Below are 43380 nucleotides of genomic sequence, written 5' to 3' on the forward strand. Positions count from 1 at the left end.
CCCAGCCCCTCCCCGCAAGCGAGGCTACCGTGTACACACAAGTGATCGAATCGCCCCCTAACCCCCAATTATGGGGGAACAAGAATTTTCAAAGTCCCCCAAACTTGGGGGATTTAGGGGGCAAAACCGGCTCAAACGCAGACAGGAATTACTTGTGTGTACACCGTAGCGCAAGCGAGGAGGGGGGTATGAAGTAACTATTTTACCTATCTCTCTAAGATACTGGGATTTTGAGGCTTTTGTTGAGGGTGCTATGATGCTCCACCCCGCTAAAAGCGATCGCTTGCTAAAAATAAATATGATATCAATACCTTAGCGAATTAACGGGGGTATTGCACTTTAAAATCAGCCAAAAGCACAAAACCCTCAACGCGACAATCTAAGTTTTCTAACCACACAACCAACTCGTGATTACTATTGTGATACAAAGTATAGTCGAGATCATCTTGGACAAAATTCATTTGATTAACTGGATTAAAAATCTGTGTAGCAATATTTTGGTGAAAGCGTTTATCCAATAATTTTTGTAGTCGAGTTGCTTTGGCTCTGGCCACGGAAAAATTCAGGATGCTAGTATTGCCATCTATAGCCTGCTGTAACTGAGCAATATTCTCATATTTTCTGCTCCCGAAAGCTCCCTGAGTGGGAATTAGCAGCGCTGCAATTCCACTACCCAAGTCTTCCTGGTTTAAAGCAAAATAACGCCAATCACCGAAAGCATACTGAATGAATCCGTCATCACCATCAGGCAAAACCAACCTCGAATGTAAGCCTAAATCAACCACATAAACAGTGACTGGTTCCACTGGGTTAACTGGGGGTATAATCACTGCGGGAGAGGCAATCAAGACTAGTGAAATCGAGGCTACTATTGCCAGAATGAATAGAGATATGCGATGAAAAATACTCACTATTGCGTCTGAGTGTACGTTGATTAGGACTAGGACGGCTTTGTATCTGAGCCACTAGAATTGTTGTCATCCTCGTCGTCTCTACTGTTTCCTAACTACCCGACTGCAATGAAACAAGCGATCGCTTGTTAATTTCCGGCCAATTGACCACGTTCCACCAATTATTTAAATACTCAGCTCGGCGGTTGCGATATCTCAGGTAATATGCGTGTTCCCACACATCGTTACCCATAATCGGATATGCACCATCCATAATCGGGTTATCTTGATTAGCTGTAGTGAGGATTTGCAGTTCTCCGGCTGGGTTACGCACTAGCCATACCCAACCACTACCGAAGCGATCGCCTCCAGCTTGGTTAAACTGTTCTTTAAACTGATCAAAACTGCCAAAAGTTTGGTTAATTTCTGCCGCAATTTCCTCTGTAGGTTCTCCACCACCTTCCGGACTCATGATTTGCCAATAAATTGTGTGGTTAAGGTGACCACCACCGTTATTGCGGACATCTGTGCGAATACTTTCCGGAACGTTATTTAAGTCCCGCAGCAAAGCTTCCACACTGCTTTTTTGCAAATCTGGCTCTTTCTTGAGAGCATCATTCAGGTTATTCACATAACTAGCATGATGTCCATCATGATGTAGTTTCATCGTTTCTGCATCAATAGCTTTTCCTAGTGCCGTATAATCATAGGGCAATGCTGGTAACTTTGCGGGATTAGCACTCAGTTCGCCATCAGGAGAAGCTACGGGGGGAAACGTTGTAGCAGTGGGAGTTGCTGGAGATTGTGATTCCGCTATAGGTACTGCTTGACAAGAAATTAGCACAATAGCCAGCAGCACACCTGTGAGTACAAAGGCAATTTTTTCTCTGATCAATTTGGACATAATTATTCACACCACCATCAATATTTGTATACTTAAAACTTCATTTTTTGCTGTTATAGCAACCGCCAAGGAGGTTAAGACATAAACGGATAAGTAGGTCGGCGTAAATAAAGTTAACTGGCTAGGGTCGTCATTTGTCCTTTGCCCTTCTCTGCGAGACACTACGTGAACGGCTACGCTCAGGGTAAATCATTGGTCATTAGTCACATTGGGAAGTCACAATTTTTCCCCCCTGCTCCCTGCTCCCTGCTCCCCTGCTTCTTCCCCCACTCTCCACTCCCCAGCTATATTTAACCAGTATTTTTAACCTCCTGTTCTGACAAGAGCCAAGAGAATAGAATTAACAATCGCTAAAGCAATAGAACCAATCAATGCACTCCAAAAACCCCATCTGAGAGTAAAACCCTGAACTATAGCAGCCGCTAAAGCAAAAATAATGGCATTCAACACAAAGAAAAATAAGCCAAAGCTGAGAATGATGAATGGTAATGTAAACAAACTCAGAATTGGCAGCAAAATTGCATTCAAAACTCCGAAAACAGCCGCAGAAATTGCTGCTTTCGCAAAATTATCAATTTCAATACCTATAGGTAACCTAGAAATAATTAAAAAACTGATTGTAGTCACTAACCAAGTGAGAAGAAGATTCACCATCGATAATTCCTCAATATGCTTAATTTATGCAAAATATTTGCGACTTTTGTCTGCAAAAAACCATAGCATTTCCTAGTCTAATAAAGTACAAAATTATCCGCGTTTATCTGCGTCCATCTGCGTTTAATTATTACTGCTTCTACCTCATACCAATTTAATATAAAGACGTATAAATAGAATTTAACCAGACATCCAGTTCCCCTTCTCACTTGCACCGGAAGGGTTAGGGGTGGAGTCGAAATAATATGCAGCCTCACAAATAATTGGTATTACTTGAATGGGAATTACCATACTACATAATGTTTAAATTTTTATTTGAGTAAAAATCGGCTTTAATTATGGTTAATTCTAACATAAAATACTTATTTTTTTAAGTCCCTTATATTAATATATAACCTTAGATATATTATTTCAAATCATTAACAAAACTATCGACAGATATACGAAAAATTTTATTTTGCTAAATATATAATTAAAACATAATCAATATCTCATATCTCGTTGATTGAGGAAAAAATAATCACTAAATTTTTCTGATTTCAGGGATAACAAACTCTATCAAACTCTATCAAATAAGTAGGTGGGCGTAAATAAATTTAACTGGCGGGGGTTGTCATTTTTCATTGGTCATTGCTAAGAGTTTTATGGGTGTTTACTTTTCGTAAGATAGTTTGGTTTTTCCGAGTCCCACTTACTTAATGATCTGGTATTTTTTTCAACTCAGCCTGCAAAAATTTTGGTTTAATTGGGGAAGTTATCATTCTTAAAATTTATCTTTATTTGCTAATTGAAGTTCTGACAAAATTCCCATAAATCAATTAAATCCTGATCAACTCCGAGCAAATTTTATGGGTATTATCAAAGCACCAATTAATCTGGGAACAAAAAACAACATATTGTATATAGTTGAGGGTAAAGAAAATGTCTGTTGAGCCAACTCTGTTCCAAAAAATTGCTGAAAATAGAAATTTTTCTCAGGTTACTCGCAGTGAAGTTAAACAAGAGCAAATCCCACCAGATGGCTTAGATTTCAATGATATAGCTTTAACTTTATCTCCCATAGTCTTGCTATTCAGTTGGGTACTCTTTTTCCTAATATTGCAAAAAATTAGGACTTTTTTAGACAATAAGATGGTTTTTTCTGTCAAGGGTTTACATAAAGTCCCCTGTAAAAACTGTCGCTTTTATTCAAATAATCATTATCTCAAATGTGCCGTACAACCTTCTATTGTCCTCACTGAAGAAGCGCAGGATTGCTCCGAATATTCACCGAGAAATGGCAAATTTACGCCCAGCAACCTTTTTAAATAAAGTGCAGATTATTTCGATTTTTATGCTTATTTTTCAGTGAATCAATCTTAGGTAACCTGACCTAAATCTCTTTGTCGCTGCAACCAGTTAGCCAAATCATGGGCAGTAATAATGCCCCTAAGTAAGCCATTTTGAATTACCAGTACACGTCGGACTCCGGAGTCTTGCATTTTTTGCAATACTTTAGACATCTGCTCATCTGGACTGGCTGTAACACGGTTTTCTGTAGGAATCATTGTATCTTTGACAGTCCGATATTTCCATTCCTCTCTGGGAATATCTTTGACCTGATTTAAGGTAATAATGCCTATCGGATGACTGTCTTCTGTGACTGGAAAAGAATGATAGCGACGACTGAGAAAGTATGTATCCACTAACTCTTGGAGGTTCATGTCAGGGTTGACAGTTTCTGGATGAGGAGTCATGATTTCTCCCGCCTTTACCCCTTCTAAACTGGTGCGAAGCAAAAGCTCTTCATAGCTACTTTCTGCGGCATTGTACAAGAACCAACCAATGAGAATCAACCACAGTCCGCCTAAAATTGCGCCAGCAAACATCTCCAAAGCACCGAAGCCAATTAACAGATAACTTAGTAATTTTCCCCCGTTAGTGGCAATTTTTGTCGCTTTTTTGAGATTGCCAGTATACTTCCAGATAATCGAACGAAAAACGCGACCGCCATCTAAGGGAAAGCCGGGGAGCATATTGAAGATAGCCAAAGCCAGATTAATCACAGCCAGGTAAGCAAAAACACCTGTGAAGACGACACTCCAACCAGCATTTATGCCCACATACCAAATCAAGCCGAAAAATCCAGCTAGAAGCAGACTCACAAGCGGCCCTACCCCAGCAATTTGGAACTCATCCCCAGGAGTTTCTGCATCCATACGAGTCCGTGAAACTCCACCAAAAATAAATAGGGTGATACCTTCCACGGGAATTCCTTTAGCCCTGGCGACGAAGGAGTGAGAAAGTTCATGTGCCAGCAGCGAGGCGAAAAATAGTAGTGTTGCTACTAGACCCATGCCAAAATAAGTAGCATTGTTAAATCCTGGATAGTTGGTGGGAAATAAACCCACGCTTAAAGTCCACAAAACGAGGAAGAAAATTAAGAACCAAGACAAGTCTACTCGGATTTCAAATCCGAAAATAGAACCAAGACGAAAACCTTGCATAATTCGTAATTCGTAATTCGTAGTTAAGAAAGTTTTATTATTTATTCCCAAAGGTTTGTAAATATCACCGCAAGTATAGAAAAGGGTAAGTGATTTCGCCTCTAGCAAACGATAGAGAACTGAGATGTATCTTTTGATAGGGACACCTTCAACTCAAAAATTAGACTCTGTGGCAAATCTCAACAAGATGATGGTTGCCGGGTTTTTAGGTGATATCCAACGGACTGTTAATGAAGTCACAAAGTAGTCATTAATCTACGGGAAGCATAGATTAATGACTGTCAAATTTCACAATAACTGGCTGGTTTCCCCTAACAATCAAAGCTATCTTTCTTTGTTCAGGATGAAGAATACAAATTTGATCCTTACCCAGTTGAAATACCACAAAATCTCCTTCCAGGTGAGTTGCACTATTCATCCGCCACCATGCCAAAGGTGTCTCAAGGGAGAATTGAAACCTTAAATCTTCAGATTTGTTATGACCTGAAATTCCCCCATGCCAGTTACGTCTATATTCCCAATTTGTATTTTCAGTCAGTTTGCGGACAGAACGATAAGGAGGGCGAACTCGGGAAATAACAGAATCAAACTCAGATAACTGCACAGTCTGTTGCAATTTCCCTAGCAAATTAGAACGAATTGGTTGATTATTTTCAGCAGAGATGAAATACAGCACATATTCTTCCCTCGGTTGTAACTTTGAGGCTGAGACAACATCAAGCTGAGTTAACATACTCGTCTGGCTAGCCAAACCATACAAAACCAATAGTAGTAGGTAGCTGATACCATGAATAATAAATGTAGCTTTAAGAGCCTTGAAGAATGAATTCGGCTGTTTGCGAAATAGTAACCAAAAGAAAGGATATTCAATAATTAAGGTCATTAAAAAAGCAAGAACAACAAAGATAGAAAGCCAGAAACGGATATTTTCAATATTTAGATTCGGAATATTAGTTGATAGTCGAGCTAGGGATAATACTCCCACCCAAGCAGAGGTATAATTGGCGAAAATCAGTATAACGATTGTTTTGGAATTTGGTGTATGAAACCACTTTGAAAGCAGTCTGCCTTCAATTACAGCGATGACTGCATTACCAAATATAAGATATATAAATTGAGTCCATATTAAAGGTGTTGCGGCATTAGCTAGGGCTGGAAAAGGAAAAGTTGTGAGCAATAAACTGAGAATAAAAACCAAACTAAATCGAATTTTCATGTATTCTATTCAATAAATATTGATTTATGTTGCTCAAGGTTTCAATTACTTCAGTTGTACCCCTTATTCATTTTCATTTGGGGGAAGTAGGTCGTATCAATAATTAGGATCGTAAAATTCTACTGTATTTCCTGCTCCCCATTGGGTGGGATGCCTGATTGTACAAGTTTCATGATTGCGCTTTGACAACAATAGGCTTGCTTCCCCGTGCAATCAAAGCCATTTTTCTCTGTTCAGGATGGAGAATACAGATTTGATCATCACCAAGTTGAAATACGACAAAATCTCCTTCTAGATGAGTTGCATGACTCACACGCCATGATGCCAAGGGTGTCTCCAGATTAAGTTTCAAGCTTAAATTCTCGGATTTGTGATAACCCGCAATTCCTCCCGCAGGTGATAACATACCCAGATAATATTGCCAATTAGTATTTTCATTTGGTTGGGGGACAGGGCCAAAATTAGAAACCTCTTCCGGAACAAAAGCCTGAAACTCAGAAAGTTCTATAGTTTCTTGATCTTTCCCTTGCAAGTTAGAGCGAACTGCTTGATTACCTTCAGAATTTATGAAATACATCACATATTCTTCTTTTGGTTGTAGCTGTGCGGCTGATACGATATCAAGCTGATTTAACATACTATTGTAGCTAGTCAAGGCGTACCAACCAAATAGGAAGAAGTAGCTGATGCCATGAATAATAATTGTAGCTTTCACAGATGTTTGCCATGAATTTTGCTGCTTCCGAACTAGAAACGAAAAGAAGGGATATTCAATGATTAAGGTGAATAAAAAGGCTATAGTCCAGAAAATATAGAGCCAATTATGAATGTTTTCAATGGTGATCATCGAATTACTGGATAACACAACTGCCAGCAACAACATTCCTCCCCAAGCCGAGGCATAATTGGCTATGATGAGTATGCTGGTTGCTTTTCCTCGTGGTACGTGAAACCACTTTGAAAGCATTCCCCCTTCTATGTACCCAATGACTGAATTGCCAATAAAAAGGTGAATTATTCCAGTCCATAGCAAGGCTGATCCTCCGTTAGCAAGGGCTGGAGAAGGTAAGAGTGCAATAGATAAACTCAGAATAGCAACAAACTTCCAGCTTATTTTCATGTATTCTTTTCAGGATATTCAGGTTATTAGCAAACCAGATAATGTAGTTATTTTTTCATAACTTCGCAGCTATTCAGTTAGGAACTTCCAAGAAATAAATTATCGCAGTAAACGTTAGTGTAGCTTGCGCGTAGCGCATACCACAGAGGCACAGAGGACACGGAGGAAAGAGGGTTCAAGAGGCTTCGCCGTGAGCGTCAGCGGCTCGACTGAGCTTCGCCGAACGTCCGAACGAACGGTTTTTTGCGTTAAGTTAAGTGGTTGAGTGTTTTTTATTTGGAAGTCCCTGATCTTGAGCAAGATTAAAATGGATGATGAGCCTACCCCCAACCCGCAAGCGGAGAGGGAAGAGAAAGCTTCGATTTGGAGGGGTTCCAGGTTTAATAAGTGATCAACTTGATATTAAATTCTATACAGAAGTTTTGCTATTTTGTGGGTAAAGCTTCTGGTTGAACTGTAATTTGTTGTCTGCTACCATCGCGATTGAGAGTAATTTGCATAGGTTTACCAATATTGGTGGCTTCTACTTGTTGCTGCACTTGCTTGATATTTTTAATAGCAATATTATTAATACTTTCAATCATGTCGCCGGGACGCATTCCAGCCCGGAAAGCAGGGGAGTTGCGGACGACTCCCAGAACAATCACACCTGTATCCTGAGTAATTTTAATATCAGCATCACTTTGATTAAGTTTCTCGCGCAGTTCAGGATTTAACTGAGCCATTTGAATACCGATGTAGGGGTGGTCTACTCGTCCTGTAGCTATTAATTGTTCTGCAATTCTTTGAGCAGTGTTGATGGGAATGGCAAAACCTAATCCTTGCGCTCCCTGGATGATGGCGGTGTTCATCCCAATCACTTCTCCTTGAGCATTCAGCAAAGGTCCACCAGAGTTACCGGGATTAATGGCTGCATCGGTTTGGATAAAGTCTACTCGCTCGGTTGGTACACCCAGACCGGCTACAGAACGCTGTGTGGCGCTGATGATTCCTTGGGTGACGGTGTTATCTAATCCTAAAGGATTACCGATCGCGATCGCAGGTTCTCCCGCCATTAAGTTATCTGAGTTACCCAGCTTGACTGTTGGTAATTCCGTAGCAGCAATTTTGACAACAGCAACATCAGTCACAGAGTCAGCACCTACAACTTCGCCCTGAAAACTGCGACCATCTTTTAAGATAACTGTGACCTTATCCGCATCTGCTACCACATGAGCATTAGTAAAAATTAGCCCATCGGCAGTAGTTATAAACCCTGAGCCAAGTCCCTCTTGTACTTCTTCTCTTGTGGGCAACTGTCCCGGAAAAAATCTTTCTATTACAGGGTCAGGGGATATTGCTACAGTGCGCGTGGAGTCAATTCGCACCACTGCGGGGCCTACCTCTTGGACAACTCTTGTTACATAATTTACATCAGAATTTTCTGTTGATTTCGCTAATAGATTTAAGTCGAGAGGTTGTTGAGCATTCCTGACATCTCTGGTAGGGATACATCCAGTTACGAGTAAAACTAAGCAAAAAGCCGATTGCTTGAGAAGTCGTTTCATAGGTCATGCTCTGGGACTGGGGAATAAATGCCCAATTACCTTGAGGGGAGTTTTACTTCCTATTGTAGTCAGGGAATAGAAGCATTTCATCCTGGTTTCATCTTTGTCTGCAATGCTCAATTGTAGAGTAAACATCACTGCACAGCTTGACTCTCTAGTTAACTGGAGAGTTGATAATATAATCGGAGTTATGTCTTGTGGATAAGAGTTATGCAAATTTTATCTTTGAAAAATAAGTTTCTGGCGTTGAGCTTTGTAGCATTGACATCTTTAACTGGCGGAGTTTTGACGGCTTGTTCGACGACGAGTTCCGAAAACCCAAACCCCAATACGACTGTAACCGAAACAAGCGACCAGCAGCAGATGAAGCACGGTGGTATGGATCATGCAATGGATTTAGGGCCAGCCGATGCTAGCTATGATTTACGGTTCATTGATGGGATGATTATTCACCATCAAGGGGCTTTAGATATGGCTCAGGAAGCACAGGAAAAATCACAACGTCCTGAAATGAAAAAGCTAGCAGACGAAATCATTCAAGCCCAGAACCAAGAAATTGCTCAGATGCAGCAGTGGCGAACAGCCTGGTATCCTAATGCTGGGGATAAAGTCATGGCTTATCATGCTGAAATGGGTCACATGATGGAGATGACACCTGAGCAAAAGCAAGCCATGATGATGAGCATGGATTTGGGTGCGGCTGATGCTGAGTTTGATTTGCGCTTTATTAATGGGATGATTCCTCACCATGAAGGGGCTTTAGTTATGGCTCAAGATGCTTTGCAGAAGTCTCAGCGCCCGGAAATGAAGGAATTGGCTGAGGAGATTATTCAGGCGCAAGAAACGGAAATTAATCAAATGAAGCAGTGGCGACAAGCTTGGTATAACAAGTAAGGATTTGTGATTGCGATGCCTAATTCTCTGCCTTCCCCAGCATTTGTAGTGGAAGTCCAAATACAACACAGGAACCGGAACACACGCCTGTGATCACAATATCCAGCTTACCACTGTGGCTGATAGCAATAGCTGGAGGAAGTGCGATCGCCTGTATAGCCTTCATCACAGGAGCCTTCTGGACACACCGCGCTGAATGAAGCAGCGTCAGGTCAGTATCAAGTGAGAATTACCGCAGAGATTAAAGGCGAAACGGTTAACGGGCGTTTTAGTTTTAACCGATAATTGTTAGAAGATGCAGTTACCATATTTTAGAGGCTGGAGGAAGTAATTATGAGCGCTTTAACTTTACAATTACCGGCTCATCTCCAATTTACTGATGACGAATTTGCTCAGGTTGTGGCTGCTAATAAGGATTTGCGTTTGGAATTATCTGCGGAAGGTGAATTAGTTATCATGTCACCAACTGGGGGAGAAACGGGAAACCGGAATTTTGATTTATTAGGTCAAGTATGGTTTTGGAACCGTCAATATAACTTGGGAAAAGCTTTTGATTCTTCCACTGGCTTTAAACTTCCTAATGGTGCAACTCGTTCTCCTGATGCTGCTTGGATCAGGATGGAAAAATGGGATAGTCTCACTCCCCAGCAAAGAAAGAAATTTCTGCCTTTGTGTCCTGATTTTGCTGTGGAATTGGTTTCTGAAACTGATGATGTCGCAGACACTCAAGCCAAAATGCGGGAATATTTAGCCAATGGTTTACAACTTGGTTGGTTAATTAATCCCCATGACCAACAAGTAGAAATTTATCGTCCTCATCAACCACCAGAAATTTTACAATCTCCTACAAGTTTATCGGGTGAAGATGTGCTTCCTGATTTTACTTTAGATTTACAACAAATTTTGGCATAAGTTCGTAGTCAGGACTTTAGTCCTTTCTTCCATAAGACAGTTCAGTTATGCCTAAAAACCAACGTCTATGTAGGTTAAAAATTTGGGTAAATTTGTGGGTTTTCACTTCGTTATACCCAACCTACAATAACTGTAATTCAGGATTAGGATTAGCGATCGCACCCAGAAGATCAGCGCATTAATTCCATTGAGAGCGATCGCCAATAGCCAAAAGTAATTAGAAATAATTTCTTCCATAGAGGTATGACCTGAGTTTGCAGATATTGTTAAATACGACGGAAGTATGAAATATGCAATAACGCTCTTATATTTCTGCTGTCGGCTTGATGGACTTGTGAGGCGCACTTACCCAGATATGAACATTCAACAATGCGATCGCCAATAGCCACAGCCAATACCCCGTCTTGGGTTGAATTGCGGAGAAATAGCAAAACCCCGCAGCATTTGCATAAAGCGGAAACCAGTTTGTTAACCATAGACTGACTAGTGCTACACCTAATGATCCCATTGCCAATAACTTCGGCAGATATCCCCTGCTTTTAAAGGATGTGAACAACGCCGCAAAATAGAGCGGGTTCGCCAACCAGCCAAAAGCACCATACTGGATAAAAACGACACCGATCGCGCCCATTATCAGGATATTTAGCCCACGCATAATTTCTAACGGACCCAGAGGCTCATTCCACAAGCCGGCAATTTTCAGTTCAGGAGAAGCAAAGGTTGTACAAACTTTCTCAAACTCCACAGCAGGCTGAGTCAAACATATTACGAACAGAAGCACCGAAATTGTCAGCAGAAAAAATCTTTTCATTGGCTCTATTTCCAGAATGTATAACTCTCAAGTCTCATGCTCCCGATGAAGTCAGAAATCAGCTCTAGTTTTTATCTGCTCCTGTAATACATTCATCAAGATTCCCATTTCAATATTAAAAAATATGATTATGATCGCATAAGGATACAATAAGAATGTCATCAATACATTTAATGATAATAAATCCTCAAAAGCACCCGAAAAGACAAAAAATGTAGGCATTGATAAACACAGAAAAGATATAGGAAATAATGCCCTGAAGGTAGGTCTAATTTTTATATAGATAGATGTCTCGTTCTTAATCTGCGGTGGCTGAATAAAAATTTGAGCTGCGAGTGGAAATTTCCCCTGTTTGCGAAAGGGACCTTTGATATTCACTAAATTGCCATTTGTTTTAACTCTATAGTTGCCTTGATTAAAGCGAGAGGAGCTATTGATCCTCATCCCTGTAGACTCCAAAGAGGCAAATAATTCTAGGGTTAAATGATATGGCAAAGCGATGTTTCGCTGAGATTGATGATATGGAATTACCCATTGAAGCCAGTTATAGCCTTGAAACATATAGGAATCCGGTTTGATTTATGAAACAATTAAGTATTGTAGGGTGCGTTAGGATGAAGTCCGTAACGCACCATTATTAAGGTTTTGGTGCGTTACGCTACCGCTAACACACCCTACGTGTCTGTTCAAATATCAAATAGTAGTCCTATAGTTGATATTACTCAAACTTGCCATAGGATCTAACTATTCATTATCAGTAAACCCCAAACTTTTGAAAACTAAGGTTAGTAAATCGAAAACTTTTGTAACTCAACGAAATCATCAGAGTTTCCTACGTTTTTAGTCTGGCTGAAAGCGAAGATTCCATAGAAAAAGGCTAGAAATCCCTAGTTGTAAGTAGGTGGGTATGGATTACGAAAAGTAAACACCCATGAAACCCTTAGCAATGACCAATGATTTACCCTGCTTGCCCTGAGCGTAAGCCGAAGGGAGCGTAGCCGTTCACGTAGTGTCTCGCAGAGAAGGACAAAGGACAAATGACGACCCCCGCCAGTTAACTTTATTTACGCCCACCTACTTATCAGTTCTCCAAGGTTGCCAAGTTTGCTGTTTTACCTCCACCTCACCAGATTTAACCACCGCATCCCAATGGGTAATTTCACCTTCCCGCCAAAACTGCAAATCCACACGAGAATTACCAATTTCTACGTGCTGGAGTTCAATTTCAGGGAGCCATTTTGGTATATGTGGATCAACGTAAAGCAACTGATTAGGCGCATCAGCTTGTAAACCCAGCATTGCTTGGATTAAATGAAAAACTGATGCCGCAGCCCAGCCTTGAGGCACGTTGGCTTCAATGTAAGGAACTGGAAAAGCTCCCGCTTCCCGCTTAATTCCCGCAAAAAGTTCTGGTAAACGATAACTGGCAAAATACTTGGCTGCATCAAAAGTACCGTGAGCAACTTCGGCTACTTCCGCCGCAAAACCATAACGTTTAAATCCCATTGCAATGATGCCATTGTCATGAGGCCAAATCGAACCTAAGTGATAGGAGTAAGGATTATAGGCAGGATTTTCGGTGCTTAATGTCCGAATACCCCAACCACTCCACATATCTGGTTGCATTAGCCGCTTGACTACACGGGCTGCACGTTCAGGGCTGGCGATACCACTCCAGAGACAATGACCTGCATTTGAAGTTAGCGATCGCACTGGTTGCTTCTCTGGATCTAGACAAAAAACATAACACTCTAAATCTTCACTCCAGAAATGCTCTTCAAAACTTACTTGCAGTTTAGCAGCTTTAGTGCGTAATTCTTGAGCAAAATGTCCTTCACCCAGAACATCAAACACCTCCGCCATTCGCATCCATGCATCAAACACATAGCCTTGTAACTCACATAATGCCTTTGGTGCTTTTACCTGGCTTCCATCTGGATAGACAACTGCATCACCTGAGTCTTTCCAACCTTGATTTTCAATTCCCCCTGATGATTGCGTTTGGTATTCTTGAAATCCATCACCGTCTAAGTCTCCATAATTATCAATCCATTCCAGACAACGCAATGCTCTATCTCGGTTATTCTGCAACAATGAATCATCTCCCAACCACTTCCAAGTTTCATGCAAAGTAATCAGAAATAAAGGTGTCGCATCGGCAGTACCGTAATAAGGTGTATGGGGGACTTTGCTAAAATATGCTAATTCACCTTGGCGGACTTCATGGAGAATCTTACCCGGTTGAGCATCACGCCAATCGTCTAATTCAGTCGCTTGTAACTGTCCCAATTTTTGCAGCGCTCCACGGGCAAAACCGGGATGGACAATCATATTTTGTAGACTAATAATCAAACTGTCACGGCCAAACAGCGTCACAAACTTGGGTACACCTGCGGCTGGTAGCCAAATATCTGGTTCAAAATCGTAGTCATATAATCGCAGTGAACCTAAATCCTCAACTGACTGGCGATAAAGCCGGACTAAATCCTCATTGGCGCAGACAATACCAGTTACCGAGTCTCGCCATTGACAATGCAACCTTTCAATTTCTGTACTGACAATAGCGGGATCTAGCATTGCTTGATAACACAAATTAACAGCTTCGCGCACGTGCTGATGATCAATCAGGTGATATTTACAGCAAGTGTGCCAAGTTTCACTCGGTTCTAGTGATATATCAAAGGTAACGCGACCGTTTGCATAGTGAGGTTGGGATGTAAAGTTACAAGGTTTATAAATCAAACAACGGTAAAAGGTGTCATTTTTATAGCTCGTTTCTAGCTGATTTTCTGCTTCTTGCCATTTGGTTTCAATATGCCCCCGACGCACATATTGCTGTGAAGCTACCTCGAAAATATCAGCAAAGTCGGAAGCCAGAGCAATTTCTAGATTAAAGTTGACAGGGTGGGATGCATTATTTGTAATGTCGAGATCCTCATGTATTCCCTGTTCTACTGTCCGGCTAATAATTAACGATAAATCACCTTGAGCAATTTTGCCTTGTGTAGAAGTGAACTGGGGATTGATCAGATAAACCCGTGCGGCATAATATGTTGTGGTTGCGGAAGTCAGGCGAATCCAGGATTTACCATCAACGTAGCAGGCATAGTCACTTAAAAATCTGGTATCATCTGAAAAAATTCCGAGATGACTATGGGGATTGATTTCTCCACCCAAGTCAGTGGCCATAAAGGTACTACCATGATTAATTGTCAGAATTGGTGGGCCGACAGTTACTCGCATAATTGTTTATTTACTCCTTAATTAGTACCTTGAAGGGCTGGAATTACTTCTTTGCCAAAAACTTCGATAAATTTCTGCTGTTGGCGATTAACGTTGTGTAAATAAATTTCGTTAAAGCCGAGTTCAATATCTTGCTTGAGCCAGTCAATATGCTGTTGCGGAGTGGCTGAGATACGGACAGATTGATACATATCTTCTGGTTTGACAAATTGTGCGATCGCCTCAAATTGCTGGGGATGCCGCAAGTCTGTCAATATATAACTTGGGAAAATATTTGTCCGCCATTGATCATAAGCTCCCTCTAGGGCGAGAGTTTCATCGGCTGCATAGGAAAGCTGTACTTTTAGATACATTGGTTTTCCTTCGCCACCACCTCGCCGGAATGCTTCTACAACTTGCTTCAGCATTTCATAGGGGTGAGAAATAGTAATCAGTCCATCCGCCCAACTTCCTAACCATTCCGCAGTGGCTGGGGTAATTGCTGCCCCCATAATCAACGGTGCTATGGCTGGTCTGGTATAAAGCTTTGCTTGTTCCACGTTTACCAGACCGTAGTGAGTGATAGTTTCACCTTTCCAGAGGGCGCGCATCACATCAGCACACTCTTTGAGGCGCATATTTCGTACAGCTTTCGCCGGCCAAAAATCCCCTGTAATCTGCTCATTTAAAGCCTGTCCACTGCCCAATGCTACCCAAAACCGTTGGGGAAACATTTCACTCAAAGTAGCCGCAGCTTGGGCGATAATTGCCGGGTGATAGCGCTGTCCGGGGGCGCAAACCACACCAAAATTCAAGGGTGTAGACTGCATGGCCGCACCTAGCCAAGACCAAGCATAACCGCTTTCGCCCTGGCGATCGCTCCACGGATGAAAATGATCAGAACAAGATATGCGACTAAATCCAGCTTGATGAGCTGCTTGGACATATTCTAAAAGAGCGCTGGGTTTAAATTGCTCGTGAGAGGCGTGATAGCCAAAAAATGCCATAGCCTTAACTCCAATCTCATGTTTAAAGTTTGAGGACAAGTAAATTGAAGCAATAGAAGATTGCTAACTTGGTAAATAATTCTTTGTAAAATTTAATTTTAGCTATTAAATAACTGAAATCTTCACAACAAAAAAGACCAAAAAATACTTATTACAAATGTCTTTTGCTCACCAACTATCAGATGTAATAGACAAAAATAAAACTATAACTATTGAAAATATAAATTTAATTTATACCTTACTTTTTTACAGTTATGGCAATAGTTTTATTACCACCCTTAGACAGAAGTAATCTAGTATTTCATCACCTAAAAAATCAGTCCCTAAATCAATCAGCATACCAAAATTTCACACCCTGGAAGGATGCGGTAATTCGAGTAAATTGATACACACTTAGGAAAAAAATCAAAGCAAAACTTATACAGTGCTTCTCATTTGAATGAGATACAGATTCAGGAAACACCAAAAAATAAATTACCCCAAAATTGTAGGGTGGGTTAGCGCAGCGTAACCCACCATTATCCTAATTTCCTAAACCCGACTACTGGAATGACAAGCTTAAAATACCCCATTGAAAAAAGCTGTAACCCAAATCCCTACCTTAACGCCGTAAGAACAACTGAGTGATGTAATAGGTGTTGTCAACTCGCCAAACTCCCACACCCGTTTCTGTAAAAACCGGACGAAGAATATTTTCACGATGTCCGGGACTTTCCATCCAACCATCAACCGCGACTTTTACAGGTTGAGGAACATTTGTACCTTTGAAGAGATTTTCCCCGACCACCCAGTAGATGATACCACCAGCACTTACTCTGTCTTGGAGATTACTGCCATCATCGCCAGTATGACTGAAAAAGTTATTCTCTGCCATTTGTCGGCTGTAATTACGGGCAACCTGTGCTAGTTTCTCATTATGCTCTAGAGGCTGGAGTTCTTCATCTTGACGCACCTCATTAATGCCTTGGCGAACTGCAATTTCGATTTGCTCAGTTGTGGCAGATTGGGTTGGTTGTGGCGACTGTGGCGGCTTATCTGATGGAATCTCGACTCTAGGTAAAGGTGGTAAATATTCAACTATCTGTTCACACCCAGTTAAAACCAGCGTCATCGCTGCCCCTACAACCCATAAAATCTGGGATAATTGGTTTTTCATGTTTGATTCATCAGGCTAAGAGGTTAATTCGCATCAGTGAGAATAATTTAAAATAATTTTATGGATAAAAAATGCAATTAATATCACAGATGATTAGGTGTTACTTAAGTTAATTACACATCTATCTTTTGAGGTATTTTACCAATAAACTTGTCTTTGAATATTGCTGATTAAAATGTTGTAAGCTATTTGTCAAGCAATTACCACAAAATATCTAGCAAGGGAAATTTTCTGTTTATCTATAGTACAGTATGGCAGCAACATAACTCTTTTATTTTTTGAATATTGATGTTTAATTTTTCTGATTCCGCCGGCGCGGACTAAGTTTGTATAACTGGTTATTGGTGTTTAATAATTTATATTTATTAAATAGATATAAGAGGAAGCTAAAAAATGAAAATCGGGCAATTGCTGGGATTTTTTGCGCTGGTGATCTCACTTTATATTCTCTGGGAAATTCGCCAGTTATTGTTGCTGTTATTTACAGCCATCGTGCTAGCAACAGCGATTAACCAACTAGTGCTACGGTTTCAACAGTCTCGAATGCAGAGAATTTGGGCTGTGTGGCTAAGTGTGGTGATTGTCCTCGGTTTGTTAGTTACTTGTTTCTTGGTAATTGTGCCACCTTTCATCGACCAGTTTCAGGAATTGGTCAAGTTGTTTCCCAGTGGAGTAGCTCAGATTCAGCAGGTGATTACTTGGTTAGAAGGTACGATTATCGGTCCTTATGTAACGAACTTACCAGACATTAATAATTTAATTCAAGAACTACAGCCATTAACTGAAAATATCTGGAGACAAGCGATCGCGTTTTTCTCTACAGGCTTTACTGCGGCCTTAGAATTTTTACTGGTAATAGTTTTAACTTTGATGTTGTTAGTCAATCCCCAACCCTACCGTAAAGTTTTTGTACGGTGTTTCCCGTCATTTTACCGCCATCGGGTAGAAGAAATTCTCACTTTGTGCGGCGAGGGTTTGGGACACTGGACAGTTGGAGCTTTAATTACAATGGTATTTATTGGCTTCTTGAGTGGGTTAGGTTTGCTGATTTTACGAGTACCCTTGGTACTAGCTCATGCTGTACTAGCAGGGTTACTCAACTTTATTCCCAACATTGGCCCCACCTTAAGCGTCATCTTACCAATGACGATCGCCTTTCTCGAAGCACCTTGGAAAGCGATCGCAGTTTTAATTTTATACCTAATCATTCAAAACATAGAAAGCTACTGGCTAACTCCCACAGTCATGGCCAAACAAGTATCCCTCTTACCAGCCTTTACCCTCACAGCACAACTCTTCTTCGCCGGCTTTTTTGGTGCTTTGGGACTAGTCATGGCGCTACCCTTAGCAGTAGTTGCGAAAACTTGGATCGAAGAACTCGTATTTAAAGATATTTTAGATAAATGGAAACAAACATCCTCTTAGGGACTAGTACCGCAAGGCGGAAGTCAAAAGTCAAAAAGCTTATAAAATGGGCTTTTCATGGATTTTGAATGGTCTGTTTATTTACGCCAACTTGTACTAGGGAATAGACAGTAGGGTGTGTTGTCGCGTAGCGCAACGCACAGTCCCAGATTTTCAGTAGCTGCAAAATTAATCACACACCCTACCAAATTCCAGCATAAATAAATATTTTTCCATTCAGACTTGAATCATGCCTAAAAAAATTAGAGAATTAAAAAGCTTACTCAAAAAAGCTGGTTTTGTTTATCGTTCTGCAAAAGGAAGTCATACCCGTTGGTATCATCCTTTATTACCCAGTGATCCTATTACGATTTCCGGTAAAGATGGGAATGACCTAAAATTTATATAGAAAAAGAAGTTGCAGACAAATTAGCTAAATTAAAATTCATCCAAAAACAGGAGTCAGAAGAATGAATTTACCTTATACAATTATTATTCAATGGAGTAGTGAAGACGAATGTTATTTAGTTCATTTACCAGAATTTCCTACCCAAAAATATCACACTCATGGCGATACTTATGAGGAAGCATTAAAAAATGCTCAAGAAGTGATAGAAATGCTCATTGAAGAATATCAGGAAGATGGCAAACCTTTACCATCAGCTAAATCTTTAGAACAATTAATCAATGTTGCTTAAAAATTAGAAATTTGTTTCTTTTTCGCTGGCTTGTATCCCTTATAAAAACCTTGATAAAGAAAGGGACTGGGGAGAAGAAGCAGGGGTGCAGGGAGCAGGGAGCAGGGGAGAAGAAGCAGGGGAGAAGAAGCAGGGGTGCAGGGAGCAGGGAGCAGGGGAGAAGAAACTTTCCAATGACCAATGACCAATGACCAATGACCAATGACCAATGACTAATGACCAATGACCAATGACCAATGACTAATGACTAATGACTAATGACTAATGACTAATGACTAATGACTAATGACTAATGACTAATGACTATCCTCATGTTGCCAAACATCTTCAAGCATAGGGGCTAATTCCGTATTTAACCGACCAGCGCGGACAAACTCTGCATAAGTATCAGCCTCAATAGCCAAAAGTTCCTCCCGAAACTGTTCAGTGATAAAGGTGCGAACATTGGGATATTCAACCTGTAACTTATCAATCTTTATTTGCAAATTTTCAATCTCCCCTTTAATCAGTGTCTCTTGATAACGGTAAAACTCAGGGTCAATACCTGGACGGTTATCTGATTGGAGATGCTGCAAAACGCGTTCTAAAGCGACATGACGGGTAGCCAGTTCAGAATATCGATCACGTAGAGGCGCATCACCCAAAAGATTTAGCTTCTGTAACAAAGGTTTAATCGTCAATCCTTGGACAAGTAGAGTAAATAAAACTACTCCAAACACCGTAGCAATGATTTTTTCTCGCTCTGGCAGTCCTATAGGTACACTTAAGGCTAAGGCAATAGAAACAGAACCGCGTACCCCACCCCACCATAAAACAGTTTGTTCTGGTAAAGGAATTTGATATTGCGTAATCGCAGCACTCAATTTACTGAGAAGATAAATAGCCACAGCCCGCATCAAAATCATGGCTGCTACTGTGATACCAATGATTTGCAAGTTTTCGCCCAAAACAGCAAAGCGAATTTGGTCACCAATTAATAAAAAGACAATTGAGTTGACAAAAAACGCTAAAAATTCCCAAAATTCCGAAACAATCACCCTAGTGCGGGGATTCATCCCTACGCGAGAACCAAAGTTACCTAAAATCAAGCCTGTGGTCACAACTCCAATTACCCCAGAACCACCCAACTCTTCGATAACCAGGTAAGTCCCGTAAGCAGAAACCAGAGTTAAAGACTGTTCCACCATTGGTAAATCAAAGCGTTGGGTTAGATAAGAAATACCAAAGCCAATTAATCCTCCCACTGCTACGCCGATACCAATAACCATCACCAGCTCTAACAAAATTGGCTGGAAACCCAATTCGGCATTTCCCAAAGACAGCGCTACCAAAAAACTAAAAGCCACCACAGCCATGCCATCATTAAACAAGCTTTCGCCTTCCATCATGGTGGTGAGACTTTTACCCACGCCCAATTCGCGAAACAAAGCCGTCACAGAAACCGGGTCAGTAGCAGATAAACTAGCGCCAATTAGCAAAGCTGTCGTTAGAGATATCCCCGCGAATTGATTTAGACCAATTGCGATGCCGCCAATGGAAATTACCACCCCCAAAACTGCATACAGACAAATTGTCACCAAATTGCGTTTTAACTCTGCCCAGCGCAAATTCCAGGCGGCTTCAAACAACAAAGGGGGTAAAAAGATGAACAAAATTAATTCCGGCGAAAGGGTGACAAGGCGGACATCAACAAAGGCCAGCCCTAAGCCGACAATCACCAGGAGTAAGGTATAAGGTATGTGGCGGAACCAACTAAATATCTGCGGTAATGTCGCCACCCCTAAAGATACCGAAAGTACCAAAAGAAATTGCTTGAGATTAGTGGTGATAATTTCTTCACCAATTGCTGTTTCTATATTCATAAATAAAACTTGGTATATTTTTGCACTTAATTTTGTCTGATAGGGAATGGGAAAGAAGAGGAAAGGTTGTTAAGCACCAACCGGGAATGTAAAGTAATTTCTCACTCACCCCCGCTCCCTGCTCCCTGCTCCCCTGCCTCTTGAGTCAGGTGGATGAAACTCGCCTTTGTGAACCTCAGCCTTCAGATTAAAATTTATCAGCAAACTAAAATAACTTATCAAAATCTCAGTGGATGTTACCGAATTAGTCAAGGTTTCAATTATTCTCCTGTTGGTGGCTACAGCTGTGGCGCTGCTATCTCGCAGGTTAAAAGTTCCTTATGTCGCGGGTTTAGTGCTGGCGGGATTGGCAATTACGGAATTGCTACCCAGTCGCATTGGTTTGAATGATTCTCTCATTTTAAATTTGTGTTTACCGATTCTGGTGTTTGAGGCAGCTATTAATACTGATATCAGTCGTCTGCGTAGCACTGTTAAACCCATTGCTTTACTAGCGGGGCCGGGAGTTGTAATTTCTTCGGGCGTGACAGCAATACTTTTAAAATGGGGACTGGGAATTGATTGGATACAAGCACTGTTAGCTGGGGTGATTTTAGCAATCACTGATACTGTTTCCATGATTGCTGTGTTCAAAGAAGTACCTGTTCCTTCGCGACTTTCTACCATTGTGGAAGGAGAAAGCTTATTTAACGATGGTGTGGCGTTGGTTTTATTTAGCTTAATTTTACAATTTAATGCGGCTGGCTCACTGACAATCTTGGATGGATTCCAAGAATTTTTTGTGGTAATTGTGGGCGGTACTTTGGTGGGATTAATTCTGGGCTATTTGAGTACGGGTTTATTTGTGCGGTCTGATGAGCCGCTGAGTAGTATTTTACTGACAATGGCTGTAGCTTTGGGAGCTTTTCAAGCTGGGCAATTGCTGGGTGTATCCGGTGTGGTAGCAGTGGTGGTGGCTGGCTTAATTGTGGGAACCAAAGGGCTGGCGGGTAATGTCTCGGCTTCTACTCGCTTGACATTACTGACTTTTTGGGAATCTCTGGGTTTTGGTGTCAATAGTTTGATTTTTTTGTTGATTGGTTTAGAAGTGAACCTCACAACTCTTTGGTATACTCTGCCTGCGGTGTTGTTAGCAATTCTGGCTTACCAAATGGGAAGACTGGTTTCTGTGTATCCACTGTTAGCAATGGTGGGTTGGTTCGACCGTTCCATACCGTGGCGTTGGCAACACGTTTTGTTTCTGGGTAATATTAAAGGCTCGCTGTCGATGGTGTTGGCGTTAAGTTTACCCATTGGACTGGTAGGGCGAGAAACTATCATTCCCATTGTATTTGGTACAGTGTTGCTGTCTCTGGTGGGACAGGGTGTGAGTTTACCGTGGTTAGTCAAACGTTTAAATCTGTCTCACTTCTCTGCATCTCGCCACCGAGTGGAAGAAATGCAAGCGCAATTAATTACTGGTAAGGCGGCACAGGATGAGTTAGATAGTTTGTTGAAATCGGGGATATTACCTAAAGCCATCTATGAAGAGATGCGTTCAGGTTATCAGGTGCGAATTGCTGGGGCGGAAAAAGCGCTACGGGAATTTCATAATCGTCGCCCAGAGGAGTTTGGCACGAAAAGAGGCGATCGCAGTAAACTTGAAGCCATCCGTCGCCGTCTACTGCTGGCTGAAAAAGGCGCACTCACTGAAGCTATGCGTAAGCGGATTCTCTCAGAAGAAATTGCCCGCGATCGCATCAAAAATATCGATGAACAATTACTACAATTAGAAGATGATTGAAATGTTTAAATCCCCAAAGTTCAGATCCCCGACTTCTTCAAGAAGTCGGGGATCTTGTTGCTTGTAACAGAGATAATTAATTACGAATTACTTACAACCTTCAATAAAATCAATCACTTGGTGTAAAACTCCCGGCTTGGTGACAATTAACACGGTTGAATTAGGCTCAACTACAGTACTGCCATTAGGAATAATTAAATCGGTATGGGGATGGGATTGATAACCAATAATTAAAGAACCACTAGGAAAATTGGGATTTTGAGCAATTTCTGCAATACTGCGACCCACAACATAGCAATTATTGGGAATGAGCATTTTCAGGACTTCGATTTGCCCTTGCTCAAAATGCATCATTGATTCTACTTGTGGATACTCGATGGCATTCACCATTGTCGAAACCGCCAATTCCACAGTGCTGATAATATGATTGGCTCCAGATATACGTAGAGGTTCAGTAAAATCCCGGTGGCGCATCCGCGACAAAATATGAGGAACGCCGTAGTGTTTAGCAAGAGTTACCATTGCTAAATTCAAGGCATCACTTCTGAGGACAGCTGCTAGGGCATCAGCTTTGCGAATCCCGGCTTCTAATAAGGTTTCTGTACTCACAGCGCTGCCTTCAAAAGCCATGACTCCTACTTGTTCACGGGCATAGCGGCAAGCATTAGGATCTTTGTCAATGATGGCAGTTGTATGCCCCAGTTCTACTAATTTTTGCGCCAAATTTAGCCCCACTAAACCGGCTCCACCTATGAGGACATACATAGTAATTCTGCTTTAATAGACTTACTTAATAGTAGCAAAGTCCCCACTCCCTACTCCCTACTCCCCACTCCCTACTCCCCACTCCCCACTCCCCACTCCCCAGTCACTACTCGCCATCATTTTTGACAGTGTATGTTTCCATTAACTCCTTAACTTGAGCGACTACGAGGGGGTGTGTGTCTTTTTGTAATTTGGGTAGGAGTTCGAGAAGGACGCGATGTGAGGCGACACTGAGATAAGCGATCGCCGCTTCCCGGACAAAGCCTGTAGGATGGCGTAAAGCTACTAAAATTTCCTCAATGTTCAAACGGATACGGCTAACTTGAGCAAAGTGAAAACAGCAGGCTAAACACCAATCAGAAAGCAAATGACTCAGTGTCAACAACCGGCCAATGCGATCGCTGACGGGCATTTGTTGATATTTCCCTAACCCAGCTTCCACTAAACAATGGAGTTTTTCTTGGGGCGATCGCTTATCTAAGATATTCAACAATATCGCTTTTGTGGGCAAATTAATCGTATGGTCTAAAATTTCTAACCCCTGGGCTAAATTTGCCCCTGATTCTGATTTGAGATTGAATGCAGCTGCTTGCATCTTTTCTGGCGAGTAAAGTAATCTCAGTAGTAGCAACAATCGCTCCTTCACATCCATTTCTAACTCTTCTAGTGCGCGTTGCAATAAGTTAGCAATCACTAAAATTCTGCCTAATTGAGAATTTTCGACAATCTCTGGCTGTTCAAAGTCTAGATAGGCGGCGTAAATTTCCGCTAAAAACTTTAATTCCTGCTCAATTAAACCTTCCACCTGACTGTGATGAAAAGTATCTATACTCGTGATTTCTGGTTGTTGATTGATTTTCAGTAAACTGCGGAGAATATAATATCTAGTAGCGCCCCAAGATATTTCTAAATGCAGCCATAAAGTTTCCATTGCTTCGAGAGTAGAAATTTGAGCAATGGTGCGCCAAGCATACATCCGCACTACTTCTGGTTTATAAGTATTGGTAGCCAGTTCTAACAACATTTCTAGACATTCATTTTCGAGTTTAATCAAAGCCTGCATGGCGGTACTGCGGGTTGATTTATAGTAAAGCGCCCCGATTAAAGCCGAATAATAGTCCTCTAAACGAGTTGCAGCAATCATTTCCAAAACTGCACAGCGTACCCGTAAGGATTCATCCTGTAACAACTTGGGAATATAAATCCGCAACGCCTGTAAATATACAGCTTCTCTCAGCGCTCTCACGCCATTGACTCGTTCTCGTTCTTGTTGATGAGTCAGCATTCGGCGCATAGTTTTAGTCGCGGCGATTTTTTGCAGGGGTGTTCCCTGACGCAAAATTAAAGCGGCGGCGGTGGCGCGAATCAGTGAATGATGTCGTGGTTGGAGGTACTCTTCTAATAGGGTTAAATTCGGGTTAGTTTCAGCTAGCCAAACGTAACGCAGCGCTAGGGCAAAAACTTCAGGATCAACTGTTCCCGGCGGCTGTTGTAACAAGGAGCGCACTTCCAGGGCATAAATAGGATTGATATCTGCAATTAGCATGACTTCCAAACTTTGGCGCTGCAAATCTGAGGGGAATTTCAGCAGTAAGGGTGCTAAAACTTGCGCGGCTCCTTGGGGATCAATTTGCGCCAATAGTTCAATGCAAGAGCTTTTATCAGCCGTGTTGCCTTTTTCTCCTAAAGCTTTGACTACGCCCTGTTTGAAGAAGCGCAGACCAACATTTGAGGCACTCAATTCTCCCCGTTCTGCACTCAAAACTAACAAGTCAACATAACGCGCTCGCAATAACCAAACTACTTTTAAACAAGCAGCGGCGATCAGAACGGTTTCTCCTACCAATACCCACTTTTGTTGTTCTAGGGATATATATTGATTGCTGAGATATAAAGTCAGAAGTATGATTATACCTGCCAAACCTGTGGCGATCGCTTCGGCTGTTCCCCCGGATAATGTCTGCGTGCGGCTGCGAATGCGTTCGGGTATCGGTTGGTATAGGACGGGACCGCTACTCACGACAAAGGTGTAGCGTAACAATTCATCAGAGAACTTCAGCCCAACTAATCCCCAAAAGAAGCCTTGGGCTTGTAATGCTGGGACTAAATTCAGTAAAGCGATCGCAGCTGGTAAGATAAAGCCCACAGCTATGGGTAATAGTGCAGCCGTTAAAAATACCCCAAAGCGTTCAGTGACGCGGCTGGAAATAAACCACTGAGTGATTAACTCACACAGTCCCACAATGCCACCAAATAGTCCTAAAAAGCTCGCCAGTTCGCGGCTGTTTAAAGTCACATTTAGTTCGCGCAGGTATTGAAAATCTACTAATAAGCCAATAATTTGCAAAAGACCGACAAAAGCGAACAACTGCAATGTATAACGCTTTAATGGAGCTTCCAGGCGGCGGTGTCGGTTAGCTTGTTCATGGGGAATGACCCGTTGGGGAGCATCAGGAAAGGCGGCTCGATATTGATGACTTAAATAAAATAAAATCCCTGTTCCTAAGATAATCACACTACAGGCGATCAGAATCACTTGTTCTAGCTTGATGAATTGCAGCATCCAAGGCAAACTAAAGCCACTGATCACATCCGCTACTAACATCCCACTACTGACTAAGGGATAAGTACGTTTAATTTCTCGGATATTAAATAATTGGTTAGCAACAATAGAAGTGTTGAGGTCATTGATCACATAAAGTGCATCGACCCACAGCCGCAGCAGAAACACGAGGGCGACTGTCAGGAATGAAATATATATTCCCCCACGCAAGGACACGATCAAGATTAATGGCAAAACCATACAAGGTGCGATCGCCACAATCACCCAACGCAACGGGAAAATCTTTTGCAGCCAAGAATAAACTACAACCAGTCCCATACTCATGAAAGCACTGGCAATATACATCCAAGGCAGGGGGCCAGCCCCATATTCATCCAAAAATAGTGCGACTGTACTGTCTTCTGCCCAGCGCAAACCCACTGATACAGTCGTGTAAAAAGCAAACATCATCCAAGTGCGTTTGCCTTCTTCCGGTCGAAGATTTAACCACTGTAACAGTCGTGCTAGAACGCCTTTATTTGCAGCCAACGAGTTATTTTTGAGTTCCATGCACTGCAAGCTACACTAAATTAGATTGAGAATTAGATCGGGAAGCATGATTCGTTAAACAATTCCAAATTCCAAATATCAGACTTTTTCCCACCGGGATTTACACCCTGACTGAAACACAAGCGACCTGTAGACAAAGGGGTCTGAGACCATTGACTTGCTGATCAGGGCGAAAACAAACTATGATTTCCCCTGATCCTCCTCATCTTCCTCATCTTTCTCATTCCCACTTCCCATAAACGGCAAAAATCCTGAGCAACTGAGTATTATCTTTCCCACTCAGCCCTCAGGACTATCAATTTTCCGACAATTTCCACGACTTTGGGTCAATTAGAAATTATTCGTTATAAATTATACTTGATATTTGAAAAATTTGGCGAATTATTTTTTGGGCGAAATCAGCATCATCATATTTCTCCCCTCTTTTTTGGGTGCTTGCTGGAGTTCACCAAGCGGTTCCAAATCCTTAGCCATGCGCTTGAGCAAATGCTCTGCTAAGTCACTGTGTTGAATCTCTCGACCCCGGAACATCACAGTCGCCTTCACTTTATCACCATCTTTGAGGAAGCGCTCGGCTTGCTTAACACGCACATTGTAATCGTGTTCTTCTATTTTATAGCGCATCTTCACTTCTTTCACATCAGCCGTGTGCTGCTTTTTGCGGGCTTCCCGTGCCTTCTTCTCCTGCTCAAACTTGTACTTCCCGTAATCCATGATTCGACAAACCGGTGGGTCGGCCTTGTCACTTAGCAATACTAGGTCTAGCTCTTTCTCCTCAGCTAGTTGTAGTGCTTCTTGTGGAGGCATAATTCCTAATTGCGCGCCATCAGTATCGATGACTCGAATCTTGGGAAAGCGGATGCGCTCGTTGATTTGGGGCAGATCGCGAGTTCGTTTTTTCTCAATCACAGGCATTATGATTATGGAAGCTCTTTAGTAGTTAAGACGTGGATTGGACTTGGTTTGCTTGGTCTTCTTTGGGATGCCTCAGAAGCACAAAACGTAATTTAACTGCGGACTTAAGCTTGAGTCTATTTTTCTAGGATAACTAATTCATGAACTAGTCGTCATCGTATTTTTTATTCTAATCACTCTGCCCGAATTTCTCTGCGATCGTTAATGTAAATTACATAACCAAAATTAATCTTAAATTTTATGACATTTTCTCATAACCTATCTAAGGGTATGTTATGCATCCTCATTGTCTGCCTGGCACAGTAAATATACTCAACCTCTAGAGATTTCCCCAAAACAAATTACCCAAAAATTGTAGGGTGGGTATAGCCCTGGGAGCATGGCTGCGCTAGAGCGACAGCGTAACCCACCATAATCGATATAAACCATCGTTAAAGCCCTGGCGATGAGAAATCGCGGGACAACAAACTATAGGACTACTATTTGATTTTTGAACAGACACGTAGCGACTGTCTTGATTGTCAAGCGATCGCCAACAAAAAATGAGGGCGAGGAGAATTGACGCAACTGGGGAACGCTGCGCTAGATTCAGCGGTGCCTAGTACGGGCATGAATGTTGTCATGAGTAGTCAAGATAGTTGCAGCCCGCACCAGGCACTCCGCTTCGCCGCCGAATCTTCCCCAGTTGCTGGATTTCGCGCATGGGCCAAAAGCAGCATGAGAATGTAACCCAAATTGTGCGTTCGGCAAAGGCGTACCGTGGGCATGGGATGGGGAGAGGACTTCAAGGTATAAAAATGTTAGTGAGACTAATGGTTAAAAATGGGTTTGAAGTTGTCACAAATGTGCCAAGGCAAATTATCCCGAACCATTGCATTTAAAATAACTAACATTTTATGAACGCAAGCAGTCAGAGCCAGTTTTTTAGACTTACCACGAGAAACAAGGCGTTCGTAAAAAGCTTTAATCACGGGATTATGACGCATGGCGACAACAGCACCCATATAAAGAGTGGCACGAACATGAGCACGACCACCATGAATCATCCGCTTACCTTTGTGTTGACCACGGACTCAATTGCTAACACTTGGGGCTTCATGGCTTCGCCAAAATGTGCCAAGATTTGTGCATCAATGGAGTCAGTTTTAGCAAACTTACCTGTAGCTTTGGCAAAATCTCGTCCCTGACGTGGATTGATTAATGCCACTGGTAAAAGTGCGGCTTGTAATTGAATTACCAGCTCTGTTTCTAGTCCTCCTGTTGCTTCGATTATGATCAGGTTGAGATGAAATGATTTAAGTTGCTCGACGAAAGTAGCAATTTCCACGGCGGTATTAGCAATTTTTAATGCTTTACCTATGGGACGAATGTAAACATCTAATGATGCTTGACTGACATCAATCCCTACCCATACAGAGATATCTTCCATTTTCTTTGCTCAACATGACTTATTTTTATGTTGAATTCATCCCCTTGATTTCACTCTTCCTTGCACGATACGGACTGTATACTTTAAACATCTGTACTTAAAGCTTTGACCCTGGCGACTGTTCGAGTTCTGTCAAAGAGATTTTTGTGGTGACCCATGCTACGAAGCGGTCTAATATGACCTAGGGTGTGACGGTCTACCACTTCCTCTAACATACCTCTAAGATACAAGGGTGTGTTAGCGGGGAGAGTACGGCACCAAAGCCTTAATAATGGGTATGGATCATGTCCGTTTAGATTACCATTTCCCTGATCGTAAGGTCGATGTTTCACACGATCGCTTTGGTGTTGACCATAACCGTTGTATTCTTTGCACTCGTTGTATACGTGTTTGTGACGAAATCGAAGGAGCGCACACTTGGGATATGGCGGGTAGGGGGACAAATTCCCACGTAATCACCGATTTAAATCAGCCTTGGGGAACCTCCCAAAGTTGTACTTCTTGCGGTAAATGCGTTAACGCCTGTCCTACAGGTGCGTTGTTTGACAAAGGTTCCAGCGTCGGCGAAATGAAACGCGATGGGCTACGCCCCGCCAAAGGCGATCGCACCAAACTAGATTTTCTCGTCACCGCCAGAGAAAAACACCAATGGAACCTTTAAATAATTAAAACTTCCGAAAAAACCTCTCAAACTCTCATAACTCTGTGTCCTCTGCGTCTCTGCGGTTCGTTTCCTCATAATTCTGTTTCAGCACTAAAAAAATAACAGTTAACTCCCCAACTACGAACTACGAACTACGAATTATTATGTCTTAAATCAACCCACATCAAATGAACGCTCATACTATCGCCATAGGATACGGAAACGAGTTGCGTAGTGATGATGGTATTGGTCAAAGAGTAGCCAAAGCCTTGCAGCTATCACAGGTGAAATCCATTGCTGTTCACCAACTCACCCCAGAACTCGCCGAAGTTTTAGCCCGTGCTGATTTAGCAATATTTATCGATGCTTGTTTAATATCTGAAAGTTCTCAAGTACAAGTACAATCCCTTTCACCTGCATCTTGCAACATGATCGCCGGACATACAGCCGATCCGCGATCGCTCTTAGCTCTGACTCAAGCTATATACTGTCATTGTCCCGCAGATATAGCCGCAGGTGAGATGATTCTGAATCGCAACCATATTCCCACATATCCTTATCCTGATACTGCGGCGCGGATGTTTAGTTATATGTGGCAGTCTAGTTATAACCTGCGCGGTATCTACGAAACTCCGGTAAAACAAGACCAACTACCAAAGTTAGCAATTCGACCTTATCCGACACAATATGTCAGCCAGTGGACGATGAGAAATGGCACACCTGTGACTATTCGTCCTATCCGTCCAGAAGATGAGCCGTTGATGGTGCAATTTCACCAGACACTCTCAGAACAAAGTGTTTATTTTCGTTATTTCCACTTAATTAAGCTGCAATCAAGAGTAGCCCATGAACGGTTAACACGCATTTGCTTTATTGATTATGATCGCGAAATCGCTTTAGTTGTGGAATATCAAAATCCCGAAACGCAAACACGAAAAATATTGGCAGTTGGTCGGTTAAGTAAGATACATGGTACGAATACAGCAGAATTTGCTATTGTGGTGTGCGATCGCTGTCAGTGTCAGGGTATAGGAACAGAGTTACTGCAAAGGTTACTGCAAGTTAGTCGAGATGAGCAACTCACGAGAATCACCGCTGATATCTTGGTTGACAATGATCTCATGCAAAAAGTCTGTGAAAATCTGGGTTTTCGGATTGAGCGCACAGATGATCCCACTGTAGTGAAAGCCCAAATTGAGATCAAATAAACTATACCTATGCTTTGAAAAAAATACAACTCCAGAATCCTGATTTTCCGAAGCGTTCATCACCTTTCCTTTACAGCGTGTTGCAGGTTTATGAGGTACAAAAAGAAATAATGATCCACAGATGAACACAGATATAAACGCGTAGCGGCTGACCGATGGTTGCGAGTGATTCCGGTAACTATTAGCCTTGACAAAGCTGTTAATTATGAGAGGATATGTGAACAAAAATAAAGGTAAAAATAACCTGCGTTCTTTTTATTAGAATTAAGATACCTATTCCTTGATTATTGAAAGCTGGGGGAAGAAAATGATGAATGTGGGATTTTTTCACAGAATTCCAGTGATGCCCCTGGTACTACTCTGGTTAGCTTATGCTCTATTGGGGTGGTATCTTGCGGCTCATCACATTGTTTGGTTGGCCGGAGCTTTTGTCGTCGCTGTCACTTTAGCCATTGTCAGAAAAACTATTGTTTGGTTGGAGCAGTTAGTGGCATTTGGCTCTAGAATTTTAGTTGTGGTTTTGTTTTTAAGTCTATCAGTCGCTTTGGTGGAAACTTGGTCGCTCTTCTTCAGCCTCTTTCTTATACCTATAGCCACTACCTTTTTAGCTGATTTAGAAATGCGTTTTGCTGGCTTCAACAAAACCGATGCATTTTGGGTTTTAACTATCTTAGCCCTGTGCGGTTTGATAACGGGTGAATTGATCGATATTTTACTGTTGCCCAGTAGCAGATTTTAGCGGTAATACTCTAGTATTGCACAGGTAAGCTTTCTAGATCGCCCAGTATTAGCATCTTAATGTCGCCTTTGCAGAATCAAGATAGTTCTTCCTTATCAAGTTTAGCATAACAAATCTTCTCGCGATTGTCAACTCCCAATACTCTATTTATGCGTTCATAGTACCTATACAGTCTGTCTGTCAACAAGTAAAATATAAAGTTGCTCTGGATAAGTGGCGAAAAACTGGTAGTACTACCCTTTAGAGGGCGGGAAAATGTCACACTTGGTCACAGTAAGTAAGTCGGCGGGAAAATTTCGATGTATGTCGTTGCGAAGGTAACGAAGTGGAGTGAAGCAATCACAAGGGTCTTGGGGTTTTTACATTCTGTTACATAGTGAGATTTGTTTGTGCCGACTTACTGAGAAGCAAATTAGCTTTAAAGAACACTGCCTTTATCATTAGTTCCGATATGCAAAGCAGATCCCGACAAGAGTTACAAGACCTAGTGCGCGAGCAGCTGCGAGTGCTACTTGAACAAAAAAACTTTCAGGGTGCTAAAGCTTTGTTAGTTCCAGTTCAGGTTGCAGATATTGCCGAATCCATTGAAGGTTTACCAGAGGCTACCCAGGCGATCGCATTTCGGTTACTTTCTAAAGAAGAGGCCATAGAAGTCTTTGAATACCTCGATCCCAGTGTACAGCAAACACTACTAGAAGATTTTAAGCGTCAGGATGTCAGGGAAATCGTTGATAATATGTCGCCTGATGATCGGGCGCGTCTGTTTGACGAACTACCGGCGAAAGTTGTGCGGCGACTCTTGGAACAACTGAGTCCGGCGGAAAGGGATGCAACTGCTTTGCTTTTAGGTTATGCGCCTAACACTGCTGGGCGGATTATGACTCCTGAGTATCTCTCACTGAGGGAAAATATCACCATTACTCAGGCGCTAGCGCAGATTCGTTCTTTGGCTAACTTAAGAGAAACTATTTACTATATTTATGTGACTGATGATGCTCGTCGCTTTACAGGGATTCTCTCGCTACGGGATCTAATTTTGGCTCAACCAGACCAAACTATTGGCAGTATCATGACTCGTGATGTGCTATTTGTAAATACGGGTACTGACCAGGAAGAAGTAGCTCGAACAATTCAGCACTACGACTTCGTAGCCATTCCTGTGGTAGATGCCGAACAGCGTTTAGTCGGGATAGTCACGGTGGATGATGTCTTGGATATTTTAGAACAAGAAACCACAGAAGATATCTATACATTGGGTGGTGTAGAATCTGGCGGAGATAATTATTTTCAAACTAATTTATTTACTGTGGCTCGAAAGCGCGTAGTGTGGTTATTTGTACTGTTAATCACTAATAGTGCTACGGCGGCGGTAATTACTAACCAAAAGGATGTTTTAGAAAAAGTAGTGGCTTTAACTGCCTTTATCCCCTTGTTGATTGGTACAGGTGGGAACGTAGGAGCGCAGTCTTCAACTGTGGTAATTCGGGGCTTGAACACAGAGGACATTCGCCCTAACGAAGCTTTAAATATAGTCAGACGAGAAGCGATCGCTGGCGCACTGCTGGGAGGTATGTTGGGTACTGTAGTCGTCGTGTGGGCATACTTCTTGGAAGGGAATTTAGCAGTCGCCCTGGCTGTAGGTATTAGTCTATTGTCCATCTGCATTTTAGCCTCAGTTTCGGGTTCCGCGCTGCCATTTTTATTCCGGGCGATGAAGCTAGATCCGGCTTTGATGTCTGCACCTTTTATTACCACTGCTGTGGATGTGTTGGGAGTGTTTATTTACCTCAACGTAGCTCGATTGATTTTAGGCTAACAGCAGAAGTCGCAACGAAAGTATACCGCCAGAGGTATTGTGCTACTGGAAATTTTGTCACTACTAGAGGGGGATGAATTTACTGCCAAATTCCCTCTTTATGTAGGTGTAAAATTACCAAGTTTTCCGAGATTTCATCTATGTTTCAGCGATTTTTACAAAAGTTGACAATCGCGGCGATCGCAGCCACAATACCTATGTTGTCTATTCCACAATTGGTGCTTGCACAAACAACTAGGATTGGTGATTTACAACGCCCTAGAGACATCACCATAGCCGGAAGGGTAGAAAGCATCATTGGCAATAAATTTATCCTCAATGATGGCACTGGGGAAATTATTGTTGATGCTGGGCCTCTTTGGTGGCACGATATCAACCTTTCACAGGGAGAGCAAGTTACCGTTACTGGTGAGTTGGGCAAAACAGGTGATGAATTTGATGCTTTTACCATCACTCCCGCCACAGGCTCGGTGATTGAAGTTCGCTCTCCCACAGGGCCTCCTCCTTGGGCTGGTGGACCAAACCGAGTCCCACGACCAAAAAAATAGTGCCGAACTTTGAATTTTAAAGTCTTGGCTATACTGAGGATAATTCTTCGCTCGGTATACTCAACACGAATGAGGTATGAATGTGAGTAGTCAGGAAAACTACAATTTAGTTGAGTCGGGAGCGACGAATGAAGCAGGAGATCCCAAGTCATTACTGACATTATCCGACGCAGTAGCGCTGATTGTGGGTATTGTCATCGGGGCAGGGATTTTTCAAACCCCAGCATTAGTCGCAGTTCAAGCAGGTAGCGATTTAGTTGTACTGCTGTTGTGGTTAGCTGGTGGCTTGGTATCTCTGGTGGGAGCGTTGTGTTATGCCGAGTTAGCCACAGCTTATCCCAATGTCGGCGGTGTCTACTATTATCTCAAGCGTTCATTTGGGCGGGGAGTCGCCTTTTTATTTGCTTGGGCGCGAATGACTGTGATTCAAACAGGTTCGATTGTGCTGTTGGCATTTGTATTTGGTGACTATGCGACTCAAATATGGCGCTTAGGTACGTTTTCATCTTCTATTTATGCAGCCGGGGCGATCGCTTTATTAACGGCTTTAAATATCCTCGGTTTGCGACAAGGTAAGTGGACACAAAACTGGCTGTCTCTAGCTAAGGTTCTGGGTTTGTTACTGGTAGTATTTTTGGGACTAACTACTCTCCCTAACTCGACAGTGGCTACAGAACCTGCATCATCAGGAAATTGGGGATTGGCGATGGTGTTTGTACTCCTGTCTTATGGTGGCTGGAATGAGGCGGCGTATATCTCGGCAGAAATGCAGAATAAACAACGTAACATTCTGCGATCGCTACTTTGGAGTATTGGCATCATCACTGGGATTTACCTACTGATCAATCTCGCCTACCTGCAAGGACTAGGCTTATCAAACATGGCTGCATCAGAAGCAGTCGCTGCCGATTTAATGCGCTCTATTTGGGGCGAACCTGGAGCCTTATTTATCAGCATTTTGATTGCAGTTTCCACCTTGGGCGCAATCAACGCCACAATTTTCACCGGCGCGCGAACTAATTACGCTTTAGCTCAGGATTTTTCCCTGTTTAGTTTTATGGGGCGCTGGCAAAAAAGCCACAGCACGCCTATCGAAGCCTTTTTGTTGCAAGTGGCGATCGCCTTAGCATTGGTTTTTCTCGGCACGATTACCCGCGGAGGCTTTGAAACGATGGTGGATTACACCGCCCCCGTTTTTTGGTTATTCTTTCTGCTTTCAGGTGTATCGCTGTTTGTGCTGCGAATTCGGGAACCCGAAATATCACGCCCCTTTCGTGTACCACTTTACCCCTTGACACCATTCCTATTTTGTGTATCATGTGGTTATTTGCTTTACTCTAGTTTGGCTTATACGGGTGTGGGAGCAGTTGTAGGCGTTCTAGTGGTAGCAGCAGGAATCCCCCTGTTGTTCTGGAATCGCCATCGCCAAGGGAGAGTATGAGAAACTAGGGACTGGGGAATGGGGAATGATTTAATACTGATCACTGATGATCACACGCTATCAAGAAAGGAAAAAATTCATGAACTACAAAAAAATTCTTTTTTTACTGGCGACAGGAGTGAGTCTGACCAGCTGGGGATTTGTGGGATGCACACCGCAAGAACCGAACGTGGAAGCAGAAGCGCCAGCAGCACCTACTTTGGCGGGACAGACCGAAACACCGGCAACTCCACCCCAAGAACGTCCAGGTGATGTGCCTTATGTGCCAACACCACAAACAGTAGTGGATGCCATGTTGTCAGTAGCAAAAGTAGGCAAAGATGATGTGCTTTATGACCTTGGTAGTGGTGATGGCCGGATTGTGACTACAGCCGCCGAAAAGTATGGTGTCAAAAAAGGTGTGGGTGTAGAAATTAACCCCGAACTGGTTCAGGAAGCGAATGCAAATGCACAGAAAGCCGGAGTTAGCGATCGCGTACAATTTGTCCAACAAGACTTGTTTAAGTCTGATTTTAGTGAAGCCACGGTAGTCACACTTTACCTATTGCCTGACATTAACCTCAAACTCCGTCCTCAGCTATTACAGCAACTTAAACCGGGAACGCGGATTGTCTCCCATGCCTTCGATATGGGCGAATGGCAACCAGAACAGACATTAGAGGTAGATGGACGCACAATTTATTATTGGGTAGTTCCCGAAGAAGTACCACCTAATTTACAAAAGTAGCCCCACCACCGCTTTGTGGAGGTCAATGGTTTTGTTTTGAGTAGAATTTGAGTAGTTAAAAATCGGGGCAATCCGATTTACTCACTTCTGGGTGACAGTAGTACGCCAAAACTGTCCGCACATCATCCCCCAACCAGTACGCTACTTTGTCGGGGGATGCTCCCAGCGCGATCGCCCAAGTCGCAAAAGTATGGCGACAGATGTAGAGCTTCAGATAAGGAATTAATTTTTGGTCTGCCAACTCCCTGACCACGCCAGGGTAATAATATTTTTCAGCTACGGTGTAACCTCTCCAAGCTTTCTCTAAGACCTTCAGGGAAAGTTGCTTTCCCGTAATACTGGTAAAAACTAAATCCTCCGGGCGGGGCTGGTGCGATCGCATCTCAAGCAGCAGTTTTTGGAGCTTGCCCCCAGGGACGGCGGGGAAAATTCTGCGTTTCCCATTCTTCGTCCCCTTGGTTTGGTTGATGCGTCCGGCGTAGCTTTTGGAAATGGTAATTTTGGTACAGGATTGATTGATATCTGACCAGCGCAAAGCGAAAGCTTCACCGGGTCGGCATCCAGTCCAGAATAGAAATTTTATAATTTGGCTGTAGTAACTGTATTTATGGTGACTTTCAAATCTGGAAATTATCAAATCGCGCTGTTCTAGAGTGTATGCTGCAATTTCTTCCCGGCTGGACTTTTTCTGTTTGGGTAGTTTTAAGTTTTTGAAAGGATTTTCGGTAATCAGTTGCTCTTTGATTGCCCAGTCGTGACAACGAGATAAATCTGAAATTATTTTTCGGGATATGTGATGGCTATATTTTTTCAGTAGGTAATCTCTTATCTGCACAGCTTCTGTGGTATCAGGTAAATTAGCAGTTACTCGCGCTGTAAAAGCATAATTATGAGAAATCGTGGATTGTTCCAAAAACTGTTCTTGCCAGTCAGTAAATTTATTCCACAATTCCAACAGGGTATATTTAGTCTCTTTTTGGATTGATACCTTTTTGACTCCAAACCTGTACCGCTCTAGTGTTGGGTCAAACTCATTTAAAGAAATTTCACGCTGAATTAATTCCCAGCGTGAATCTACAATAGCTCTATTACTTTTGTTGTTTCTTAACCCAGTAGAAAGATAAAATTGTTTGCTGTATCCGCTTACCCTAAAGCGGATTATGAGTTTTTTACTTTTAGGGTCAACGATTACAGCCATTAATTATCCTTCTTCTTCTTCGTAGTAATCGCAATCAACAGCGACATCCTCCGACCAACCAGGGTCAAAGTAATATCCAATAGCTAAGTCATCTTCGTCACGCAAAGTTCCAGACTCCCAATCACATTCAGGCTGAAAGCAAGCAAAATTATTGGTATATCCCCACCAAATGTCACAATATTTGCAATTTTTACAATCCCTATTGGAACTGTCCTCTGATTTTCCTGAGTGACCAATATTCATGTACTTACACCACTTGTAAAGTAGCTCCAGTTTTCTTCAGGGTAAATATCATCCACGGATATTTCTTCTAAGCGAATTTCTTGTGATGAATTCCACTGATTCACTGAATAATCATTTACCCAGTCAGATACGAACTCAAAATCATTTAAAATTCTGGTTTCGTCATAGTCACTCACTATTTCCAGCAAATCAGACATATCCAATGGACGAGTAATGCCATCTGGCAGAAAGTCGCAGCTAAGTTTTGCGACTATTTCATAGATTGTAGTATTGCCTTTAATTCCACTGATACAAGGCATCTTAATTATTGTTATTCGCATTCAAATACCTCCTAGTAATCAACATCAAATAATCCTTGTTTACCTTTCACTTCAAAAGGCGTAATGGGTCTAATCTCGTCAAACACCCAAGCGTACCTGCCCACTTCCCACAGCCCAAGCTTTTTTTCTAAATCTGATTGCTCGGTAATTAATTTTTCTGTGATTTTCACAACACGTTTGATGTTTACAACGGCTACAGCTACACCAAAGGGAAAATCATTATAAGTGAGCCTTCTGTCAATGGGCTTGATAATTTCATAAAAATAAAGCTCTTGTTCCCTTGTATCCTTCTGGGCGGAACAAATCAATAAATAACCTCTATACTTTGTCCCCCAACTTCTTGTCTCTACTGATTTCATTCCCAAGGCGATCGCGCTTGCCCAGGGTTGCCATAAACTTAATGCTTTCATTCCATGTCCTCCATCTCGCCGAAAAAGAAATAATCAAGAATTAATTGTCCTTCCATGATGCATACGCAAGCCTCACCCAAATAGTCAAAATGTCTAATTGCTTCCCTAGAGTAAATGAGTGGCAGTTTTAGAATATAGCCATCCCCGGCTCTTTCAAAAATGTAGCCTTTCTCCTCCGCTGTGACACGGACGAGCATGAAAGCCGTTCCATTTAATGTTTTTGGCATTTCTCTAAAATCCTAAACATGATAATTTTATGTCTGCATCATGATTTATTGAATGCAGACATAATGTAACTATTGTCAGACAATCAATTGACGGGTTGAGCTTGATGATTGAAACAAACTTTGTAGTCGGAAGATTTAGCTAGTCTATTCAGGCTTTGCGCGTGCATCTCTGCTTCAGGACGAGTTCCGAATCCAGCTACAATGCGAGACAAATCCCCTGGGAGTGGAGACTGATCAACAGAGAGCAATGGCTGAGATGAATAGACTATCCAAGGTAAATGATTCATCTGCCACTGCCTCTAATATTATTGTTCGGAAGCGGAATAACCATGTTTCTGGTTGGATTATTCATCTTTTGTGGCATCCAATTCACTAAAATAATTCCATACAAACACCGCCTTTTCTCCAGAGAGTCTGAGGTAGTTATCCTCGTCACCAACTATTGCAACAAAAACATCTCCTTCAAAGGTACGTCTGAGATGAGTGACATGATTAGTATTGATAATTATCTCATTGCCAACTTTAATAAAATTCGCGTCCACTTCTATTGCTCCTGATTAATTGATGAATTTCAGTTGTTCTTTTTACAAAGGTTATATTCATCCCAAAGACCTTAAAGATAAAGTGACAAGTCAAGGTTTTGACGACGACAACTTTTTTGAAGGGCTTGGGATTCTCGGCAATTGTGATCATCTAAATCCTTAGATAAGTATGAGAGCTATCAGCAAAAGAATTGTGGAAATAATTGAGGCAGGGGCAAGTACAGGATACATCTTGAAAAGCCCTGCCCAAATATCCGCTACATCGTTCAAAAATTCATTCATTATTTAATCCTCAAGTTGTGGATCTATATACAAATAGAGCCAAGTTGACCAAGCGACATAAGTGAACCCAAATGGATGATAAGGAGTTTTTTTACTTGAAAAAGATAAGGTCAAGTTACCTAAAGAAAATTTCAGGACTCCATTTGATGAGATTTTTAATTTCATAGTCATTGGGCATTGGGTGTTGAGGTACGGACTACTGCGATCGCGCTGGAAGTTCTTTGATATTTGCCCCAATGGCTGGGAGGCTTCCACCTCTCCCCGGTTTGCGCTGTGCGCTTTTCTCTCTCACTCGTGAATCATCGGCAGTTCATTGGTCTGGAGGCTGCCATCTCTCCAAGGGTTGATGTTTCTCTCAGTGCAAGGAAAGGTCTGTAAAAAATAGTTATGCATTACCAGAACCATAGTGCTATCTTATGGAGAGGCAGAATAAATGTCAAGCATTTCGCCAATGCAAATCTATTTCGCTCATGTAGAATAAAAGGAAGTTTCGTGGATTACACAAATGGCCAGGCCAAAGAAATCAGCAGAGGATGTAACGTCGGTGGGACTGAAACTCAGTCGCAGTGCTTGGGAGGAATTACAGGAGAGAGCGGCATCTCTAGGCTTAACCCGATCATCGCTAGTGGAGAAAATTGGGTTTGGAGAAATCCCTCTGGGAGCTATGTCTACGACGAAACCACAGATATTGGGAAAATCCTCCAGCGCCTCGAATTAGTCGAAAGGTTATATACGGAATATGTCCGCGCCCATCAAATCGGACTAGAGGCGCGTCTGACCGAATCCAAAAATTTAGAAAAATTATTTCAGCAATCAGTAACTGAACTTCGCCAAGAAATTTACAATTTGGCGACAGAAGCTGACTCTAATGGGAACGGACATAGAACAAACTAAAAGCCTGTCATACCAATGGTGTGACAGGCTTTTCCTTGTTTATTCTGGCTAGCGCTGCGCTAGTGGATTAGCCAGAACATTAAATGTCTAGGTCAGACCTCAACTCATCCAGCGGTGAGTCTGGCTCGTCGGGGATGAACTCTAGTTTTAACCTAATTCTCCCCACCTGCCACTTGCCACCTTCCCTCAGCAATTCACATTCAAAGCCATCATCGCTAATCCAGAATTCATAACCAGGAAATCGAAGTTGAATTGCTTTCTTTATCTCACCAATCTGAGATGTGGGACCTGTAGCAATATTGCGCTTGCGATCCAAGTTGACGACATCACGATCTTGTAAATCCATAAAATTTCTCATTCCCATAAACAAAACGGGTTGGCTGCAACTAACCCGCTTTCCTAGAATTCCCACAAACTCACTTAGGACATTCCAAAAAGATAGGTAGATATATATTCACTGCCACATCTCTAAAGTTAGGGGTTAATCCACCACCATCCACCACCGCCTTATACAGCAAGGGTTTCATCCACCACCCGACCCACCACCCGATATATCACCTTGGATATCATCTGCGGATATTCTTTGATTTAGCCAGTGGTCATAAGTCGGGATTTCTTCGTCAAGTTCAGGCAAACGTAGCCTCAAACCCCTGATAAACGTCCCTTTCTTGTTTATCTCCTTCTGAATGGGCCAGTTTAATATCGTTTGGCAAGTTTCAATCAGGTCAGGAGAAAAAGTCCGGCTGGACTTTGGAGAGCCGCCAGTTTTTAGGCAGTGCGACACGTAGGAACCAAACAGAGTATAAGGTGTACCGTTATTGCCCTCATTGCGATCGTTCCCTATGGGAGTTAAGGCGTTAATGTCGTACACGATGCAGTCGTTGATCCATGAACTCACAGAATCACCCTTCATCTGGTTTTCCCAGAATTCGAGTGTGCATTGTGGTATCTCCTTCTCACCCTTCATTACACGCGAAACGTGGTCGTCATCAAGGCTCAACAGGTAGAGGGTGAACGCCGCCAACTCAGGCTCAAATACTTTGGACAATTCTCGGCGCTGGCGCTCTACTACTCGCCTGTTACACGGCACTGTAATTGTTCTGCGTTTAGCGCGACTACTACTGCCACCAGCAAAAATGGGGAAATTGGAACAGACCAGGGTCATCCCCTGGTAATCGAAGTTGAAGCTTTTCTTCCTTTTTTCCTCGGCCCTGATTTTATCTTCCCCGGTCAGGGACAAGAATCTACCAATGCCTCCTTTGTATGGGTCTTCGTCGGGGAATATGACTAAGCGCTTGCCAAAGGCGTTATATCCTTCAAATTGGTTTGTACACCAGACTTGCAGGTTGGTAACTAATATATTTTGCTGTCCAATTAATTCAGTTACCAACCTGGCGAAAGTACCCTTACCTGTTCCACCAAGTCCAATGAGGTGCAGGAATTTCTGTAGGTCGTAACGCCCTTTGATAACAGCGTTGCAGAAACAGATTAGCAATTCCTTAATATTGGGATTGCCGTCTGAGAGGTGTTCTAGGAAATTATTGATGTTATCCCATTTACCTGGGGTATCGGAGTAGTCGCGGGGTAATGTCCATGTCAGCCTAAATCCGGGCGCGTGCTTGTGTAGTTTACCTGTCGCGATTTCCACCACTCCATTCGTGAATGGTAGCCAGTCGCGGGGTGAAACTTCATTCCATCGCCGTTCTATTAGCTCGTGTCGGAGCAGCTTTAGAATGCCGGTGACATAATCGGAACCAAAGTTCTGGATGTTATCACCCGCGAGAATTTTGTAAATAATGGATTCCATGTACTCATTTGATTCCGGTGACCATACCCCAGGGGAATCAGCTTCATATCTCATCCACAATTTAGTTTCATCGTTAAAAGCGATCAGCTGTCGGTAATCCTCAGCTATTCTCTTGGCTTGCTGGTCTGGTGGTGGGTTCTTCTGCTTTTCTGGTTCGTCATATTGTCCAGGTGTCCCCGGTTTGAATTTCTTTTCAAGTCGGGCGATCGCATCTGAGTAAGCCCGGTCAAAAGCACCTGATCCGGAATTTACAATCAAGTCGTCAATCCCCTTACCCTGTTCTGTCCTCCATACAATATCTTCCAGGTAGGGATTACAAACAGTTTTCAATGCTTCAGTTAAGCGCTTCTTACCCTTGCTGACTGAAATTTTAGCTTTGTGGGAATCATCGCGATCCATCCCCAGGAGCCAAATAGAATTTTCTAGGGCCAGTCGTTCCAGGTCTGAAGTTAGTCGCGGTTCTAAATCAATGCCGTCGTCATCTTTGGACTTGCCAGCGCCGCAGCGACATCCATAAAGTGCGATCGCGCAATATCCCTGTGATAAGGCCGCCAAACTTTTCTTCCCGCCCTCGGTAACAATTCGGGGAATCTTAGCAGCTGCTAGCCAATCCCAGAAACTGCCGTCCATTGGCACGTCTACACCATATCGAGATGCAATCTTTTTTCTAATGCTTGTAGGCACTGGGGGGAGAAATGCTCTATCACCGTTTCGCTTTGGGGCTAGATATCGGTAGGGTCGCTGCCTATCCGCGTCGGGTAAATTTACAATTGCTTGCCACAGGCTACCGTCTTCATTTCGCAGGAAGGCGGCGTATATGGTTGGCTTGACTTGGTGGGTAAACCTGGCGAAGTACCATCCCAGTTCATCATGAATGGGCGTTTCGGCATCCATGCCATAGCCCCACTCAATTTCCTGGTGAAACTCTACAGATGTAGCGTAAAGTTCTGGAGCGATGCCACTTTTGTTAATAAATACGTCTTTGACGAATAATTTAAAGTCTTCAAGGCTAGTAAATTTATTCTCGAAAACTGGGGGTGAAATCTCTTCTAACTCTTGTGGCAGTTGGACTTGAGGCGTTTCTTCTGCTACAATAGTAGTACAAGTTTTAATTGTTTCTGTGGGTGAAGTTGTCGCTTCCCCATTTTTTTTGCGTGTAACCATATTATACCTTTGCCCTGATTTTAATTATTTTTGGTTGGTGTCGCTAAAAAGGAATGCCGTCAATATCGGCTACTGAGATGCCTGTTGCCTCGGAGAAACCATGCACTATCTGGTAGGGGATATTGTAAAAAATCCGTGGCTTGCATACTTCCAGTTGGAAAAACACCCGGTCGTCCCACTTGATGATGTTGAAACGAAAGACCGAGTTTAGACAGATAAATAGGCTAGAGAAGGCTGGCTCATAAGAGTTAGAGGGAAAACACCGGATCATAGGGCTGTGCATTGCAGCCCATCGCCAAATTTGTAAATGAAGAATAATTTCCTCTAATTTGATTCTGATTTTTGACATAGATATATCTGGTGGTGGGTGGTGGTGGATTGGGT

42 protein-coding genes and 4 pseudogenes are annotated in these 43380 nt (G+C 42.4%); 17 read left to right on the top strand and 29 right to left on the bottom strand.

The genetic code is table 11. The features are described from left to right. Positions 1 to 320: 320 nt before the first annotated feature. The 3 genes from AACX33_RS15615 to AACX33_RS15625 form a co-directional block, all read right to left on the bottom strand. The gene (locus tag AACX33_RS15615; protein ID WP_322744522.1) at positions 321 to 911 is read right to left on the bottom strand and encodes a DUF2459 domain-containing protein; all 591 of its coding nucleotides are present in this window, start codon (positions 909 to 911) and stop codon (positions 321 to 323) included. Between the two features lie 91 nt (positions 912 to 1002). Then, positions 1003 to 1794 carry a superoxide dismutase gene (locus tag AACX33_RS15620; protein WP_193998321.1) on the bottom strand — a complete coding sequence of 264 codons (792 nt, stop codon included), beginning with the start codon at positions 1792 to 1794 and terminating at the stop codon, positions 1003 to 1005. 303 nt (positions 1795 to 2097) lie between these two features. After that, positions 2098 to 2448 carry a phage holin family protein gene (locus AACX33_RS15625; protein WP_193998322.1) on the bottom strand — a complete coding sequence of 117 codons (351 nt, stop codon included), beginning with the start codon at positions 2446 to 2448 and terminating at the stop codon, positions 2098 to 2100. A gap of 921 nt (positions 2449 to 3369) precedes the next feature. Here AACX33_RS15625 and AACX33_RS15630 point away from each other — a divergent pair. Beyond that, complete coding sequence (locus tag AACX33_RS15630) at positions 3370 to 3759, top strand: hypothetical protein (protein WP_193998323.1); 390 nt, start codon at positions 3370 to 3372, stop codon at positions 3757 to 3759. Between the two features lie 47 nt (positions 3760 to 3806). Here AACX33_RS15630 and AACX33_RS15635 read toward each other — a convergent pair whose 3' ends face one another. After that, the gene (locus AACX33_RS15635; protein ID WP_193998324.1) at positions 3807 to 4934 is read right to left on the bottom strand and encodes a site-2 protease family protein; all 1128 of its coding nucleotides are present in this window, start codon (positions 4932 to 4934) and stop codon (positions 3807 to 3809) included. A gap of 124 nt (positions 4935 to 5058) precedes the next feature. Between AACX33_RS15635 and AACX33_RS15640 the strand changes: the two genes are divergently transcribed. Beyond that, the gene (locus AACX33_RS15640) at positions 5059 to 5181 is read left to right on the top strand and encodes a hypothetical protein (protein ID WP_265338658.1); all 123 of its coding nucleotides are present in this window, start codon (positions 5059 to 5061) and stop codon (positions 5179 to 5181) included. Positions 5182 to 5205: 24 nt separating this feature from the next. On the opposite strand, the gene AACX33_RS15645 is transcribed toward AACX33_RS15640, so the two are convergent. The 3 genes from AACX33_RS15645 to AACX33_RS15655 form a co-directional block, all read right to left on the bottom strand. Then, positions 5206 to 6150, bottom strand: coding sequence for a hypothetical protein (locus AACX33_RS15645; protein WP_193998325.1), 945 nt, complete (start codon positions 6148 to 6150; stop codon positions 5206 to 5208). A gap of 169 nt (positions 6151 to 6319) precedes the next feature. Next, positions 6320 to 7270 carry a hypothetical protein gene (locus tag AACX33_RS15650; RefSeq protein WP_193998326.1) on the bottom strand — a complete coding sequence of 317 codons (951 nt, stop codon included), beginning with the start codon at positions 7268 to 7270 and terminating at the stop codon, positions 6320 to 6322. 425 nt (positions 7271 to 7695) lie between these two features. Continuing rightward, entirely contained in the window at positions 7696 to 8817 is a 1122-nt protein-coding gene (locus AACX33_RS15655; protein WP_193998327.1) for an HhoA/HhoB/HtrA family serine endopeptidase, read from the bottom strand. 210 nt (positions 8818 to 9027) lie between these two features. On the opposite strand from AACX33_RS15655, the gene AACX33_RS15660 reads away from it, so the two are divergent. Then, complete coding sequence (locus AACX33_RS15660; RefSeq protein WP_193998328.1) at positions 9028 to 9711, top strand: DUF305 domain-containing protein; 684 nt, start codon at positions 9028 to 9030, stop codon at positions 9709 to 9711. Positions 9712 to 9730: 19 nt separating this feature from the next. Here the strand turns inward: AACX33_RS15660 and AACX33_RS15665 are convergent, their stop codons facing one another. After that, positions 9731 to 9880 (bottom strand): hypothetical protein, encoded by a 150-nt coding sequence (locus AACX33_RS15665; protein WP_193998329.1) that lies wholly within the window; start codon positions 9878 to 9880, stop codon positions 9731 to 9733. A gap of 164 nt (positions 9881 to 10044) precedes the next feature. On the opposite strand from AACX33_RS15665, the gene AACX33_RS15670 reads away from it, so the two are divergent. Then, complete coding sequence (locus AACX33_RS15670; protein ID WP_193998330.1) at positions 10045 to 10623, top strand: Uma2 family endonuclease; 579 nt, start codon at positions 10045 to 10047, stop codon at positions 10621 to 10623. 102 nt (positions 10624 to 10725) lie between these two features. Here AACX33_RS15670 and AACX33_RS15675 read toward each other — a convergent pair whose 3' ends face one another. The 6 genes from AACX33_RS15675 to AACX33_RS15700 form a co-directional block, all read right to left on the bottom strand. Then, positions 10726 to 10860, bottom strand: coding sequence for a hypothetical protein (locus AACX33_RS15675; protein WP_265338659.1), 135 nt, complete (start codon positions 10858 to 10860; stop codon positions 10726 to 10728). Between the two features lie 67 nt (positions 10861 to 10927). After that, complete coding sequence (locus tag AACX33_RS15680) at positions 10928 to 11434, bottom strand: hypothetical protein (RefSeq protein ID WP_193998331.1); 507 nt, start codon at positions 11432 to 11434, stop codon at positions 10928 to 10930. A gap of 51 nt (positions 11435 to 11485) precedes the next feature. Further along, a complete protein-coding gene (locus tag AACX33_RS15685) occupies positions 11486 to 11995 on the bottom strand; it encodes a hypothetical protein (protein WP_193998332.1) in 510 nt (169 codons plus the stop codon). A gap of 513 nt (positions 11996 to 12508) precedes the next feature. After that, entirely contained in the window at positions 12509 to 14677 is a 2169-nt protein-coding gene (locus AACX33_RS15690) for an amylo-alpha-1,6-glucosidase (protein WP_193998333.1), read from the bottom strand. Between the two features lie 17 nt (positions 14678 to 14694). After that, positions 14695 to 15678 (bottom strand): TIGR03885 family FMN-dependent LLM class oxidoreductase, encoded by a 984-nt coding sequence (locus AACX33_RS15695; RefSeq protein ID WP_339383013.1) that lies wholly within the window; start codon positions 15676 to 15678, stop codon positions 14695 to 14697. Between the two features lie 586 nt (positions 15679 to 16264). Further along, positions 16265 to 16819: a CAP domain-containing protein gene (locus tag AACX33_RS15700; RefSeq protein WP_193998335.1), complete on the bottom strand. Its 555-nt coding sequence runs from the start codon at positions 16817 to 16819 to the stop codon at positions 16265 to 16267. Between the two features lie 393 nt (positions 16820 to 17212). Between AACX33_RS15700 and AACX33_RS15705 the strand changes: the two genes are divergently transcribed. The 3 genes from AACX33_RS15705 to AACX33_RS15715 all read left to right on the top strand — a co-directional run bounded on the left by AACX33_RS15705 (position 17213) and on the right by AACX33_RS15715 (position 18921). After that, complete coding sequence (locus AACX33_RS15705) at positions 17213 to 18244, top strand: AI-2E family transporter (protein ID WP_193998336.1); 1032 nt, start codon at positions 17213 to 17215, stop codon at positions 18242 to 18244. Between the two features lie 229 nt (positions 18245 to 18473). Next, on the top strand, positions 18474 to 18632 hold the full coding sequence (locus AACX33_RS15710) for a type II toxin-antitoxin system HicA family toxin (protein WP_322744523.1): 159 nt from the start codon (positions 18474 to 18476) through the stop codon (positions 18630 to 18632). A gap of 61 nt (positions 18633 to 18693) precedes the next feature. After that, a complete protein-coding gene (locus tag AACX33_RS15715) occupies positions 18694 to 18921 on the top strand; it encodes a type II toxin-antitoxin system HicB family antitoxin (RefSeq protein WP_193998337.1) in 228 nt (75 codons plus the stop codon). A 296-nt stretch (positions 18922 to 19217) separates the two neighbouring features. Here the strand turns inward: AACX33_RS15715 and AACX33_RS15720 are convergent, their stop codons facing one another. Further along, positions 19218 to 20783, bottom strand: a complete 1566-nt coding sequence (locus AACX33_RS15720) for a cation:proton antiporter (RefSeq protein ID WP_193998338.1) — start codon at positions 20781 to 20783, stop codon at positions 19218 to 19220. A gap of 229 nt (positions 20784 to 21012) precedes the next feature. On the opposite strand from AACX33_RS15720, the gene AACX33_RS15725 reads away from it, so the two are divergent. After that, positions 21013 to 22566, top strand: a complete 1554-nt coding sequence (locus AACX33_RS15725) for a cation:proton antiporter domain-containing protein (protein WP_193998339.1) — start codon at positions 21013 to 21015, stop codon at positions 22564 to 22566. A gap of 87 nt (positions 22567 to 22653) precedes the next feature. Here AACX33_RS15725 and AACX33_RS15730 read toward each other — a convergent pair whose 3' ends face one another. From AACX33_RS15730 to AACX33_RS15745, 4 genes and pseudogenes are all read right to left on the bottom strand, one after another. Then, positions 22654 to 23331, bottom strand: coding sequence for a potassium channel family protein (locus AACX33_RS15730; protein WP_193998340.1), 678 nt, complete (start codon positions 23329 to 23331; stop codon positions 22654 to 22656). 106 nt (positions 23332 to 23437) lie between these two features. Further along, the gene (locus tag AACX33_RS15735) at positions 23438 to 26443 is read right to left on the bottom strand and encodes an MFS transporter (RefSeq protein ID WP_193998341.1); all 3006 of its coding nucleotides are present in this window, start codon (positions 26441 to 26443) and stop codon (positions 23438 to 23440) included. Positions 26444 to 26824: 381 nt separating this feature from the next. Then, positions 26825 to 27358 (bottom strand): translation initiation factor IF-3, encoded by a 534-nt coding sequence (gene infC / locus AACX33_RS15740; protein ID WP_006196450.1) that lies wholly within the window; start codon positions 27356 to 27358, stop codon positions 26825 to 26827. An 809-nt stretch (positions 27359 to 28167) separates the two neighbouring features. Continuing rightward, a pseudogene (locus tag AACX33_RS15745) lies at positions 28168 to 28787 on the bottom strand (IS110 family transposase). A gap of 262 nt (positions 28788 to 29049) precedes the next feature. Here AACX33_RS15745 and AACX33_RS15750 point away from each other — a divergent pair. From AACX33_RS15750 to AACX33_RS15785, 8 genes and pseudogenes are all read left to right on the top strand, one after another. Next, positions 29050 to 29448 (top strand): annotated as a pseudogene (locus AACX33_RS15750) (4Fe-4S binding protein); the annotation flags it as partial. A 170-nt stretch (positions 29449 to 29618) separates the two neighbouring features. After that, positions 29619 to 29930 (top strand): annotated as a pseudogene (locus tag AACX33_RS15755) (hydrogenase maturation protease); the annotation flags it as partial. A gap of 141 nt (positions 29931 to 30071) precedes the next feature. Further along, positions 30072 to 30638 (top strand): annotated as a pseudogene (locus tag AACX33_RS15760) (GNAT family N-acetyltransferase); the annotation flags it as partial. A 310-nt stretch (positions 30639 to 30948) separates the two neighbouring features. Continuing rightward, the gene (locus tag AACX33_RS15765) at positions 30949 to 31377 is read left to right on the top strand and encodes a hypothetical protein (RefSeq protein WP_193998399.1); all 429 of its coding nucleotides are present in this window, start codon (positions 30949 to 30951) and stop codon (positions 31375 to 31377) included. 451 nt (positions 31378 to 31828) lie between these two features. Further along, positions 31829 to 33193 (top strand): magnesium transporter, encoded by a 1365-nt coding sequence (mgtE, locus tag AACX33_RS15770; RefSeq protein ID WP_193998343.1) that lies wholly within the window; start codon positions 31829 to 31831, stop codon positions 33191 to 33193. 140 nt (positions 33194 to 33333) lie between these two features. Beyond that, positions 33334 to 33741, top strand: coding sequence for an OB-fold nucleic acid binding domain-containing protein (locus AACX33_RS15775; protein ID WP_193998344.1), 408 nt, complete (start codon positions 33334 to 33336; stop codon positions 33739 to 33741). A 76-nt stretch (positions 33742 to 33817) separates the two neighbouring features. Beyond that, positions 33818 to 35182: an APC family permease gene (locus AACX33_RS15780; RefSeq protein WP_193998345.1), complete on the top strand. Its 1365-nt coding sequence runs from the start codon at positions 33818 to 33820 to the stop codon at positions 35180 to 35182. Between the two features lie 79 nt (positions 35183 to 35261). Continuing rightward, on the top strand, positions 35262 to 35909 hold the full coding sequence (locus AACX33_RS15785; protein WP_193998346.1) for an SAM-dependent methyltransferase: 648 nt from the start codon (positions 35262 to 35264) through the stop codon (positions 35907 to 35909). Positions 35910 to 35964: 55 nt separating this feature from the next. Here the strand turns inward: AACX33_RS15785 and AACX33_RS15790 are convergent, their stop codons facing one another. The 7 genes from AACX33_RS15790 to AACX33_RS15820 all read right to left on the bottom strand — a co-directional run bounded on the left by AACX33_RS15790 (position 35965) and on the right by AACX33_RS15820 (position 38849). Continuing rightward, complete coding sequence (locus AACX33_RS15790; RefSeq protein ID WP_193998347.1) at positions 35965 to 37107, bottom strand: tyrosine-type recombinase/integrase; 1143 nt, start codon at positions 37105 to 37107, stop codon at positions 35965 to 35967. Between the two features lie 3 nt (positions 37108 to 37110). Beyond that, positions 37111 to 37350: a hypothetical protein gene (locus AACX33_RS15795; protein WP_193998348.1), complete on the bottom strand. Its 240-nt coding sequence runs from the start codon at positions 37348 to 37350 to the stop codon at positions 37111 to 37113. Beyond that, positions 37347 to 37670: a hypothetical protein gene (locus AACX33_RS15800; RefSeq protein ID WP_193998349.1), complete on the bottom strand. Its 324-nt coding sequence runs from the start codon at positions 37668 to 37670 to the stop codon at positions 37347 to 37349. The genes AACX33_RS15795 and AACX33_RS15800 overlap by 4 nt, the downstream gene beginning before the upstream one ends. Positions 37671 to 37681: 11 nt before the next feature. Further along, complete coding sequence (locus AACX33_RS15805; RefSeq protein WP_193998350.1) at positions 37682 to 38080, bottom strand: ASCH domain-containing protein; 399 nt, start codon at positions 38078 to 38080, stop codon at positions 37682 to 37684. Then, the gene (locus AACX33_RS15810; RefSeq protein ID WP_193998351.1) at positions 38077 to 38307 is read right to left on the bottom strand and encodes a hypothetical protein; all 231 of its coding nucleotides are present in this window, start codon (positions 38305 to 38307) and stop codon (positions 38077 to 38079) included. The genes AACX33_RS15805 and AACX33_RS15810 overlap by 4 nt, the downstream gene beginning before the upstream one ends. Before the next feature lie 83 nt (positions 38308 to 38390). After that, on the bottom strand, positions 38391 to 38594 hold the full coding sequence (locus AACX33_RS15815; protein ID WP_193998352.1) for a hypothetical protein: 204 nt from the start codon (positions 38592 to 38594) through the stop codon (positions 38391 to 38393). Between the two features lie 57 nt (positions 38595 to 38651). Then, positions 38652 to 38849, bottom strand: a complete 198-nt coding sequence (locus AACX33_RS15820) for a hypothetical protein (RefSeq protein WP_193998353.1) — start codon at positions 38847 to 38849, stop codon at positions 38652 to 38654. A 774-nt stretch (positions 38850 to 39623) separates the two neighbouring features. Between AACX33_RS15820 and AACX33_RS15825 the strand changes: the two genes are divergently transcribed. After that, positions 39624 to 40025: a hypothetical protein gene (locus AACX33_RS15825; protein WP_193998354.1), complete on the top strand. Its 402-nt coding sequence runs from the start codon at positions 39624 to 39626 to the stop codon at positions 40023 to 40025. 79 nt (positions 40026 to 40104) lie between these two features. Here AACX33_RS15825 and AACX33_RS15830 read toward each other — a convergent pair whose 3' ends face one another. From AACX33_RS15830 to AACX33_RS15840, 3 genes are all read right to left on the bottom strand, one after another. Continuing rightward, the gene (locus tag AACX33_RS15830) at positions 40105 to 40371 is read right to left on the bottom strand and encodes a KGK domain-containing protein (RefSeq protein WP_193998355.1); all 267 of its coding nucleotides are present in this window, start codon (positions 40369 to 40371) and stop codon (positions 40105 to 40107) included. A gap of 177 nt (positions 40372 to 40548) precedes the next feature. Next, the gene (locus tag AACX33_RS15835) at positions 40549 to 42996 is read right to left on the bottom strand and encodes a DUF3854 domain-containing protein (RefSeq protein ID WP_227789142.1); all 2448 of its coding nucleotides are present in this window, start codon (positions 42994 to 42996) and stop codon (positions 40549 to 40551) included. A 43-nt stretch (positions 42997 to 43039) separates the two neighbouring features. After that, positions 43040 to 43380: hypothetical protein (locus AACX33_RS15840; RefSeq protein WP_227789143.1), on the bottom strand; the 341-nt coding region annotated here is incomplete at its 5' end.

The organism is Nodularia sp. LEGE 04288 (assembly GCF_963896525.1).
Taxonomy (GTDB): Bacteria; Cyanobacteriota; Cyanobacteriia; order Cyanobacteriales; family Nostocaceae; genus Nodularia.

Bases quoted from the DNA above. Each gene is read 5' to 3' on its own strand.
- AACX33_RS15640 (WP_265338658.1), top strand. From the start codon at position 5,059: ATGTATCTTTTGATAGGGACACCTTCAACTCAAAAATTAGACTCTGTG.
- AACX33_RS15650 (WP_193998326.1), bottom strand. From the start codon at position 7,270: ATGAAAATAAGCTGGAAGTTTGTTGCTATTCTGAGTTTATCTATTGCA.
- AACX33_RS15660 (WP_193998328.1), top strand. From the start codon at position 9,028: ATGCAAATTTTATCTTTGAAAAATAAGTTTCTGGCGTTGAGCTTTGTA.
- AACX33_RS15735 (WP_193998341.1), bottom strand. From the start codon at position 26,443: ATGGAACTCAAAAATAACTCGTTGGCTGCAAATAAAGGCGTTCTAGCA.
- AACX33_RS15720 (WP_193998338.1), bottom strand. From the start codon at position 20,783: ATGAATATAGAAACAGCAATTGGTGAAGAAATTATCACCACTAATCTC.
- AACX33_RS15800 (WP_193998349.1), bottom strand. From the start codon at position 37,670: ATGCGAATAACAATAATTAAGATGCCTTGTATCAGTGGAATTAAAGGC.
- AACX33_RS15785 (WP_193998346.1), top strand. From the start codon at position 35,262: ATGAACTACAAAAAAATTCTTTTTTTACTGGCGACAGGAGTGAGTCTG.
- AACX33_RS15705 (WP_193998336.1), top strand. From the start codon at position 17,213: ATGAAAATCGGGCAATTGCTGGGATTTTTTGCGCTGGTGATCTCACTT.
- AACX33_RS15680 (WP_193998331.1), bottom strand. From the start codon at position 11,434: ATGAAAAGATTTTTTCTGCTGACAATTTCGGTGCTTCTGTTCGTAATA.
- AACX33_RS15690 (WP_193998333.1), bottom strand. From the start codon at position 14,677: ATGCGAGTAACTGTCGGCCCACCAATTCTGACAATTAATCATGGTAGT.
- AACX33_RS15645 (WP_193998325.1), bottom strand. From the start codon at position 6,150: ATGAAAATTCGATTTAGTTTGGTTTTTATTCTCAGTTTATTGCTCACA.
- AACX33_RS15675 (WP_265338659.1), bottom strand. From the start codon at position 10,860: ATGGAAGAAATTATTTCTAATTACTTTTGGCTATTGGCGATCGCTCTC.
- AACX33_RS15790 (WP_193998347.1), bottom strand. From the start codon at position 37,107: ATGGCTGTAATCGTTGACCCTAAAAGTAAAAAACTCATAATCCGCTTT.
- AACX33_RS15710 (WP_322744523.1), top strand. From the start codon at position 18,474: ATGCCTAAAAAAATTAGAGAATTAAAAAGCTTACTCAAAAAAGCTGGT.
- AACX33_RS15815 (WP_193998352.1), bottom strand. From the start codon at position 38,594: ATGAATCATTTACCTTGGATAGTCTATTCATCTCAGCCATTGCTCTCT.
- AACX33_RS15730 (WP_193998340.1), bottom strand. From the start codon at position 23,331: ATGTATGTCCTCATAGGTGGAGCCGGTTTAGTGGGGCTAAATTTGGCG.
- AACX33_RS15780 (WP_193998345.1), top strand. From the start codon at position 33,818: ATGAATGTGAGTAGTCAGGAAAACTACAATTTAGTTGAGTCGGGAGCG.
- AACX33_RS15620 (WP_193998321.1), bottom strand. From the start codon at position 1,794: ATGTCCAAATTGATCAGAGAAAAAATTGCCTTTGTACTCACAGGTGTG.
- AACX33_RS15700 (WP_193998335.1), bottom strand. From the start codon at position 16,819: ATGAAAAACCAATTATCCCAGATTTTATGGGTTGTAGGGGCAGCGATG.
- AACX33_RS15635 (WP_193998324.1), bottom strand. From the start codon at position 4,934: ATGCAAGGTTTTCGTCTTGGTTCTATTTTCGGATTTGAAATCCGAGTA.
- AACX33_RS15715 (WP_193998337.1), top strand. From the start codon at position 18,694: ATGAATTTACCTTATACAATTATTATTCAATGGAGTAGTGAAGACGAA.
- AACX33_RS15830 (WP_193998355.1), bottom strand. From the start codon at position 40,371: ATGGATTTACAAGATCGTGATGTCGTCAACTTGGATCGCAAGCGCAAT.
- AACX33_RS15775 (WP_193998344.1), top strand. From the start codon at position 33,334: ATGTTTCAGCGATTTTTACAAAAGTTGACAATCGCGGCGATCGCAGCC.
- AACX33_RS15835 (WP_227789142.1), bottom strand. From the start codon at position 42,996: ATGGTTACACGCAAAAAAAATGGGGAAGCGACAACTTCACCCACAGAA.
- AACX33_RS15765 (WP_193998399.1), top strand. From the start codon at position 30,949: ATGAATGTGGGATTTTTTCACAGAATTCCAGTGATGCCCCTGGTACTA.
- AACX33_RS15625 (WP_193998322.1), bottom strand. From the start codon at position 2,448: ATGGTGAATCTTCTTCTCACTTGGTTAGTGACTACAATCAGTTTTTTA.
- AACX33_RS15655 (WP_193998327.1), bottom strand. From the start codon at position 8,817: ATGAAACGACTTCTCAAGCAATCGGCTTTTTGCTTAGTTTTACTCGTA.
- AACX33_RS15685 (WP_193998332.1), bottom strand. From the start codon at position 11,995: ATGTTTCAAGGCTATAACTGGCTTCAATGGGTAATTCCATATCATCAA.
- AACX33_RS15805 (WP_193998350.1), bottom strand. From the start codon at position 38,080: ATGAAAGCATTAAGTTTATGGCAACCCTGGGCAAGCGCGATCGCCTTG.
- AACX33_RS15795 (WP_193998348.1), bottom strand. From the start codon at position 37,350: ATGAATATTGGTCACTCAGGAAAATCAGAGGACAGTTCCAATAGGGAT.
- AACX33_RS15670 (WP_193998330.1), top strand. From the start codon at position 10,045: ATGAGCGCTTTAACTTTACAATTACCGGCTCATCTCCAATTTACTGAT.
- AACX33_RS15630 (WP_193998323.1), top strand. From the start codon at position 3,370: ATGTCTGTTGAGCCAACTCTGTTCCAAAAAATTGCTGAAAATAGAAAT.
- mgtE (WP_193998343.1), top strand. From the start codon at position 31,829: ATGCAAAGCAGATCCCGACAAGAGTTACAAGACCTAGTGCGCGAGCAG.
- AACX33_RS15810 (WP_193998351.1), bottom strand. From the start codon at position 38,307: ATGCCAAAAACATTAAATGGAACGGCTTTCATGCTCGTCCGTGTCACA.
- infC (WP_006196450.1), bottom strand. From the start codon at position 27,358: ATGCCTGTGATTGAGAAAAAACGAACTCGCGATCTGCCCCAAATCAAC.